We start from the raw sequence: 47054 nt of genomic DNA on the forward strand, positions 1-47054 counted from the left end.
TCCGCCAAGCTGGATCACGGCGCAGCGAAGCCGGCCAGACTTATTTAGAGATACTTGCCTTCTATTCGTCAAGTTCATATTTTCGGCGCTCATCGGGATCCTCAAAATAGACTTTCTTAGGGTCAAAAGCTTCCGGATCAAACTCTCCGCCGACCCATTCCAGTAGTTCTTCGTGATTTTCATGTTCGGGGTCTCTTATGGCCTCCAGAAATTCTTTGTATCCCCAGATGCCACCACAATCTTCGGGTGGACACGCCCTTTTTCCGGCGATGCATATCGGGTATTCGATGTTTTCGTCTCGAGGGAGTATCTTTTCCAATTCTATCCTGTGTTCCCAGCCGTCTCCAAAGTCGTAGATATAATTCGCCACTCTGTTTTCCATAGAAAACCAATTTGCAATCTTCTGTACGTGCTCCGAGATAACCTCTTGCCTGAGAAACAGATCGTCCTCGTATATCGTTTTTATGGTCATCCTTTCTCCAGTAACGGGATGTCGCATCTCAAAGGCGTGGAGATGGCCACCTCCCCAACCCATCGCATTCTGAATAGCTACGTGTAAATCCCAAAACGTGTAGGTCTCAGGCACTTGTATCCGACGCCAAATCGGCGGCTTACTGCCCTTCAGTGTGATTTTGAATTGATACACATGAGCAAATTTCTTTTTCATAACTCATCATCTCCTTATTATGTCACTTAGATGCGTTAATTCTTATAAAAACAACGTGTTTGGCCTGAAAGTCAGTTTATGCCCGGGGTTGTATATACTTGCCTTAGATGTGTGCTTACCTTACCAGATATATCCTACATTGCCTTAAAAACATATACAAGGGCATATGCCGCAAAGCTTTTAGAGCTTCCTTTGGGATAGTGTAACCTATTTTGTGTATGGCCCTTGAGAAATAAAATACCTCCTGGTGGGCAGTGCCAGCCGCCGAATTATACACACCAGGAGGTGCAGCGATGAAAGAGAATCTCAAGGATCTGATCATAATTCTATCACGAGAGGAAGAAAGGAGAGAACTGCTCAAGGAAGTGCTCAAAGCAGAATTGAGGAGCGCGGCAAAAGACCTCTTGGAGGGGATGGCCATAGCGGAGAGGGAGGCATTCTGTGAACAGAACGAAGATGTTTGTAATGGCCATTACTCACGAGGCTTAGATGGGCTCTTTTAGCAGGATAGACGTGCGAGTACCTCGCACGAGAGAAGGAGGTTTTAGGCCTTTCTTTCTGGAACCGTACAAGAGGACCTCCTATGAACTGGAAGAGCTTGTAGTGGCTATGTATCAGGGCGGCTGTTCCACGAGAGATATATCGAGGACTGTAGGTGCCCTGATCGATGGGAGGTATAGCGCCAGTTGGGTTTCTAAGATAACAGATGTAGTGCAGGAAAAGGTCGAGGCGTATAGGAATAGGCCCATAAAGAAGTGGTATCCCATCATCTTCATAGATGGGACCGTAATAAACATCAGGAGGGGATCTGTGGACGGCGAAGTCGTCTACGTAGCACTGGGGATAGACGAAGACGGCTACAGGGAAGTATTAGGGTTCTGGTTGGGCGGCAGCGAAGGTGAGAGCGCAGACATATGGAAGGAGATCCTCTATGAGCTTCAAAGGAGGGGGCTTAAAGAGCCGCTTTTGTTTATAGGCGACGGATTGAAGGGTCTATCAGGGGCCGTTGGCGAGGTCTATCCAAAGGCTGACTTTCAAGCTTGCGTCCTCCACAAAGTGCGAAGCAGCCTGAAGAAGGTGAGAGCAAGACATAGAGCGGCTGTAGGAGAGGACTTAAAGAGGATCTACAAGCAAAAGGACGAGGCAAGTTTTAAGGGAGCCTTCAACGAGTTCAAGGAGAGATGGGGCAGGATGTATCCTAAAGGTTAGCGAAATCCTGGTAGGCAGATCTTGAGGCTTTGATGACCTATCTAAAGTATCCTAAGGAGATAAGGAAGACCATATATACCACCAATCCCCTCGAGCGGTTTATAAAAGAGGTCAAGAGGAGGACGAAGGTCATAGAGGTCTTCCCGGACCCAGAAGCTTGTAGCAAAGTCGTCTATCTCGTAGCGCAGGAGATGAACGAAAAATATGGCAGGAGGGCGGTCTTGGAGTTCTCTTCGGTCAAAGGAGATCTGCTGCACATCAGGAGGGGGAAATACGGTCCAGTCGAGGCCGACTCTCAAGAGCTGTGCACGGTGAGCTATACACAAACTTCTTGACACTATGGCCAGAAACAGTGGAGAGTGATGTTGATGACTTCAGAAAATAAGTATAAGTGGGCTTTCAGTCCTCGTTTCAGGCGCAAGGCTTTCGGGTGGCGCAGCGGGCCCCCGATCAAACGTATAAATGAAGCCCTTTCTGAAATCAAACAGGTCGCAGCAAAGGATCCAATCCTCGGAGCCGAAGGTGCGGTGCTCTTTCTGGAAAAGATATCCGGCGCGCTCGAAAATGTAGACAGTTCGTCCGGAGCAATAGGAGCGGCAGTAAATGGCGCCATCGAAACTCTGGTCCCCATCATTGCTGCTGCACCTGCTCAAAAGAAAGTGCGCGAAAAATGGCTAGAGCGTCTGTGGCAGGCCGTCTTGGCCGACGATATACCATACATAGAAAATCTTCCCTATTTTTGGGGCGATCTCTGCGCAACCCCAGAACTGGCCTCACGCTGGGCCGACAAGTTTATGGAAGAACTAAAGCTATACTGGAAGCTCGATACTAAGCAATATGGGTTCTACAAGGGAACGATAGGGTGCCTGAGCGCCCTTTTTAAGGCAGGGCGGCATCAAGAAATCCTGGAATTGCTCAGTATCGCAAGGTCCAAGCTTTGGTACGAACGACTCTGGGGGGTGAAGGCACTTCTGGCCATGGGCAAAAGAGCCCAAGCCCTTCGATACGCTGAGGAAACCAGAGGCCTAAACCAGCCCGACGACCAGATCAGCGAGGTCTGCGAGGCAATCTTGCTTGAAAGCGGCATGGCCGACGAAGCCTACAGGCGTTACGCCTTTGAGGCGAACCAAAGGAACACCTACCTTGCAACCTTCCGAGCCATCGTACGGAAGTATCCGAATAAAAATCCGGCTGAGATCCTAAATGACCTCGTAGCAGCGACACCGGGGAGAGAAGGGAAGTGGTTTGCCGCTGCAAAATCTGCGGGCCTGTACGACGAAGCCATCCGACTTGCTGGCTTTTCTTCCTGCGACCCCAAGACCCTTACCAGGGCAGCCCGCGATATGGCCGAAACGAGGCCGGGCTTTGCCATCGAAGTGGGATTGGCGGCGCTGAAATGGATGTTACAGGGCTACGGCTACGAAATAGCTGCAGAAGACGTGCGCCTGGCGTGTCAGTCAACAATAAAAGCCGCTAAAAATGCCGGCGAAGAAGAGCAAACCCTTAACCGCATCTACGATTTGCTCTGTGAAGAATTACCGAAGGAACCCCTCGTGGTGAAAGCCCTCGAAGATGAGCTTAAGCTTTACTGTGAAGAGGAAGGATGAACGACATCTGCCAATGGACGTCCACAAGGGTCTTTAAAGGCCCTCGCCCTCCTCAGGGTGTGCAGTAAATACTTATGGCCTTTATTATTTCGCGCATCATAAGCGCGGCTCGAAAGCGTCCTCGTAGATTTTCGCGATATCATCGACTGTAAGGTCGCGCGCACAGCGTCCCAAAAGCCGACGCTCGTTCCACCCGTCCTGAGCCCAACGCCCAATAGATCCGCGATCCGTTATGCCTGCATCCTCGAGGCAAGTCGGGAGCTCCACGCTCTTCATGAATGCCGCCATAGCATCGAGCGCCACCTCCACACCATCGCGCACGGAAAGCCCCTCCATGTTTTCGCCCATCGACTCGGCCAAGCGAACGATGCGCGGCCCCTTTGACGCAGCTATGGCCTTAAAACAGGCGATCAAAAGCACGCTCAACGATATGCCGTGCGGCGTGTGAAATTCTCCCCCAATGGGATACGCCAGAGCATGCACGAGGCTGGTTCCAGAGTTATTCAACACCAGGCCAGACATCAACGAACCGAGTGACATCTGATAGCGCGCTTCAAGGTCGTTAGGGTCAGACCAGGCTACGCCGAGGTTTTTCGTTATGATTCGCACAGCTTCAAGCGCGATGGCATCGGTTATAGGGTTCGCATTTTTCGAGACGAAGGGTTCTGCTGCGTGCAGCCAAGCGTCAAAGCCCGACGCGCTGGTTACGTTCCGCGGGCATGAAACCGTAAGCATGGGGTCAATAATCGCCACGTTGGGCAGCAAAGCGCTCGACGCCACTACCTTTTTAACATTATTCTCCTCGTCGAGGAAGACCGCGTGCTTTGTAACTTCAGAACCGGTACCGGCCGTAGTGGGAATCATTATCGTCGCGCACCCTCTGTTTTTAACCTTCCCGGGCCCGAAATAGTCCCGCACCTTTCCCGGGTTTGTGGCCAACGCAGAGGCCATCTTGGCAACGTCAAGGATGCTGCCGCCGCCCAAGCCCACGACCACGTCGAAATTTCCGTCAACGACCTGCTTGGCCGCTCTTTCAGCCACTTCTGTGGAAGGTTCTGGCGTAGAACGCTGCTGCACGCTCACGTCGCAGTCAAGCCCAGCTCCCTTGATCGAATCCAGCACCTTGTCGAGCGCACCCGAAGACTTTACCGAAGGGCCAGTTATAACGAGCACGCGCTTTCCGCCGAGCCCCTTTGCTTTAGCTCCCGTATAACGCACCGTATCCATTCCAAACACTATGTCAGGCGTCGAAAACGGTATCTCCTGCCACATCTAAACTCCCCCTTACCGCCAGATTGTGGATGGCGACCTATTTAGCTCATGTATCGCCAAATAACATGCGGGACATCTGCCTAAAACTCAATCCTATCCAAAGGGCTGTGAATGGCAACATATTGCACTCGCTCGCGTATGAATCTCGGCCACCCTGAATTTTCTTGCCCTATCGCTTTCTGAATATATCTCAGACCGACCCAAGCTTCAAGCAAGTGTGGGTTCTTTGCCGCGGAAACAGACAAAGCGCGCAATTTACCCGAGGCAGGCTTCGCGCATCTTTGCTCCATATCCAGTATGCGCCGTCATCGGGCTGCCCTCAGCTGCAACTCCGTCACAGCTCTTTCCCTCGTGTTCCATCATAGCTGTTATTGTCTTGCTTTGCCTGCATAAATTGTTTCTGACCCCTCACCGACAGGAGAAAAACCTGCCGTGGATATAGTCAGGTCGACCGCAAGAACAGCCGGGCGTCTAATGATTGGCTGTAAACCGGGAGACGATCTCCGTGAATTCTTCAGCGGTGAGAAGCCCTCTTTTTTCCGTGCCCCGTGCCTTAACCAACCCCGCTATCTCTTCGATCACCTCGTCGTCGAGACCGTCAATTCCGAGGACGGAAAGCATATATTCGACCGAGGCCTTTCCGCTTTTCTTGCCGAGGACCACCTCTCCCTCTCTTCCCAAGAGCTTCGGCGAGACGGCGAACATGGCGAGAGGCTTTTTCATCACCATGTCGATCCCTATGCCGGATTCGCGGGTGTAGATCCTTTCACCGACCACGGGCTTGTTGCCGGCAAGCTTGACGCCAGAGATCTCCTCAACCGCCCTGGAAAGGGGGAGAAGGCGGTCTAAGCGATACGGCGCGTCCATTCCAAGGAGGATGCGCAACCCCATTATCAGCTCCTCAAGCGCGGCGTTCCCCGTCCTTTCGCCCAAACCGTTAACGCAGCTGTGGACAACCTCCGCTCCAGCGGTTACTCCAGCGAGTTCGGTAGCCACAGCCATTCCGAAATCGTTATGAGTGTGCACTTCCACTGGAAGGCCTGTCAGTTCCTTCGCCTTTCTTACGAGGAACTTCATCGCCTCAGGAAGGGCACATCCCATGGTGTCGACTATCCCCACGGAATCGGGAGCCGAGTCTTTCATGATCCCGGTGAGGAGATTGACGAGGTCGTCGTAGCGAGCGCGAGTTGTATCGTAGGGGAAATAAACCACATAAAGCCCTTTTTGCTTTGCGTAATTTATGCACTCCACGCTCTTGCGGAGTACATCCTCCCATGTCCAGCCGAACTGGAATTTGAGCTTCGGGTAACCGATGGGTATCTCTATGACAACGCCTGTACAGCCGCACTCCAAGGCTTTGTCGATGTCGCCGATGACCGCCCTGGCGAAGGAGAATATCTCCGCGTTAAGGCCGAGGGAGGAGATCTGCCGTATGGCCTCGAAATCCTCGCGAGAAACGGCAGGCATGCCCGCCTCTATACGGTCCACACCCACCTCGTCCAGAAGCTGAGCTATTCTCACTTTGTCCTCTTTTCGAAAGACGACCCCAGGGGTTTGCTCTCCGTCTCGAAGCGTCGCATCGTGGATTTTCACTCTTGCAGGAATGTTGAATTGTCCAAGCACAGTTTTATCAAAATTATAAGGGCTCACCCACCACTTGTCTTCCTGAAAATATTTATCCACCATCTTAGCTGCCTCCTTTCTGCTTTGAGTTATAATTGTAAATCTCTGTCATAGAACAAAGATGATGTCGCATCCGGCGAGAAAAAACCGAGATCCAAGAGCTGACTCAAGAGTCTCGCATTCGAATATCGGGCAAGGTGTCACTATACTCACTATCAACCAAATGGAGTTGATGCCTGATAATGCCGCGCATTTGCATAGCGGGCTCCAAGCAGTAGGTTCGAAATTCTTCCCTATCATCAAGATCATCTGCGCTCTTTACATGGGGGAAAAATAGTTTCATTAACCCCGAGCAAAGTCTCTTTATGGCGATGGTATCGCGAGTATCGCTCGATTTAGGTATCTCCAATAAGTCATTCAGAGAAGAGGCAAGCCCGCTTCTTAAGGAATGCATAATCTCCGAAAAATACTCCACGTTGAGGGCCCACCCTTCAGCCTTCATATTCTCACGCATCCGTGGGATATTCCACCCTTTGATAAAGCCGTGAAAGCGATCGATAAGAGCGGATTCCTGGAAGGCAGGTGGGAGCTCAGTAAACATATTCAAATTCTCGCTCATCTTTTCCTCAAGGATGTTGCCCATCAGCACCAAACCCGCGTCGCCTATACCTCGATAGTCGCCCACGCGGTATTCGCCTGACTCTAAATACCCTTTCAATGCGCCTCTAATCTCTTCGACGTCAGGAAAAGTGATGGTCTGCACCTCATCGAGAGCGACGTAGTCATACCTACTTACCAAACCAGGGGTCTTACGTGAGATATCATAGAACAAACGAGCTCGTGAAACGCTACCACCGCTCACCAACCAACCGTATTTAGATAGCTGCGACATCATGTAAGATTTGCCCGTGCCCTTAGGGGCCAACTCGATCAAGTTGACACGCTTTTCCACGAAGGGCAAAAGCCTGCTGAGAAGCGTCACTTTCTGGCGGACATCCGAAAACCCAAAAGGGTTATAGTCCACTGCCAATAGTAGCATATCTATCCATTCATCTAAGGTGAACTCCTTGCGCACCTCTTGGTAATACTCTAAGTCAACTTTATATGGCTTAAATGGGGTAAAGTTAACTAAATAGATGGCACCACTTCCTTCTTTCCCATTTAATCCATACGAATTCCACTCGCACTCGATCACTCCCCAAGTCTCGCTCTCAGACAGAAGCTCTTCGCGATGTTGATGCAACACTTTATTTTCAACAATAGCCTCGGCCTTACGATTAGGAAAACCCAGGTCTGGCAAGCTGAACATCCCTTGGCCAGTGCGCACATCCAGCTCCACCCTAACTTTGGCCAAAAACCTAACCCTTTGCCCGTCCTTGATCATCCTGCTTTTAAGCAACTCCCAGTCTTTCTTGCTCGGAATACTGTTTCTGACGTATTCTTCCACTTTAATTGCATCAATCTTGCCATTTTCGTCAGCAAAGCGCATGACCACCCAATCACGCAGATAAGAAGGAATGCTCAAGGAAGAAAATAGCCGATGATGAGCGGGATCTTTATAAACAGCCATATCTTGGAAATGAGTCTTAACTTTATCGTGAACTGACATCGCCATACATCACCTCATAACCCAAGGTCCTCTTCGCTAATACCTTTCGTAGCTTCAAAACTAATTTCGCCTACTAATCTATTTGCGCTATATAACTTGCAGACATGCCAACCAGCCTTCCAGTTCTTCAAGGAAAAAGACCAAGTGTAGCGGTCGTCGCCTTTTTGACCAAGTAATCGATCATCACTGACCCGTAATTCAAGACCATCTATCTTGCGATTGCACCGCACGTCGAGCCTGCCTTCGCCTTTGGGGTTGAGTTTGACCGTTGTCGTTATCACCTCAAACTGCAATTGCACGACTTCGCCCTCATGCCTTCTTGCGATAATTGCCGGTATCAAACACTCTTCAGGCGCAGCACCGCCGTGCACCTCACCAGAAGAACCGCCGCCATGCCTAAACCGATTATGGGCGAGCAAGCAGATGTAATTTCCTTCTCTTATCCACTCATCATCGATGTCGATCCTCTCTAATTGGTTGTTATCCTGCAAAATAGCATAGCGTCCGTATGGCCCCACTTCGGCTTTCTCTGGAGCCTCTATTTTCGCATCGCTGATGGCAGCAAAGCGGCTCAAACCGTGATCAGAGACGATAATAACTGTATAAACTTGAGACAACAAAGCTGAAACTTGGTTAGATACATCTTTTATAACATTCATCGCATCCAAATACGATTTTGGAAATCTATAGTCATAGTGATGAGCAATATTATCTAAGCCACGCATTACTCCCTCTTCGTCTCCGTCCCAATCGTTATTGGCAGCGGTCGTGGTGGGCAAATTGGCTCTGACGATTTTCACCTCGCACTCAACTTGGTCTTTCGCCGTCAAAAATTGTGTCAATAAGCCCGCCCATTCCACCCCCATGGCATCAACCCACAGAACTTTTGCTCCAGCAGCACGTAGCTCAGTGAGGATTTTGTTTCTTGTCGGATAATTCCAAAGCAATTTTTCTGCCTTCCATTGAGATACCAGAGAGTTTAAAGCCTCATCTGGCTCATCTTTAAGGCGACACCGCAAGTAGGCAGAAAAATACGCACATACAAATTCATCTTCGACGAAGGGTAGCTGCAAGTACCAAGATAGTGCAGGAAAAGCGACCTCGAGGTAGCTCCGCCAAGGATCAGGGCTATATTCGCTCAAAATTTCACCGACACACAACACAATCTCACCTTGTTCTTCTGACGTCAAGTCGGTCAATACTGCCAACTTGTCGAGCAAATCCGTGAGGCTACGATAGCGTTCCCAAAACTCAGGGGGCATCGCACTTAAACCAAGGCAAGCTAATAGCTCCTTACGCTCTCTACTAAAGGATAACGACCTCGGCAAATCGAAGATAGTCATGACGGCATCATATCGGCTGAAATCATATAGATTGTTGCTATTCTGCATAACAAAACTCAGATATGTGCCTGATTCGCTTCTCAATTTGCTCCACAACCACACCAACCAACGTTTTCGTTCATCTAAGCGAGGCCATAAGGAGAAAAGCTGCTGAGCATTATAATGGGTCACATTTAATATCTTGCTTGCCGTTTTGTCCAAAGTGTCGCCCTCTCGGTAAAAAGAAACCAGCCACGCCCAATCATCAGAAGAGCCCCACTCTTGCACAAGCTCGTTACATGCGGTTTTGGCCTTGATATATTCAAAACAAGAACGATATATATTGACACGACAATTGCCCCACGTCTGTTTTACCGATAGCCAAGGCGCAAGAGCCGTCGATACCCAAGCTTTGCTCACGCTGCTTTCTTCCCACAGAGATAGATATGCCTTAATGCCCTCAATTACCGGCTGATCCGTGTGTTCGGTTATAAAAGGAGCTATGGTAATCTCAAAACCACCTTCCCCTCTAAGGCGCCAAACATCGGGGAGTAGATTTTGTCCATATCGCATAACGCGCTTCATTTCAGAAGAGAAGATATTTTCTACCTCTAACAGCGGCACATATAAACGGCGCATCTTCCCAGTAGGCCACTCTGCAATAGAGCGGAGCATTTCGGAAGCATTTTCCAGGTCGAGTCGCAGCCATTCGGCTAGTGGTATCAGCAAGAATTTACAGTCGCATGAGGCCTCATCCCTAAGGTAAGTTTGCAGCCGCATCATGTCTGGGAAGACATCTTTGCCGCTACAAAATTGAGACAATCGCACAACCCGATCTACCTCGCCAATTAGCTTAGGAATCAACTCATTCCAAGCTTTACGCCCCTGGACGAGAATGAACCTGGAGGCAAAGCGCTCGCCTTTGCAACTCTCACCTTGCAGGTGGGCCAGTAACTCATCGACACTGACAAAATCTATCATTTGCACCACTCCGCCTTGCTTTATCTATTTTTCCTTTTTGAAGGCACCGAACAACCGACCTAACCCTCTACTATGCGGAACAAGAGCTTGCCCGCCCTCCATTTTTCTTCTAAGGATAGCCAGCAACCTGGCACCGACAAGGGCGTCATCGGCGGCCATTTCTTCGATAATTTGCTTTGCATCATCCGGCGATATGGAATCGAGGACCTTGCGCACCTCTTGATAGGCCTTCTTATAATTTTCCCCTATCCACTTGCGGGCAATCCGTTGGATTTCGCTCAACCGCCCTGGCCACTGAGATACGCTACCATCGAAACTGTCCCGAATATATGCCAGCAAATCGCCCACTATGTCAGCTCGATATACCAAATCGGCATACTCTCCTGCAGTCACTTGAAGGAATTTCTCTATAATGTATTCATCATCCTGCAAAAGGGCGAATTCAGATGTATGTTCGGTCAGATAGTTTATCAATTCATCTATATCCTTTTCTGTCAGTCTATCTACATTCTCGTAACGAGAGATAAACTCATGATGCGCTTGGCCCTCAAGCACCCATTGTATGGGAACACCTTTCTTCTCGCTCCACTGACTCGGAGAAGCCGAACTTGTCATGTCTTGCCAATATTGTCGCAATTCGGCTATCTTCTTTTGGCGGACCTGCCGAGACAATTCGTTGATGATGGCATTCTTAACCTCTTCCTCGCTGCCTTTCGATAAATTAGGTAGTGCATCATGCAGAGCTGCGACTTCTTTCTCGTTGAGAACTTGATTGGTATATTTTTTAACCAACATCTTGAGCACGGAGCGATCATCGCTGAATAAAGACACCAACTGACTGCTCAAGCGTCGGATGTCGTCGGATCGACCATATTCAACATTTGCGCTCGTGGAATAAATGAGCCCGTGGAGATAATCTACGACTTGAGCTATTTCGGCAGTTTGCCCTTCCTTATAGCATAAAAGTGGCAGTTTGCCCTTAAACCAAGCGTCGCGGAAGTAGTTTCGCACTTCGTTCAGATCGCGTTTTTTAACCCCACAAAGGGTATTTAAAGCGTCAACCAAGTCGAGCACGGGGACGATCTCTAACAATTTTTCCTTTACCTGTTCTTCTCGCCACAGGTAAACTTCTTCGTTTAATAACCCTCGCAACCGTTCTTTTATGTCAGAAACATCGAGCCCTATGGCGCTCATGAGCGATGCCAGTTTAGGGACATGAACGTCTAAAAATCTTTTCATCCCCTCTTGCATCCGATCACGACTCAGTAACCGCGATAGCTCTTGGCGTGCCGGCTCGATGGCATCAACGACAGCCTGCATCTCGCTGTCCTTGAGTTCGCCTTTAGAGTAGGACAAAATCTCGTCGAGGGCTTTTACAGCTCGTTCTATGCTCTCCACAGAATAAGAAGCAGGTGCTCCCTGAGCATAGTAAACGAGGGTCCATAAAGGATAGCCTATTTCCTTGACTCTGCTGCGCACGTTTTTGCGAGCTTCTTCAGGGTAAAGCGTCTGTTCACGAGGAAGTTGAAAGATTTCTCGAGCTATATTACAAAAACGCTCCCCATGGATTGATATTTCTCGTATCGTATAGTCTACTGGCGGCCTTAACCCGGAATTTCTGACCACCTCCTCTATGAGTTCGGCCAACTTATCAGGGTTGAGAGGCAGCGAATTAACCCCATCTGAGTAATAATAATTTTGGGCATATTTGCGCATCAGGAAAGCAAAAAGGAAGAGGCCGATAGGCGATGGCATTAGACCAAAGGGAGGCCTTTGCAGGGCTTCCCATATCTCATTCAAATGGACCTGGTCGTTGTTCTCAAAGAAGCTGTCCACTAAAGCCTGCATGCGGGTTATAGGATGGTCAATCGCTGTGGTCTTTGCATCCCATAAACCTTTATCCTGTAATACTTTCACTAAGCTTTTGTATGGTTCTGAAATTTTCTTCTGTGCAATCCCAAGGCCGATCAGCGCACCCGCCTTACCCCAGCCTCTCGGATTATATAATGTGGCCGTCTGGCTCAGTTTCTCTGGACCATAGGGAAATACTGAATCAGATATGTTGCGTAAATATCCACCGATAAACTCACAACCGCTCAGCTCTTCCTGCTGCCCTTTAAAGAAGGCTCGGATTCGCCCTATGTTGACCTCGTTAAGCCATTCGGTTGCGATATGCTTAGCCCTGTCGTCATAATACTGGCGGGTTTTAATATCTCGCATCTCCTCGTGGTATAGAGCGTAAGCCTTATGATCGAGCCACTCATTCCACCGTCTATCGCCAAAGGCGATTTGACTGACCAATATGCAGTAATTGTCACAGTTTTTGCTTACCTCAGCAGCTATTTTCTCCGATTCGGTCAACTGCTCCTCCTCTTGAGCGACGACCAAGATTACACCAACTTCGTAGGGCTTATTGGCGCCTTTCAGGATCCGTTCGCGTTGTAGCTTAAATTCCTTGGCGGAAACGACTTCAATAGGATGTCGCAGTTTGACTGCTCCCTGCAGTGACAATAATCCACGAAGCTCATCGGCAAACCCGCCTTCCCAGCTTTCTGCCTTTATCATCTTTTCGAACGCCAGCGCAGCTTTGACGCGCTGCCTGCATTCGTTCAGCTTCGCAGGGTCGATAGTCACGGTGGGCAGAGAATACTCACGATCATTGCCCACTGATATAGCATGCACGATGCCGTTGGCATACAAACCGTCTGCCACTTCCTCCACCCGTTGATATAGATCAGTGCCGACGAACATGTGCTTTAGAACTGATAGCCTTGGTTTAAGTAAAGTGGAAGAACCTGCCGTCTGCCGCTGCAAAGCTATAAGTAACAATATCGCACAAAACACGCGGACTTCTTCCACATTTAATTTATCCTTAAAAGAACGATAATGGCTTAACAGATAGCTTATCGCTTCGATATTTTCGAGCTTAACGTCCTCAAAGAAATACTGCCACAGGTAATCGGGGGTCAACCAATACCAGTTGTCCTGAGGGTGGTTGGCGATAAACCACTGAAACGATCCTATGGTGTCAGTCTTTAGAAATTGAAAAAGGGTGCGCTGGCTTGAGCTAAAAAGCGACGAAATGGTAGCCAAAAGATAGGCGGTAGACGGATGAATGGGCACCATGTGCTTAAGCTCGTTTTTGTTAACTCGCTCCCCAAGCAGGTTGATTTGTAATGCGGCCACATCTACTTTATCCCAAAGAGAATTGAGTTTCTCTTCCCATCTATCGCGCATGTCAGCATGAACGTTGATCGCATTTGCAATAAGCCCATAAGCTGTAACCTGCGTCATTTCTAACCGACATCTGTGAAACCGATCGAGGAGCTTCCCTAACGTATGATCATCGAGGCGTAATTGCTCTAAAGCGCGATGGGTTACGAGGAAGAGGTAGAAGGGCATCTCAGCCGTAGCTTGAGCCAACTCTTGCAAGGGCGTAACTGGCACATTGTTGGCAAAAAACTCCGTAAACTCATCCCAGATAAATACAATGCTGCCCAAGTTGTTGGACGATATCACCTCTTTTATCCAAGCCTTGACATCAGAGGGAGAATCGCCCAAGGTCAAACCTTCTTCTTCCAGCACAGCTGCCACCTGTTCGCCTAACCTCAAGTCGCCGTTGCGCAGGCGTTCGATCGCTTCTTCAGCTGAAGCTACAGACATAAAGCGGCCGCGATACTTGGCGAAAGCCGCTTCCCAGTTGAAGACTCCATCCGGGTCGCTAAGCCTACTTACAAGCTGATCCATTAGGCCCACAGGGAAGGCATTTGTGTAGCCTTTAACGCGCAATTGATCCTTGATCGCCTGTTGCACCTCTATCATCAGGCGACGGCTCGATGTTATGGACCCTGACGATGAGCGGTAGATCACCAAGTGGCGCTTGTCCTGCCGCAAGGCTCTAAAACGCGGCCATAAAAGTTTTAATATTTGATGTTTCAGAAAATATTCTTCTACGGCTTCAAGATCGTCTTCCAGCATGTGTTTGACTACGAAGGAGGCGTATGTCTTGCCCGTTCCGTAAGCTCCGGTAAGCCAAATGGAGCGCATGTCGCCCCCGCGCGCTCGTTCTAAAGCCTTTATGAGCGTTTCCAAAAGGATTCGCATCTGCTCATGAGGGATGAAGGACTTCCAGTTGCCGTGGTATTTTTTATCCACCTCTTCGGTAAACACCGGGATGAAGTCTTCGCTCACAGCCAGGAAATCGCTATATCGCCACATTGCCATTCCTCCTTTCCGGTCAAACATACCGTTAGGCCCTGTTCGTCAATCTCGAAAAATTCTTGTTCTAATACAGTTAGGCGGTTAAAAACAAATTGCCTACTACAGCCAAAAACCACCCAAGGCCAGGTGAGATCGGCCTCCCAGGGGAGTCTATTTTGGCCCTGTTGCAGATAAAGTCGCCCTATGGCGTGAATCAATGCGGCATCGTTGGGTTCTTTTCCGCTTCGCACAATGCTACGCGGCCTTTTTGCTATCACTTGGCCTTGCTTCAGCTCGCTGCCCACTGGCGTCCGCTCAAGCAGCCCCGCGAGTTCCATGACAGCATTAGTCGCTGTCCGTTCCGCCAGGCGAGGGACTGCCTGGAGCAGCAGCGCTTTTAGCTCGGCGGTAGTCCACTCGCCAAGCCCTAAGTGCACATACCAACGCGCCGTAGGAAAGGAAAACACCACATTGACCCAAAGCAATTCCCACAGCGCAAGACAATCGACACCGCGCGCGGCAAATTGCTCCCCTAAACGGGTTAAGCAGCCGCTGCTATCTTCTATACCGGCCGTCTTAAGCCAAGCGGCCAAAGAATCCACCTGCCTATTGCCCAAAAAGGAATGGCGGCGCCAACCGACTCGGTCTGATAGGTAGAGTCCCAACCACTCCTGTCGCAGGCCGAAGATATTGTGACGCGTCCAACCTGTTTCGCGATTCCAATCAGGCACGATCGAGCACCTCAACCGCCTTACGGGTTCGATCCAAGAAGATATTGTCCAGATCTCGCACGATGTTAACTCGGATAAGGCCGTCATCTCGAGCTGACAGCCCTTTTAGGATACCTTCTAACGTTTCGCGACCGATGCCGAACAAAACGTAAGGCCCCTCATCTGCGCTCTCATACAGTTCGCTTACGGTCAAATCGTAACGGCCGGTCTTTTCCGCATATCGGTAAAGAGAGTAAATGATGGCCACAGGATCTGGGCTGAGCCAGCCTTTTTTGTAAAGGACATCGGCGCGTTTTTCTGGCTCTAATTTTTCACCCAGCCCTAATTCGCCACCCAAAGGCGTTTTAGTAAGCAAACCAAAGAGGGCTTTTATTGCATTTCGCCTAGTAGTTTCACTCTGGGAATAGGTTTCACCCATCTTGGTCACGCAATCGGTTTTGGTCACAGTCGCCCCCCAGGGAATGGCGCTGAGATACCACTGCACAGGCGCGGAATTGCGGGCCAGGTTTGTCCAGATGACGGCCCAAGTCAGCGGATCATCGGCTCCACGCCCAGTAAGTTTTTCGCATAGCTCTGTAACGCTCAGAGACCTCTTGCCACTGTCGCTCGTTATCAGCTCGGCATGTTTTAGCCAGAGGAGCATAGCCTCAAATTGCCGGTTACCTAAGCTGTTGATGCCAAACCAATCCGTGGGCGAAACAAAAAAAGATGCAAGCCATTCTTTTTCCATTCCGAAGTGCTGATAGGTATGCAGGATCTTTTTTACGCTGTCCATTTTTGCACCTTCCTCACTTGTCGCTAAAGATTTTGCAGCAAGACAAGCTTTTCCATGTAAATCGAGACATTGACCGCACCTCAAGCAGTCGTCGCCCACTTTCACACAGTTGGCGATGGCCAACGCACCAGTGGGGCACTCAACTTCACAGGCCTGGCAGTGGCAGCAATATGCGCTTTTTAGAGCCACAGCCCGAAACAGTTTGAGTGTGTCGCAGTCGGCACGGGCAAGGTCGCTTACTTTCACAGTAACGCTATGCTCATTGCGCTGCATGACGTAAGGATACGTAATGCCGTTTTTCTCTATATATCCCTGACCAGGGCCAGTCAGCGTCAAATGACCCAAGGTCTTGGCCCATTCCTGCCAATCTTCGGTTGGATGGCGTAGAGTGAAGGCGACATCATTTCCCTTTATCTGCTCTACCACGCGGTTTCCGCCATTGGGAAGGTAGCGCCCGCCAGCTCTTCTCTTCCAATTCCCTTCTTCTAAAAATTTATCTATATCTTGAGAATAAATACCCATGTTAATGGCATAAAAACGCAGATCATCAATAAAATATCTCATATCCTCCCAATAAATCTTCCAACTAACAATCTCCCACCATGGCGAAGCCATAGGGCACACCGCACAGCCCACGCGGGTAGCCCCATAACGGTAGGCCCGGTTCAACCACAGGCGGTGACCTAAGATATATAAAAAAATCTCAGCTGCGTTCCAGGCGATAATAGGGCTGGCATTGACCTGCGTCTTATGTTTGCCTCCTGAAGTTACAGCAGCATAGACAGCGCGATGCGCGCTTTCCTCATGGCGCACGCCGTCAAAGACCAAAGCCTTTACAGACGCCTTGCCGACCAATTTGCGCAATAATAGCAGTGTAGGCGCCGATTTATGGACAGAACAGCACCACCGCTGAATACGGCTGGGAGGGCCCATCTCCCGCCAGCTCGTTTTGGCATCTTTGACGCTTTTAGCTGTATAGAATGCCAGGTGTGGCCACCGCGCTTTAGCCTCTTCCACAGCTCGGTAGGTATCGCTAACTTCCATGCCCGTATCGCCAAAGACTACGACGAATTGCCCCGGCTCCAAAACCCGTTGTATCAAATCCAAAGTTACGAATGAGTCCTTTCCACCAGAGAAGGCTACGGCTACGATATCCACGTTTTTGCTCTGCTGGGCGTAGGTCTGATAAATAAACCTGAGCGATCTCTGCACCAACCCTTGAAGCAAGGATCCATTTCGAGTAATCATTGCCTCAACATCGACCGGTTCCAAGCTCAATTTGGGCCGATAAATTTTAAGATCTGGAAAGGTGAACAATCCCCCTCCCTTAGCTTCTGCTATAAGTTCGCCACGGTAATAATATTTACGACCACCGATAGCCCATAACAGAGGTTCATTCACTCTGGGATAATGCCAGTATCGATCGAAGCCCAATAGATCAAGCTCCTCGAAGAATACGGGGCGCACCTCTCTTCCCACCCCAGTTTCCCTCGTATCAGCCAATAAAATGCCGCCACTGTCACTATCCCACTCTACTTTGTACATAAAAGCCTGCTTCCTCCCTCAAAATCCGTTAAGCAATAAAGATTGCTAATCGAAAATAGACTGAACTATTTGAAATATGATGCGGTATGTGAGACGCTTCAGCTTTTTTATGGCATTAGCTTCGATTTGCCGTATGCGTTCGCGCGTTAAACCAAAGCGTTGCGCAATTTGCTCCAAAGTTTGCGGCCTATCTCCATCGAGGCCAAAACGCAATTGCAAAACTTCTTTTTCCCTTGGCTGCAACCTTTCTAAAATCTTCGGAATAACTTCGCGCATTATAGATTGATCAACATACTCGTCTATATCATCATCCAAAAGCACGTTGTCTGCTGCTAAAAACCAACCCGGATACGTTTCTTCCTCTTTCCATTCAGCTAAAACAGCCTCCAAGGACACAACGGGCTGAGAAAGAATCTGCAGTTCGCACACCTTTTCTTCGGATAAACCCATTTCGCCAGCGATTTCTGCTGTTGTCGGTTCCCTTCCGTAAACTTTATAGAGGTGGCTTGTAACGCTTCGTAGCTGCTTGATGGCATCTACCACGTGAACTGGCAGTCGAATAGTTCGGCCATAGTCGGCAATAGCCCTACTCATCGCTTGTAAAGCCCAAAAGGCAGAGTAGGACATTAACCGTTTTCCCTCCCTCCAGTCAAACCTCTCAACCGCCTTTATCAGGCCGATGCACCCCTCCTGAAATAGGTCGAGGAATTCCAAACCTTGGCCGATATAATTTGTCGCCTGCCTAAAGACATGAATAAGATTTGCTTCGATCAAGCGCGCGGCGGCGTCTTGATCGCCCTCTTCAGCCAAGCGAGATAGCTCCTTCTCTTCAGCGGCTGTCATTTTTTCTATTCGAGCAATGTCATGCAGTAATATCTTCACAATGGGATCAGCAAAAATATCTTGGCTTGGATCGCTACACGCCTCGCTATCCTTCTCAAAAACATTCCCAAACACTTTCGGCAAATCGACCCTCAGAAGATCGACCTCGTTCGAGTCCCAATGCTCTGACGACTGATAGGTCTCTATCGACGAAAGGCCGCGGTATCGAACGAAGGCCAAAACGTCAACTTCCGCTTCCGGCTCCATATCCTCTAAGTGCCATGCATGCCTTTTACGTCGTCTTCTGGATATTGCTCTCGGCTGTGGCTCAGGTAGATTCTTTGAGCGTTTTTCTTCATAAAAATGCTGTTGTCTTCTCTCTAAGACCTCACTTTCGGGCAGGCGATCGACACACTCTATCCCCTCTGCAGTTAGGCGCTCATAAACTAAGTCGATTAGCTCTAAAGAGAGATCGCATTGGGCATCACTCAAAATATCACTTATGACGTCATAAGTGATATAACCGCCTTGCATCTTGCCCAAGGTTACGAGATGCTGACAACACCGTTCCAAGATTGCCCCTTTATCCGTTAGCATGACAAACCCAACTTTCGGCAACTTGATCGCAAATTGCCTCAGGGTTTACTCCTCGCCACGAAATGCCCCATCCTCAGAACTTTCAACTCTTACTCTCTTAAGGATTACAACCTCTGACTGCTTTCATTTAATCTAAAGGTTAATTTATACCCCAAGTATCATGGAAGTCAATCATCTGAGTCGCCTCACCTAAAATCAAAGTGAAATTACCGCTTACCAAAAGCTTTGCCTTAAACGGCATAGATGAAGCAAGCCATCGATGCATAAGGACAAGAGAACTTACGCGGGAACAGCGGCCGCTGAGGCTGCAAATAACGCCATGTGTCCCGGCGCTGTCGTACCCATGCTCCTTTTTGGCATATCAGGCGATGCGGTTACCGCTGTGACGTTGGGCGTTTTCATGATCCATGGTCTGATTCCCGGCCCACAACTACTTGTAGATCAGGCTGACGTGGTGAGAGCAATGTTGTTCGCTCTGCTCGCCTCATCGCTGCTGATCTACGACACCTTGCTATTATTTGGCAGACATTACGTGAAAATATGCAGCGTCAGGAAAGAGGTGCTTTACCTGTTTGTCGCGATGATTTCGATCATAGAGTTTTACTGTGCCGCCTACTCCCCCTTTCAGGTCCTTTTAGCGATTTAAGGAATTGGGATACGATTGCGTGTGGGGGAGCATGAGGGTGGTTGCGGTGCCAAAGGGAGTAGCTGACTCAATAAAGGCCAAGCTTGAAGAAGCATGCTATGAAGCGGCCCACGACCAGGATTGGAAGGATTGGCTTGCAACAGCCGGTGGTGGTGGGTGGACTTGGCGAGGATCGAAGGATACAAAACTCTACTTGGAGAAGGTTAAAGGAGAAGCTTTCGCGTTGATGAATGCGCTGGTAGCACAGGACGTCTTGAAGAAGTAAACATCACAGCCTTTCGGATTGCTTCCGAGGATAATCTTTGTCATCACACTATAGAGCCAAGAGGCTGAACAAAAGATTTGCGTGCAACTCAATCCGCTCATTAGATAATCCGGGCTCGAATTAGGCGTTATGACAAGCGGAATCGAGATAGGGCATACCTATACATAGAACGATGTATATTTCGGTAGTCATGCGGTGATAAGGCAGAAGCGCTCGCTAACCCCATGGATGATTGCAGTTTGGGGTTAGCGAGCGCAGGCCTCTTTCCTCTGCCCTTAAACTCCGTGAAAGGACAGCACTGACAGGCCTATATTCCTCACGCTTTTTAACTTTCCAAATAATCTATCGCCGCAGCACAAAACAGACTTACCCCAAGCTGAAGGATATCTTCATCAATATCGAAGCGCGAGTTGTGGTGAGGATATATTTGACCTTTGTTGGGATTACAGCTGGAGAGAAAGAAGTAAGTGCCTTTGACCTCGTTTAAGAAATAGGCCATATCCTCGCCACCCATAGTAGGCTCGGGTATCTCCTTCACGTTTTCTTCTCCCACAACCCTTTTTGCCACTCTGGCAAAGCGCTCGGTGAATTCAGCGTCATTTACAAGAGGCGGATAGCCATAAGTATAGGCATATTCAAGTTCACCCCTCATGCCTTGCACAATCCCGTTGAGGATCCCGTGAATTCTTTTGTCAAGGAATTCACGGAGTTCCTGTTTCAGGGCGCGCACTGTGCCGCAGAAACGCACATCGCTTGAGATTATGTTATAGGCCGTTCCACCCTCGATTTTGCCTATGGTGACAACCGCAGGTTCTACAGGGCTTAACTCTCGACTGATGATAGACTGAAGCGTAGAGATCGCACAAGAGGCAATGACAATGGCGTCGACAGCCTGATGAGGCATGGCGCCATGTCCCCCCTTGCCTTTTATCGTTACGTCAATCCGGTCCAGGCAAGCCATCATAGGGCCATGACTGACATAAACCTCCCCCGGCTTATCAGATTTCCAGATACAACCTGTATGAAGGCCCACTATGGCGTCAACTTTGGGATTTTCGAGCGCTCCGTCATCGATCATAGGCTTGGCTCCGCCTGGACCTTCTTCCGCAGGCTGGAACAAAAACTTGACGTTTCCAGCAAGCTCTTCTCTGTGCCGAGAAAGCAGCTTGGCTGCACCAAGTGCCATAGCCATGTGGGCATCGTGTCCACAGGCGTGCATACGTCCTTCAATCTTTGAGGAAAATGGAAGACCGGTTTCCTCGTTTATTGGCAAGGCGTCCATGTCGGCCCTTATGGCTATGGTTTTGCCCGGTTTTTTACCTCTAAGAAGAGCCACGACGCCGTGGCCACCTACGCCTGTTCTGACCTCCAGACCAAATTCACGCAATAGTTCTGCAACAAAGGCTGCAGTCTTGGGAACATCAAGCCCCACCTCAGGATACTGGTGGAGGTGTCTTCGCCAGGCAACGAGCTCTTCTTGTAGTTTACGAGCCTCTTCTTTTATCTCCTCTATGGACGGCATGAAAGACCCTCCCTTTTTAGAGTTTCTTACTGACATATAACCACCGGCTTATACCGATGGTGCCGAATACTGAAATCGCAATAGCCGACCAGGCTGGAAATTTCAAAAGCCCTATTACGATGAGAGGTATCGGAAGTGCAATAATAGCAACCTTGGGATACCGTAACGAAAACTGCCCATAGACGGCCCCAAAGATCGCCGCGGCTGCGTAGTTCTTCAAGGCATCGGCCACCGCCTGGGGAAATAGACGGAGGAGAGCAAATCCAGCAATGGCTCCCACAGTGAGGAAGATGACGTTAATGATGATAGAGCCGGCGATTCCCAGCGTAGAAATAATCTCCGCTTCAGGCGTGGCGGGCTCTACGCCTACGACCTCTTGGGCCATGGCCGAGCATGGAAGCCGTAGGTTAGAAATGTTGCCAGCCAAGAATGACATGTATGTCCCAGAGAGTCCTAAGATGGGATAGTATGAGATGGGCTCAACTATGTAGAAGGCTCCAAAGATGGTGGCGATCATACCCCAAGCCTTGAGCGCAAGAGGCAGTGGTGGAAAGACTCCATATTTAAAGTAAAGATAGAGGCTCGGCGGGAAGCTAAAGACCACTGCTACTATAAGTGTAATAGTCCCCAACTTCACTATGGGCTCGTCCCAGATCTTGGCAAACTCTTCCCTCGTGATCATCCGTCGCTCCCTCCTCTCACATCATAGCTGCTGCTACAATGCCGATTATCATAGCGATCCCCAAACAATACTCCCTGAGCCAGACGGCCCGTTTGGCTATGTTTAGAAAGACGACCATGGAGACTCCACCTGTCACGGCAGCCACAAGGCGAGGGCCTCCAGCCAATATGCTGCCTGAATTTAGATATGCAAAACACCCAAGCATGGCCGCCCCTGAGATTACGGCAAGCCAAGCCGGGTCACCGCCGCCCATTTTTTCCCTCATGCCTTCCAAGTACTTGCCGATTATGGCGACTAACAGCAGCCATCCCACGCCATTTATCGCCATAGTCCACCACGATGTGGCAAGAGCCATCATGTCATATTTTGGGGAGCCGAATTCAACCCCATAGGCCTGAGCTCCCACAGTAGCGGCCGTAAGCTCCGTCGGCGCTGCTCCAATGACAGAGAGCCTGAGCCACGTAATGGGAGCCCCGATGACGGCCATCATGCCCATCATGACAATGAATATGGCAAGACATGGACCAATGGCCGTTATCGCACCTGCTCTGAAGCCTCTCCAGCACTTCTCTCTTGGAAATCCAATTTTGTCAGCAGCCCTGAAGGCAAGCCTGCAATAGAGCAAAGCCTGCACGACGACGATGACGACCATCGGTATGGCCATCAGCCACACGCCCCGTTCATTCGCCACGCGAATGATTTGCTCTGACATTTTTCGCTCCTCCTCTCGTCTCGTCACAAAATTATCCAGTCCTTATCCCTTACCCTCAATTCTCGTTGCTTACTCTATCTTATGTTCACCTCCTCATCTATAAAATTCTGAACAGCAATGCTGACAAATCCTCCCTTAATTTTCGTCACGCATTTTACGCTTCTCGCTGCAGTTTAGAGAAAAGAAATATCATAGGCACCGTTAGACTTCGCAATGCTCTCGACGAGAGTAAAAAGCTTCACGGCATCATTTATATCCAAAAGCTCCACCGGAGAATGAGAGTATCTGCGAGGGACGGTAAGGACTCCGACGGGAATACCCATTGCGGCCATCGATATGTTTGTCGCATCGGTCGTATAAAATTCTCCGCTCAGTGTGACGTACTGTACGTTTACGCCTGTTTTTTGGGCATGCTCATCGATGATGTCCCTCACCTTAGGATGCACCACGTTCGATATAAAAGCCGACGTCACACCATCGATAAGAGGGCACACCGGACCCTTGCCCAATCGCACGGGAAGCTCCGACTCAGGGTTGACATCTGGAGTGTCTCCGCAAGGCATTGTATCCAGAACAATCGCCCAATCAGGTTGAACGCTATTGCTGACCATCCACGCTCCCCGAAGCCCAATCTCTTCCTGAACGCTGACGACACCGTACAGGGTTCCGTTGAAGTCATCTTTAGTTATGTCTGCAAATAACTCTGCCAATATAGCGCAGCCAATTCTATTATCGACAGACTTCGTCGAAATGAGATCTTTGTTGTACATTTCCATAAAATCACTCTGGAAAACGATACGGTCCCCGACCTTGATGCCCATAGACTCAACTTCACTCTTGGAATAAGCTCCCACGTCTATGTAGCATTCCCGGATCGGTTTGGCTCTCCCCTTTTCCTCTTCCTTTTGTAAGTGTCCAGCCTTGATCCCAATGATCCCTGGAATGTGACCTCCTACCATCACTTTTCTACCTGGAAGCAAAATGTCGCTCACTTCGCCAACTCTGTCAAAACTAATAAACCCATCCCCATGGATGCTTTTAACGACCATGCCAATTTCGTCGGAATGCGCCGATATCATGAGCTTTGGACCTTCATGCTTGCCTTTCTTTGTCGCAATAAGGTTCCCCCAGCTATCCACCTCAACCGAATCGGCATAAGGCGAAAATGCGTCTTTCAGATAGGCCACAACCACCTGCTCTGCGCCGGAAACCCCTGCCAACGCTGTCAATTCACGAAGGCGTTTTTTCAGCCTTTCTTTCATATGAGATCACCCCCTCTCTTAGAAGTTATAAATCACATCAAAGCAATATCCTTTCTTTGGCAATATGCTTTAATCGACGGAGCGTAAAGGTCCAATTCTGTGCGCTATAATGAACCTTTGCCCTGTCATCTGATTGCGCCATGTACCATTATGTGACAATGTGCCCGAGTGGGATGAGAGGTTGGGAAAGCTTCAGTACCCTACAAACAAAAACTAAGCGGCCGCTTTATTAAGAAAACAAAGTAGCTGCACATGGGCTAAAACCGCTTTCTTGCCTAAAAATTACGGTTGATTGCTTGTGTCTGATATCTCATCAGGCAACGAAGAAAACTCCGTTGCCTGATTTCCCTTGTTCTATATATGCCAAGCCTTCAGACGAGGATGTTTTTGCCATCGACGATGAGCTTTCCGTCCACTTCGATCTTGGGATCCCAGAACAATAGATCGTAATGACAAGGGGCCTTTACGTTGCCGCCCAGCGTGATGCTCGTGCCTATGCCGATGTGGGCAGTTCCGAGGACGCCTTCATCTTCGAGCATGACGCCCATGAGCTTGCATTTGGGATTTAACCCCACGCCGAGCTCAGCTATGTTGAAGCTGTTTTTGTCGTTATGGCTTTCGAGATCCCTCCGTAAGACCTCAGCCTGTCTGCCGCCCTCGATCTTCGCGATAAAGCCGTTTTCGACGTCGATGTAGATCGGCTCATCGATGACGCCTATTCCAAGATACGGTACGCTCGCATCGACGACGACCCTGCCGTTTGTTGTGCCCTCCAAAGGAGAGACGTTCGCTTCTACATTCGGGACAGGAGAAAACTCACCAGGTTCAACGATGCAATAGAGGGCGTTACCGCGCCTTCCATGGATATCCATGGTCAAATCAGTCCCTTTGGGAGAAGTGACACGGACCTCGTTGCCAGCGCTGAATGCCGCGGCGATCTTTTGGCAGAGGGGCTTCAATTCGCGAAAATCAGCCTCAAGGCCCCCACTGATCAACATCTCCTCCGTGAATTCTGTGAGGGCGACTATCCTGGCGCCGTTAGCTGCGGCGTTTTTAACGGCATAGGTATGAGTGACCGAATAGCTCACAGGCAAAAGGACTACATCGGCGTTCTTCATCGCTTCAGCCACAGGTTTAGGAGGTTCCTGCCCAGATCTCTCGCGAGGTGTCATGACGATCATGCTGACCTCTGCGCCTCGCTCGACGGCTGCTGCAGCTAAAACGCTGCCCAGCTTTTCCTTATACATATCTGTGAGGATGACGACTTGCTCTCCGGGTTTAAGAGCCACACAAATGTCTAAAATGGTTCTTGCGCCCTTGAACATCAAGGCTTCTTTCATGTCCACTTTGGATCGCCCTCTCTTTTGTGGTTCATTTACAACCGATGCCTTCTTGGTTTCCCCATTATTTTACAGAAGATTTGCTTTGCAAATCGCTCCGCATCCTCAAGAATGGCCCGCCTTTCTCTGTGGTTTTAATTTTCATCGATAGTTTATCGTAAGGTTTGATTTATTTCATGCCCTAAGGTAAGGGTGAACTGTTGATAAATTTGCTTAACTGACTATTATAAACGTTGCGAGATGCAAGGTCTCAGCAGCATGAGGATTAAAATCTAAAAAGACAGGGGCAAGGATATGCCTTACCCGGAAAGGGTTGGTTCGCAGAAGGCAAAGCCTCTCAAGGTGACTTGGCGTGTGGCCGCCATGGAAGCGCTTAAAGCAGATCCTAATGATCCTGCGTCCAGACATACTTCTATAAAAATTTTAGCTCCAAGACCATACGTCTTCTTATATAACGTGTAAGAGTGGTTATTTAGCAAGTAAAATAATAAAAGGGGGTATGGTAGATGAAGAGAAGCCTCAAAGTGCAGTTCATGGTTATGGTATTTATGGCTGTGGCGTTGATGGCCTCGGTGGCGTTCGCTCAGAATGAGTCGCTGGAAACATACATCTCCATAAGTCCTCTTTTTGTAGACGGCAAGCTCGTGGAGGATAACGTGGTCTATGTGAACTCTGTTTACTTAGAAGGGACTGTCGCATCTGATACGGGGATTGTTTCGCTTCGATGGAAAAGTGACCGCGGTGGGGGTGGAAATGTACAGCTATTCATTGGGAAGTTCGGTGAGACCAACTTGAACGGCAAGTGGCGTATTCCCAAAGTGCCATTAGCCATGGGTGCAAATACGATCACCATAGAGGCAAAGAGCGTAAATGGCAAGCTTTTCTCTAAGCAGGTGACTATATATCGTCGTTAAACCTGTAAGCGCGCTTTAAGGTGTATGAAACTCTTAGCTTGTAGTGCTTGTCGAGGTTGCCACGTAATAGACGGGGGTTGCCCATGGTATCTTATGACAAACCAGGGCAACCCCATCTGCATTAGGCAAACTTAGTTCTTTCTTTGGCACATATTAGCGTGTGATCTTATTTCTTAAGACCTGCCCATCAGCAAGTTGAAGGAGGATCTCGAAATTCTCCGGCGAAGTGCCAAATTTCCCGTTATCTGCAAGCCACAGGTGCAGTTCCGTCTCACCAATAACATCCATTCTGAAAGATCCATCCATCTCAGAAAGGATGTTCCCAGAAGCGGTCCTGGTCACCACGATGTTCCAAGCCCCATTGCCTGGGATGGTGTCCCAAGTTCCACTTTCACCGTCGAGGGCCTGAATTGTGATGCTTTCAATCGTGCCTTTTATGCCGCGTAACTCGAGTTTGACATGGGCATCAGGATTCGCGTCTGCCGATGCAAGAAGCGTAGAAATTTCACCCTTCGGGAGGTAGTTCTTGGGGCCTTTGCCTAAGTATTTCGCGCGAATCTTATCTGAAAGCTGCGGAGCCGTGGCTGATTCGGTATCTCTGGTAACCGATCGCTCAAAGATTCGGCCATCGCTCATGACCACAATGACTTTGTATGCTACGTCACCTTCGACGATAGTGCCATTATCAGAAATCCATAGGTTAAGATTTTTTCTGCCCGAGACAGGTATCGAAACAGAGCCGTTGCTTGCATTCAAGACTTTGCCCGAGGCGTCCGTCACCGCAACTAGCCATTTGCCATTTCCAGGAATCGTGTCCCACTCCGTTGCGCCATCGTCGCCCCTGACAATGATGTTAACGATGGTCCCGCGGGCAGAAAGTTCTGTTGCGATCTTCCAGTCAGCCTTTCCATCGCTTTTGAGCAGTTCGTTCCTGGAGGTCAGGTCTCCTTTCCCTGGAACCTGCAATACCGCATCGAGGATGCCTTCCTGCGATATTATACCGGTCGTTTCCTCTCGCACAGCTACTTTGCGTAGAGTCGTCCCGTCGTTAAATTTCACAATGACTTCGTACTGGGTTTCGCCCTTGGTAATGGAACCGTTATCTGCAACCCACAGGTCCAACGTCGTATCGCCTTCGACGGCGAACTTCACGCTTCCATCTGGCCTATTGCGCATTTCGTTGCCCTTAAAGACTGCCACAGCCCAGGTGCCGTTGCCTGGCACGGTGTCCCACGCAGAAGATGTGCCGTCAACGTTGCGGATGACGATTTCCTCTACCACAGAAATAGCGTCGAATCGGATGCGAAAATGGGCATCCTTGACACCATCTGCCTTTATGGTCTCTCCGCGCTGCACTACATCTTTGTCTCCGATGCCATAGAGGACAGCCGAGATCTTCTCCTCTACTTGAGGTACTTGAGGTTCGGCTGGCTTTGCAGTTAAGACTTCTGGCCTGGCGGCAACGGTGGTTCTTGCAGTTGCAGTGCTGCCATCGACAAAGGAAACGGTAATCTCATATTCTCTCTTTTCAGAGAAAGCCGTTCCATCGTCGGCGACGTAGATGTTAAGAGTCACATAACCGAGAAAGGGGCGGGCCGAGAGTGCCCCCGAGAGCGTAGTCAAGGTTTCACCCTGACCATCCTTAACCACCATGGCCCATAAGTCATTACCCGGAATCGTGTCCCACCCTCTGTCGGTGCCAATCGCCTTGAGACTTACCCCCGTAATTGCGCCAAGTCCCTTGATGGATACGACAAAGTGTGCATCGGGTATTTTGTCGGGAGAGAGGTCTTCCTTCATGCCAAGGACATCGGAAGCCATATCCTGGAAGGTGAAACTCTGTATCTCTGCCTTTGCAGCGAAGGCCGGCTGCGCATATGCTATAAGCATCGCAAGCAATGGAAGAAAGAGGATAAACTTTGCCGGTTTCTTCATTTGCAATCCCCCCTTTAATTTAATCTATACTTATGCTTAATTATTATTATACAAGTATTATACCACGATCTGTTGTATGTAATAAACCTCTGCATGCAAACCAAGCACCTTGCCTCTATTGTCGAAAGGACGTATCGCTCTTGATCGTAGTCATAATTCAAGGCTCGTTTCTGTGGTGGTAAAACCAAGGTTGTCGGTTGGTTTTATGCTACCAAAGGGAGTTAATCGCACCGCTCATTTTGCGAGAGCACTTTGCCTGTTGACAAAAATTTGAAAGGATGTTACAATATGCAAAAATGAGCAAAATCGATCATAGGTGATCATGATGTTCGCAGAGGAAAGAAGAGCGGCAATTGCGGAAATCCTGAAAGGAGGCAACTCCGTATATGTCGCCGAACTATGCAAAGAGTTCGGCGTCTCAGAGGCCACGATCAGGCGCGACCTCGCAGTGTTGGAGAGGATGCGGCTTTTGAAGAGAACTCACGGCGGTGCCGTGCCTCCAACGTTTGGATTGGAGTCCTCTTTCGAGGAAAAGCGGGTTCAAAACCTCGATCTAAAAGCCATGATCGGACGTACCGCAGCATCGCTCGTCAACGATGACGAGACGATATTGCTCGATGCCGGCACGACGACCTTGCAGATCGCCTTAAACCTCCGCGGCCGCCGTATAACCGTCGCGACGAACTGCATCGACGTGGCCAACGCGTTCATCGACGATCCCGCCGTGGAGGTGTGGCTTTTGGGCGGGATCCTGCGGAAAAAGCCCAGATCATTGGTGGGGTTTCTGGCCAACGAAGCCCTTAACACCCTCCACTTCGACAAGGTTTTCCTCGCAGCCAACGCAGTGCATGTTAAATTTGGCGCCACGACGCCGAACATGCTCGAAGCAGAGACCAAGCGTCGGATGTTGATGGCCGGCAGGGAAAAGATTCTCGTAGCTGACCACTCGAAATTCGGCCTCGGAGGCATCTGCCGGATATGCGACTTAGAAGAGCTCGATCTCATCATCACCGATATATACGCCGATAAAGACGTCACCTCTGAGATCGAAAGAAAGACCGAGGTTTTATACGCTGGGGAAGGAGGAGTAATTGCATGACCGCCATCGTGACGGTTACGCCCAATCCCGCAATAGACCACACGATCTTCGTGCCTAATTTTTCGCCCGGAAAAGTGAACCGCGCCGAGGGAGAGAGGTTCGATGCCGGAGGCAAGGGTCTAAACGTAGCTTCTTTTCTGAAGGATTTTGCCCTCGAAGACATCTCGGCATCCGGATTCTTGGGGAATGAGAACAAAGAACTATTCGAGAGGTATCTCGAAAAAAGAGAAATTCGCAACGAATTCGTCTCTGTCGACGGCAAGACGAGGACGAACATCAAGATCATCGATGAGAGTAAAGGCGAGATTACCGATATCAACTTCTCCGGATTCAACTGCACCGCAAGGGACTGCAGCGACCTAAAAGAGAGACTCACGCGTTTAGCCAAAACGCACCGATGGTTCGTCCTCTCCGGAAGCCTTCCTCCCGGCGCTCCCGATGAGCTGTTTTACGAAATAACCATACTTTTAAAGTCGCTCAGGCTGCACGTCGCCGTAGACACCAGCGGCGAAGCGCTTAAAAAAGCCGCCAAAGCGAGGCCAGACATCGTGAAGCCCAATCTGGCTGAATTCAGTGCTCTTGCGGGCATATCGAATCCCACCGAGGAGGCGATCATATCTGGCCTCAAAGAGCTTTTGAAATCGGGGGTCCAAACGGTGGCGCTCTCTATGGGTGAAAAGGGGGCAATCTTTGCAAGCAAGGGAAAGTTCATCCGTACTATCCCCCCCGAAGTGAAAGTCTTAAGCACGGTCGGTGCGGGAGATGCTATGGTGGCGGGATTGGTGGCAGGAGAAAACATCGGGTACTCCTTCGAAGAGCGGGCAAGATTGGCCACGGCCTTTTCTGCGGCAGCGTTGACCAAGTTGGGCCCGGGAAGGACTAGTCGAGAAAGGGTGTATCCATTAATGAAAGATATCAAAATTGAGGAGGTAAGGACATGAGGGTGAGCGAACTGCTTTCTGAGGATCGAATACTGCTTGATTTAGACGCATCAACAAAGGAAGAGGTTTGGTCGGCCATGGCGAGCGTGCTTAACGAAGCTGGAGTCGTCACAGATTTAGAAGCTTACCTTAAGGATGTAGAGGCCCGAGAAAAGATGGGAACGACTGGCGTAGGGCACGGGGTCGCAATACCGCACGCGAAGTCTTCGGCTGTCAAGTCGCCGGGGCTCGCCATGGCGCGCACTAAGAAGGGCATAGACGTGAGCTCCCTCGACGGATCTCTGGCAGACATCTTCTTCCTAATCGCCGCCCCCCTCGACGCCGACAAGGTCTACCTTCAAGCGCTTTCCAAATTGGCGCGACTCTTGATGCACGACTCTTTCAGGGATGGGCTCAGATCGGCCGGAGAGCCGAAGGAAATTTTGAGGGTAATAGCTTCCTTAGAAGAAGAGATGGATAAGTAGCGAAGGAGGGCGAGTTGTATGAGCAAAATTGTGGCTGTAACGGCATGCCCTACGGGTATAGCCCACACATACATGGCGGCGGAATCGCTAAAAGTGGGCGCTCAGAAGCTGGGGCACGATATAAAAGTGGAGACCATGGGTTCTTCGGGCGTGGAAAACCAGCTGACGGAAGAGGACATAGCGCAAGCCGACATAGTCATCATAGCAGCCGACACGAATGTCGATACTTCAAGGTTCGCGGGCAAGCCCGTATATACGACATCTACAGGTATAGCCATAAAAGACGGCGCCGTTGTAATCAATGAAGCTCTCAAAAGTGCAACGGTTACGGCGGAAAAGTACGTATCCGAAACGAAAGAGATAAGCGCGAGGAGATCAGCCCAGCGCACAGGGGCTTACAAGCACCTCATGACCGGCGTCTCTCACATAATACCCATAGTCGTCGCGGGCGGTATATGCATAGCTTTGTCCTTTGCCTTCGGGATCCATGCCGCCGAAGAAGAGGGGTCTCTGGCTGCGGCCTTGATGCAGATAGGCGGGGGAGCGGCTTTCGCCCTGATGGTGCCCGTGCTAGCCGGATACATAGCCTATTCCATAGCCGATCGCCCGGGGCTCGCGCCGGGGCTTATAGGCGGCATGCTGGCCAATCAGATAGGAGCCGGTTTTCTCGGCGGCCTCGCGGCTGGGTTCATAGCAGGATACATAGTGCTCTGGTTAAAGAAATCTATAAAACTGCCGAAAAGCCTTGAAGGACTCATGCCGGTCTTGGTCCTGCCGCTCTTTTCGACGCTGATAGTCGGGCTTTTGATGGTATATGTGATCGGCACGCCCGTGAAAAGCGCCATGGACTGGCTGACGGAGGGCCTAAGAAGCATGAGCGGCGCCAATGCGGCTATTTTGGGCCTGCTCCTCGGAGCGATGATGGCGCTGGATATGGGAGGTCCTGTCAACAAGGCGGCCTATACCTTCGCAGTGGGGCTCCTCGCAAGCAATACTTTTGAGCCGATGGCCGCCGTGATGGCCGCAGGCATGACGCCTCCGCTTGGCATCGCCCTCGCCACATTCATGGCTAAGAACAAATTCACGCCGGAAGAGCATGAAGCCGGGAAAGCCGCAGCGGTGCTCGGCATATCATTCATAACGGAAGGGGCAATACCTTTCGCCGCGGCGGACCCCCTGCGGGTTATACCGTCCATCATGGCCGGGTCGGCGGTCACAGGAGCTCTATCCATGTACTTCCGTTGCACGCTCAGGGCCCCGCACGGCGGAATCTTCGTGCTGCCGATCCCAAACGCCGTGGGAAACCTCGGTTTTTACGTCATGGCCATTCTCGCCGGAACGATAATAACGGCGCTGCTCGTAACTATTTTGAAGCCGAGCCTGGCCCAGGCGAAAACACACGTGTCATAGGCCACAGCGGCTGCCTTGCTGTGATTGCTCGAGACCGTATTTTAGGTTACAAAGCGCCCTTAACAGGAATGCCCGCTAAGGGTGAAAAGACGAACTTACAAAAAAGCAGCGCGAAGGAGAGAAAGCGATGATCAAGCGTCGTGTGCATCTTTTGGCCACAGGCGGGACGATCGCCACGGTCTACCGGCCTGATCTTCAAGGTTTAGCAGCGGGTTTGAGCGGGCAAGAGCTCATGGTGGAACCACCTCCCGGGGTTGATGTGACCGTAGAGGACTTTTCACGCGTAAACAGCACTTACGTTACCCCGCGGGATATGCTCGGTCTATCTCGTCGAATCCGGGCGATCCTCACCGCTAAAGAAGCAGATGGCATCGTCGTAACCCACGGCACCTCTACCATGGAAGAGACGGCATTTTTCTTAGACGTCACCGTGCCCAATCCCATACCAGTGGTGCTCACCGGCGCCCAGCGAGCTGCTGCAGAGCCATTCCCCGACGGTCCAGCCAACCTCTCGGCGGCGCTTGAAGCGGCTTCGTCTCCATTGAGCCGCGGGAGAGGAACGCTTTTGGTCTTCGCCGGTGAAATACATGCCGCACGGAGCGTCCGCAAGGAACACACGTCAAATCTCAAGGCCTTCAGCTCCGGCGATGCAGGGCTGCTCGGCCAGGTGGACCCAGGTGGCGTAGTTTACTTCAGAGATATCGAAGAGACGAGAAAATTTTCCGTCGAAGCGATAGAGGAAAACGTGGACCTGGTATCGTTCGCCGCAGGCATGGACGCGCGATACATCGAGACCTCGATCGCGCGCAAAGCGGCGGGTTTGGTGGTCGAGGGCGTAGGCATGGGCAACGTCAACGAAGCATTCTATCGAGGAATTAAAGCTGCACGAGAGCACGGCATGGTCGTGGTTGTGGTCTCGCGCTCTCCCAACGGCCGAGTGTTGCCGCGCTACGGCTACGCCGGCGGCGGCGCTTCCCTGGCCCGCGAAGGCGTCATATTTGGCGGACGCTTAAGCGCCGCTAAAGCGCGGCTCCTTCTCATGATAAGCTTGGGCGCAGGGCTCAAAGAGCCCGAATTGGCAGAGCTCTTCGCACAATACTGACCAGCAAATTTTCGCTCATCCAAAACCTAAACCCACACAGGCTTAAATTCGCCTCATCCGCCTGCCCCGCAAGAGAGTGGGTCTGGAAGCGAGAGCATGTAAGAGAAAGAAGGAAAGTTATGCGAGACTAAGAAACACAAAAAGCAAAGACCCAACCCCGAGGTTCAACCTTTAACTACAGCCAGAGGCCGGAGGCGGGCAACCTTTCGGCTGATGTTGGCGCGCTCTACCACATCGACCACCCTTGAGACGTCTTTGTACGCCTCGGGAGCCTCTTCCTCTACGGTCTTCATGTCCTCAGCCATTACGACCACACCCTGCCTGGCAAGGCTTTTTACCACCGAGGCGCCGTCTGTGGCCTTCCTCGCAGCGTGCCTGCTCATTACGCGCCCTGCCCCGTGGCAGGTCGAAGAAAAGCACTCCTCGGCCGCGAGCTGGGTGCCCACCAGGAGATAGCTCGCCGTGCCCATGCTGCCCGGTATGATGACGGGCTGGCCCACCTCGCGATACACGTGAGGAACCTTGGGATGACCTGCCGGCAAAGCGCGCGTGGCACCTTTTCTGTGGACACAAAGCTTTTGGACCTTTCCATCTACGGCGTGCTCCTCGATGTGGGCCATGTTGTGGCTCACGTCGTAAAGTAGCCTGAGCTCACATCCCGGGAAAAACCTCTCAAAGGCGTTCCTCACGAAATGAGCTATGACCTGCCTGTTAGCCATGGCGAAATTGGCCGCAGCCTGCATGGCGCCGACGTACGCCTGCGCCTCTTGAGAGGTGAGCGGAGCACAGCACAATTGCCTGTCGGGCACCGAGACGCCATACTTCCTCATCGCCCTGTTCATCACCTCTATATAATCGGTGCACACCTGATGCCCTAAGCCACGGCTTCCGCAGTGGATCATGATGGCCACCTGATTCGCCCTCATGCCGAAAACGGCTGCCACTCGAGGGTCGTAGATTTCGTCCACGCATTGGATCTCGAGGAAGTGGTTGCCCGAACCCAGCGTGCCGAGCTGGCGAAACCCCCTCTCCAGCGCCTTGTTTGAAACGGCATCGGACCTCGCAGAAGCGAACCCTCCGCCCTCCTCTATGTGCCCCAAGTCAGCCTCCACGCCGTAACCGCGCTTTACAGTCCATCGAGCGCCTTGGGCCAGCACGTCCTTCAGGTCTTTTTCCTTAAGGTGTAGTGCGCCGGAAGAACCCACGCCGGAAGGAACAGCTTTGAACAAGGCGGCCGCCAAGAGCTCAAGCTTCGAGGCGATCTCCTCTGCATCGATATCCGCAAGCATAAGGCGGACGCCGCAGGATATGTCGTAACCCACTCCTCCTGGAGAGACGACCCCTTCGTCCATGGAGAAGGCGGCGACTCCCCCTATGGGAAAGCCGTATCCCCAATGTATGTCCGGCATGGCGTAACTATATCGCTGAATGCCAGGTAGGCAAGCGACATTGGCCACTTGAGCTAACACATTTTCCTCCTCTAAGTGCTTCAAAATGTAGTCATCACCGTATACGAGGCCGGGGACGTTCATCCCTTCGCGGCTTCCTTTGGGCAATATCCACCTCATCTCTCCGAATGGGCGCAACTCGATACCCATTTCCTCCACCTCCATCCGAACGATACTCGATCGTGTATTCTATTATGTGCGAGGTGATGCTCGATGTCACGCAAAGTTCGCGTCATTTCAAACTATTGGACCGACTACGTACGCTCCCACGGCGGCGACTTCCGCCTGGAGATGGCGACCGTCATAGCCGGGTGATGAAATGCCTACAGGGGCCCGGTGGGCCTCTTGGGAAAACCCGAATCGCAGGAAAGTTACGAAGCTTGTCCTGTAGAGGGGAGTGACGATCTGACCTGCTGGGTTCACGAGGAGGTCATAGATTACATCGAAAGCCATCCGCTGCCCAGGGGAGGCTTTTATCTCTTCTATAACGATATGGCTGGGCGCGTGCGATTTGAGATATCCCCTATGAGTGAGGCTCACACATCGAGAAATACTCTAAAGTAAGGACGCGGAAGGCAGGTGAAGTGCGCTCCGCCGAAGGTCGCAGCTTTTACATCCCTCTTGCGCTTCGGGGGAGGAATCAGCTTTCCTTGAGACTCCAGCCTCCATGTCCCTTCGTCGACGCTCACGACGGAAGGAAGAAAGGTCTTCCCTTTGGCATCATAGATGTAAATAAGCTCGTTCAGCCACACTATGGCCAGATCAAGCCCATCGGTTCCCTCAAGCGACAATGCGCAATCCTCGCCGTCGCCCGAGGGCTTATCGCTAAACATGACGCTATATAAAGCAAGCGCCGCTTCTTTGAAGAGCTCGTCCAGGTTTTCGGCTTCAACCTCGATCCCTACGTCGGCCGTATGGGGAATTTCTCTAAAGCTCACTGCGCCTCTTCTCCCAAGGCATTCTCTATTCCGCTGGCTTCGAACCTTTCGAGAGATGGGTAGTGCGTCATGTCCATATGAAGCGGCGTCACAGAGACGTAGCCATGAGATACAGCCCAGACATCCGTCCCCTCTACGAGGTCGTCCTCTGGCTTTCCTGCTATCCAATAATACGTGCGGCCGTTGGGATCGCGCAGTTTGTTCACCTTGCCGGCGTAGACCCGTTGCCCCTTGCGCGTGGCCTTTATCCCTTTTAACTGGGCGAAGGGGAGATTGGGCACGTTCACGTTCAGCAGCACACCTTCGGAGACAGGGTTGACCTTCATCCATGCGAGCATCCTCACGACGACGAGGGCGGCGGTCTCGTATCTCTTTTCCTCATCGTCGATGTGGCAATCGAGGGAAACAGCGACAGATGTCTTTTTCATAAGGATACCTTCCATGGCGGCCGACACGGTCCCAGAATAGGTCACGTCATCACCTAAATTTGGGCCGCCGTTGATGCCGGAAAGTATGAGCTCCGCATCGGGAGATATCTCCTCCAACCCCAAGACGACGCAGTCCGAAGGCGTTCCATCGCAGGCATAGACCTCAAGCCCTGGGGGATAAGGCCCGCTCTCGACGCGAATGAGCCGCAAGGGGCGCGTCAGCGTTACGGCATGGCCGATGCTGCTCCTCTCTCTGTCGGGCGCCACCACAACTACGCGATGACCCACCTCTGCGAGCTTCCTGGCGAGTATTGCGATGCCGGTGGCGAAGACGCCGTCATCATTTGTGAGTAAAAGGCGCATGAACTCTCACTTCCTCTATAGGATCAACATCATTATAGCCGAAATTACAGGGCCGATTATGGACTGAACTACACCCATAAAGATGAGGAGCATCAGTATGACGAAACCGTAGCGCTCGAGCCAGAAGTAGTACCGAAGAGCCCGCGGAGGAAGCAACACCATGAGAATCCTCGAACCATCGAGCGGGGGCACGGGCAATAGGTTAAAGACGGCCAATCCGAGGTTCATAAGCATCATAATCACTATGAAGCGCGCCAAAGCGAGGTTCGCCCAAAACAACGTCGGAAATAAGCGCACAGCTAAGCCGCAGACGACAGCCGTCAAAATGTTCCCTGCGGCACCTGCGAGAGAGACCAGGATTATATCCCTCCCCGGGCGCTTGAAGTGTCGAGGGTCTATAGGCACAGGCTTAGCCCAACCGAAGCGAAAGAGGAGAAGCATCAAGGTCCCGAATATATCGAGGTGAGCTAAGGGGTTCAGCGTCAGTCGGCCGCTGGCCTCGGGCGTGGGATCCCCCAACCTATACGCCACATAGCCATGGCAATATTCATGAAAAGTGATGGCCCACAACACGGCCGGTATGCTCAAAACGAGGTCAGCCCAATTGGGCATACCATACATCATCATCACGTCCTTTCTTTTAACGGGAAGGAGCGCCGTACCCACTCGATCTCTTCTTCACGCGTTTCCACAATCCCATTGAGGCGGGCCGTTAGCAACTCCTTTAAGATTTCGCCCACGATGGGACCTTCTCCGTAACCCATCTCCAAAATGTCCCTCCCGGTCAACATGGGCCGGATCTTACGAAGGCGGGTAAAAAAGAGCAAGATGCGCCTTCTGACCCTGGGGCGATCCGTGGCTGCGGCCCAAAAGAAAGCGGCAGACACCGGCACGCCCTTGAGGAAATTATAGATATGCGCGGGCTCTTTGAAACCCCTGCCGCCTAACTCTTGTTCAGCCGTGCCCAAATCATCTAAGGCGCGCCTAACCGCTGTCCTCTCGCTCGGCGCCAAGTGCAACTTATCCAGCGCTCGCCACTGCACCTCGTCGGACGACGAAATGAGGAGGGACGAAAGGTAAGCGAGCCATAGAGATTCCTTCTCCTCCTCCGACAGCTCGCTCCCCAGCCGCTTTGCGAGAAAGGCGAGGCGCCGTATATTTCTATCCGTGCTCTTGTCTATCTTGATCCCCTGAAAGAGCACCTCCCAGGCGCCGAGGTCAGCGAGTTCTTTATATACCGGGTAGGGATTTTCCTCGCGGAAGATGATCTCAAGCTCTCCGCGCACCCTCGTACCGGAGAGGAGCGCCAAAAGTCCTCCTTTTATGCAGTTCTTTGCAAGCCGCAACGTATTTTCTTCCATAGAGAAGCCTAAGCGCCATTTTAACCTTATGCCTCTAAGGACGCGGCTCGGATCCTCCACAAAACTCACATTGTGTAACACTTTGAGCAATTTCTTCTGCAGGTCGCGACGGCCGCCGAAGTAATCTATGAGTGTGCCCCACATCGACGGGTTTATGCATATGGCCATAGCATTGACCGTGAAATCTCTACGATAGAGATCGTGCTTCAGCGAATCGCTCAATACCGTAGGCTGAGCCACCGGATATTCGTAGAACTCCCGGCGTGCCGTGGCTACGTCGACCTTTCGCCCGCCCGGGAATGTTATAGTCCCGGTTCTGAAGCGCTGATGAATGGCCACGTCACAGCCGTCCCTCCTCCAGGACTCGGCGTAGGAGACGGCATCCCCCTCTATCACCACATCCAGATCGAGATTCTGGCGGTCTAAGAGCAGGTCCCTGACAAAGCCCCCCACGATATAAGCCTGCATGCCCATATCCTCGGCTCGCTCTCCGAGCCTTCGCAATAGTTGTTGCACCCACGCCGGAAGCCTCTGGGCCATGAGCTCTGAGACCCCCTCCGTCCAAGGAAGCGAAAGCCCCATCTGGCGTTCTTCTGGAGGTATCGACGACGGGTAAAGGGCGCGTAATAAGTCGGTGCGCGTCAAAATTCCCACGAGCTTGCCGTCGTCCACCACCGGTAAGCGCCCTATGTTGTGAACGACCATGAGCTGATGGGCTTCGTGTATGGAGGCTTTGGAGGAGATCGAGATCACCCCTTCGCTCATAAACTCGCTCACCGGGGCCGATCCAAGGCCGTGCATGTGAGCCTTGTCCAGATCTTTTCTCGTTATAATACCGACGAGTTTTCCACCCTCCACCAGGGGAAGGGCGGCATGGCCATAGCGCATCATGAGCCGATAGGCCTCATCTATAGAAAGTTTCGGCGATACGGCCATCACGGGACTGGTCATGGCGTCGCGCACGCGAACTTGGGGTGTTATGGCGTTCCTAAGCTTTTTCTCGAGGTCGGCCAACAGCTCTTCCGGATCTTGACGAGGAAGGGCGACAGCAGCGGCTTGAGGATGCCCTCCTCCGCCCAACGGCGCCAAAAACGACGCGGCGTTCAAGACGCTTTCTCTACTTCGAACTATTACGTAGGTGCGCTTCTCCATAGTGACGATAGCCAGCGCTACGTCTGCCCCAAAATAATCGCGCAGGCGATGGACGAAGAGCGAAAGCCCATCCATGTAGCCATCAGCTGAAAGGAGGGAGATCACTACCTTGGCGCCGCCTATAAAATGTTCCCTGGCGTTTCCTATGAGCTTGTCCAGAAAGGCCCTCTCCTCGGGGCTCAGGTCCAACTCTACATAGGTTGGGATCTGAGTCATATCGGCGCCCAGCTCCCACAGGGCAGCGATGGCCGCAAAATCTCGCTTGCATGTAGCCCCAAAGGTGAGCGCGCCCGTGTCTTCGTATATTCCCATAGCAAATAGCGTCGCCTCCTGAGGCGATATCGGCACGTGCGCTTCCAAGAGCTTTTCCACCAGGATCGTCGTGGTGGCTCCCACCGGCTCTATCACGGCAAGGCTCGCGTTCATCTCAACTTGATCGGGCGGGTGATGATCATAAATGTGGACGGCGACGCCTGGAGCTCCTACGAGCGACGCGAAGGGGCCTATGCGAGAAGGGGAAGACGCATCTACGACCACGAGCAACGTGACAGAAGAGGCGTCCACCTTGCTCGGCGTCAAAACGTTCCAACGACCGCCGAATTTCCTCAAAAACTCCCGCACATTTCTGGCAGCTGAACCCGAGAAGGCGAGCTGAGAGCCACCATAAATTTTTGATGCGGCAACCATGCTGGCAAGGGAGTCGAAGTCAGCTCCGATGTGCGTGGTTATCAGGTTCACCTGATAGCTCCTCCCATAACCAGAGCAAAGCATCCCTGTTAGCCTTGACTACGGATGCCATATTTATGACGGGCACCTCGTAGCTGTGCTCTTTGGATATAATCCCTACCAAATCCGGATAAAGTGGAAGGACGGTCTTAAACGAAACCTCCCACTCATGGTCCTCCTCTACGTTGCCCTTCCACCAGTAGAGGCTCTCTATGGGATAAACGTGCACGCAGGCAGCCTTTCGCCTATCGATAACCGCTTTGGATAGACGTCTGGCCTCCTCTTCGCTGCCGCAACTCACGGTCACCTCTATCGGCTCGGAGAAAAAAGAGAACATCTCGGCGAGCTCGGCCGCTTTGGCTCGCAACTCCTCCGGCGTCCCGTCGTTTTCTATCACCCAATGGGAGGAGCGGATCTTCTCCTCGCGAGGCAAAAGATAAGCCTCACGGCCTCTCAACTCCTCCTCGCCCCATCCCCTCGCGGAGGAGAGGCGCGCCAGGCGCTCATCAGGGGGAGCGGTGACATAGACGACAAAATCGACCCACCACGGCACACCCACCTCAAAAAGGAGCGGGATCTCGGCCACGACCCATCTATTGGAAGCGAATACGGCCCTTTCCATGCGCCTCATCACCTTGGGATGGATGAGATCGCAAAGCCATCTGTATTCACGCACATCCGAGAAGGCCAAACGCGCGATGACCTGAGGGCGCACTGAGCCATCGGAATCGAGGATGACGCTTCCCCACCTGGTGACGGCCGCTTCTATAATCTCTGGCTCCCGCCATAGCTCGCGCACGATCTTATCGGCATCGACTATGTGAGCCCCTTCCTTCTCCCAGAGGAGCGCCACGCTGCTTTTACCACCCCCAACGTCTCCGGTGAGGCCTATAACCAACATAGCCCTCCTCCTCCCTGCGGTCGTCCAAGACCTTATATTCATCCGGGATTTCATCGAGGAAGCGAGACGGTTCGCGATGCCCTCTCATGCCGAAGAGCAGGCGGCTGTTAGCACAGCTGAGATACAACATCTCCTTAGCCCTGGTCATGCCTACGTAACAGAGGCGCCTCTCTTCTTCGACATCGCTCGCCTCTTCGATTGACCTCTCGTGGGGACAGAGCCCTTCTTCGAGCCCTACCAGGAAGACGACGGGGAACTCAAGCCCCTTCGCGGCATGCAGGGTCAAAAGGTTGACCCTATCCTCGCCCTCGTCTGGGAGATCCATGTCAGTGAAGAGCGCAACCTCGGCCAGCATCTCCGCCAATCCCCCCGAGCTGCCGGCTACGGAGAGGAGCTCCCTCACGTTTTCGAGCCGCTCCTCCCAGTCCTTGGGATCGTGTCCTCTCAAATACTCGGCATACCCCACCGAGTCGAGCACGTAATCGATGACTGCGCCCACGTTGTTCGAGCGCTCCAAAATCTCTCTCATGTGAAGAGCCAAGGTTTTAGCGCCGCTTTCGGCTTTTCCCTTTAGGTCGGCGCCGCTTTCGGCGAGTTCCTCCCAAAGCGACCTTGGTTCAAGGTCCCGATGCAAGCTCAACCAATCGGCCAAAACCTCAAGCCCTTTGCTGCCGAGGCCTCGAACCGGCACATTACCTATGCGGTAAAGGGAGGCTTCGTCAAATGGATTCAGAGCCAAGCGCATATAGGCCAAAATATCTTTGACCTCCCTGCGCTCGTAGAACGAGACGCCCCTCACAATCCTGTAGGGGATACCCCGCTCCAAAAAGGCCTTTTCGTAGGTGCGGCTAAGCGCGTTAACCCGGTACAAGACGGCCATCTCCCTGTAAGGATAGCCGCGCTGCCTGAGTTTTTTTATCTCGTTGGCCACGAAAGACGCCTCTTCTTCATCGTCTCCGGCGAAGAGGATGCGGACGCTTTCGCCACCGCTCCTCGTAGTCCACAGGTCTTTGGGCTTCCTGTTGCGGTTATGGCGGATGACGGCGTTCGCCGCGCCGAGTATCATCTCGGTCGAGCGATAGTTCTGACTCAATATCACCACTTTGGCCTTGGGAAAGTCATGCTCGAAGTTCAAGATCATGGACACGTCGGCACCTCGCCATTGATAGATCGACTGGTCGGGATCGCCGACTACCGCGATCTTTCCGGAAGGACCGACCAACCTTTTCAACAGCAGATATTGAGGGCGGTTCACGTCTTGGTATTCATCCACTAAACAGTAGCGGATCCTGGCTCGCTCCGATTCCAAAGCCTCCTCATCCGTGGACAGGATGTGCAAAGGGATGAGTAGAAGGTCGTCGAAATCGACGGCATCCTGCTCGCGAAGTCTCTTTTGATAGATCTCATACAACAGAAGATTCTGCCCCTCCAAGTCCGCTGGGCGCATGGTCTTTGGGTCGGAATTGACTTTGCCGTGGGATATCAACTCCAAAACCCGCCCGGCCTCGAAGCGCTCCGGGTCAAGATTCTGCTCGTTCACGATGCGCTTGACCAGGTTTTTGCAATCAGCCCTGTCGAAGACGACAAAAGATGACGAGAGGCCGAGCCTGGATAACCTCTTGGCATTTCGATACAGGAAATGCAGGCCGTAGGAATGAAACGTGCACACCTGCATCCCCTTCAAGTCTTGACCCAAGAGGCGAGATATCCGCAAATTCATTTCTTTGGCAGCCTTATTTGTGAAGGTAACGGCGAGAATTTGGTGCGGCAACACTTTTTTAGCGGCAACTAGATAGGCGACCTTGTGCGCCAAGACCCTCGTCTTGCCACTTCCTGCCCCCGCGAGCACGAGGAGGGGACCCTCCGTATAGGTTACGGCCTCCCTCTGCTGCGGGTTCAACCCCTCGAGCAGCCTCTCCGGCGTCAACTGCCCCTCTCCCTCTTGGCGCATAGCCACCCCCCCACAAGGTCGATCCACTTCGAAATCCCCTCTCCCTTGATGGCCGATACCTCGAGGCGCGCAGCCTTGGGATTCAGCTTGTCCACGTCACCCCAAAATGTCACCTCATCGAATGGGACGTAGGGCTTCAGATCGACCTTGGTCAGCACGACGGCGCTGGCTTGATGAAACAGGTTCGGGTATTTGAGCGGCTTGTCCCCTCCTTCGGCGACGCTGCAAATGGCGACCTTGTGATCCTCGCCCAAGTAAAACTCCGCCGGACATACCAAGTTGCCCACGTTCTCGATGAATATCACATCCACATCTTCGGGAAGCCTCTCGAGTGCTCTCTCAATGAGGTTAGCTTCCAAATGACACCCCCCGTGTGTATTGATCTGCACTACGGGGACACCTGTGGCTTTTATGCGGTCCAGGTCGCGGGTGGTCTCCACATCGCCCTCTATCACCGCGGAGCGAAAAGGTGGGTCAATGAGCGAACGCTCGAGTAGCGTCGTCTTGCCAGAGCCAGGGGAACCGATCAGATTGAGCATTAAAACCCCGCGCCTGTCCAACATATTTCGCAGACGACGAGCTATCTCTTCGTCAGCCTCCATCACGGATTTTCTAATTTCGACCAATCTCGGCACCGTCCAGTTCCACCTCCACCGACTCCAATAGGAGCTCCATTCCCTGAATCAGCTCTACATCCGCAGAGCCGCAAAAGGGGCACAACCCCAAACTCTCCGAATCGCTCCACTCTTCGCCGCAACGAGTACACCGGCTGGCCAGAGGGACCTCCTCAATTTCGAGCGACGCCCCTTCGACAGGGGTCCCTTTCGAAGCCGCCTCAAAGCAAAAGACCATGACCTCGGGCACGACCTGCCGCAGCTTCCCCACCTTGAGCGTTACGCGGCTGACCTTACTCCACCCTTGACGGCGCTGCATCTCGAGCAGCGTGTCCATCAGGGCCTCTACAAGCGACATCTCGTGCATCTTCCATCCCACCATTAAGGGGGCCTTTTGGCCCCCTCTCTTCAGCGTTTAGTCAAACTCAAGTGATTCATACCGTCATTGGGGCTCGATGAGGCCATAACCCCCCTCTTTCCTTCTGTAGATTACGTTGACGTTCCCCGAATCCGCATCCTCGAAGAGAAAGAAATCGTGCCCTAACAGCTCCATCTGCATTGCAGCCTCTTGAGGGGTCATAGGCTGAAGGGAGATCCTCTTGACGCGCACGATCCCTTCTGGCTTTTCTTCCTCGCTCGCCGTCACCGGTTTGAGATCCTTGAGCGCGCCGACGACATCGTGAGTTTTAAAGTGCGCTCTATCCTTGATGTATGATTTGTGTTTCTTGATGCGGCGTTCTATTATCTTTATTGCGCCTTCAAAAGCAGTCCTGAGATCGGGGGCATATTCCTCACCGCGCAAGATTGCGCCGTTGGCGTCGAGGGTTATCTCAACTACGTGCATGCCGCGAGTATATGTGACTCTCACCTGAGCGTCGAGGATCCGATCGTAGAACTTTTCAAGCTTGAGCAGCTTCTCTCTCATCTGTTTCTCTATAGCTTCTGGCACTTCTACGTTGCGCGCTACGAATCTGATATCCACGCCTCATCCCCCCATTCCGTCATAATTCGATTTAACAATTTTAGCCCATAAGGCCAGATCTTTCAATGCGACCACAATAAGAGCATAATTCAGCGCTACTGCATTGGAAGCAATACGGGAACTTGTCAAGCTTTATCCGTAATTTCAGCAGTCTCGTCGTTAGTCTTTGGCCTCCCTTATGCCACATACGAGGGAATACCGATGGCTTCGCGTTATACCTTACCTGCTTACTTATCCAGGTAAGCCAAGCCTCTCTCGATCAGTTCGGCCGCCCAAGTTCCATAGTCTAATTTTTTGACCTGCCCTCACGATATGATAAGCTATAATAGATTTATCTATTAAAAAATCTTAGCCCCAAGAGGTGAGTTCAGAGATGAAATTTAACTTTTCTGCGAGGGCCAAGCGCATGCAGCCCTCAGCGACGCTCGAAGTCTCGGCAAAGGCGAAAGCGCTCGCGCGAGAGGGCAAGCCGATCATCTCATTTGGATCCGGAGAGCCCGACTTCGCCTCTCCCCCTTCGGCCATGACGAGCGCCAAAGAGGCCATAGACAGGGGAGAAACCCACTACACTCCGGCCACTGGCATTCCGGAGCTGAAGGAAGCCGTGGCCGATTACTACGCCAGGCGTTTCGGCCTCAACTACTCGCCCCAACAGGTGCTCATCGGCGCAGGGGCGAAGCCCCTCATCTACGAAGCTCTGGGCTGCCTCGTGGATCCCGGCGACGAGGTCTTGGTATTTGCCCCGGCATGGGTCAGCTACGTGGAGCAGATAAGGCTGTGCGACGGAAAGGAAGTGGTGGTGGACACAAGCCACTCCGGCTTTCTTCCCGACCCCAAAGAGATCCGCGCCGCAATAAGCGACCGCACTGTAGGGATGATGATAAACACTCCCAATAACCCGACAGGAGCCGTTTACAGCGTAGATCTGCTTAAGGAAATCGCAAAGATAGCAACGGACAGGGGGCTCTGGATCATATACGACGAAATCTACGAGCGGCTGACGTATGACGGAACCGGCCACTCCAACATAGCGCAGGTCGCTCCCGAAACGCTGGACAGGACGATAATAATAAACGGCGTCAGCAAGGCTTATGCGATGACCGGGTGGCGCATAGGATATGCCCTTGGGCCCAAAGACGTCATCGCTAAGATGGGGGAGTTCCAGGGGCACCTCACCTCCAATCCCACGTCTATCGCCCAATGGGCAGCGCTCGGCGCCATTAAAGGCGCCGAAGAGGACGTGAAAAAGATGGTTTCAGCCTTCGCCTCGCGGCGGAAGAGGATGCTCGAGATGCTAAACTCCATGCCGCACATAAAGGTGACCGAGCCGAAAGGGGCCTTCTACGTATTTGTGGATATAAAAGAATGCCTCGGCAAGCGGAAAGACGGCAAAGAGATGTCGGACGACGTCGCCTTCTGTCAGGTTCTGTTGGGAGACGAATACCTCGCACTGGTCCCCGGGAGCGCATTTTTGGCCCCAGGTTACGTCCGTCTATCCTATGCGAACTCGATGGAGGAAATCGAAGAGGGAATGAAGCGGCTCAATCGCTTCCTCAATTCTATTCGCTAAAGTCACCTCACGGTAAAACTTGGGTGCCAGCCTGGCCGTAAAGCGCCTCAAGGGCATTGTCCAGGCTGGCTATTATCGCGCGCTCGCCACCGTCTTTCACGAAGCGCAGCGCAGCCTCGACCTTCGGGCCCATGCTCCCGGCCCTGAAGTGCCCTTCGATCTTATACCGCTCGAGCTCATCGACGGTTACGGAGCCCAACCACTTCTCCTGCGGGGTACGAAAATTGATCGCCACCTTCGGCACGTCGGTCAGGATCAGGAGGATATGGGCGCAGACCTCTTGGGCCAGTTTCTCTCCAGCCAGGTCTTTATCGATTACAGCCTCGACTCCTCTATATTCTCCGCTCTCCAACTTCACCACGGGAATACCTCCGCCTCCAGAGGCTATGACTATAAAGCCTGCGTCTGCCAGGTTTCGTATGGCCACCGATTCCACTATACGAACCGGATCGGGTGATGGCACCACGCGTCTCCACCCTCTGCCCGAATCCTCTATCCACTTTTCGCCGCTCTCCGCCATGCGCCGGCGGGCCTCCCCCTCCGTATAAAACGGCCCTATGGGCTTTGTGGGGTTCAAAAAGGCCGGATCGTTCGGATCGACCTCGACCTGGGTCACCACGCAGACAGGTAGGCGGTCCCCTAAACCTGCATGGGTCAAGGAGTTTATCAGGCTCTGACACAGGAAGTATCCTATCATCCCTTGACTCTGGGCGCCGCAGACATCCAGAGGCATGGCGGGCACTTGAGAGCTCCCTAATTCATTCTGGATGACTATCGCCCCCACCTGCGGGCCATTGCCATGGGTGACCACGACGTCGTATCCGGCCTCGATCATGGAAGCCACTTGTACGGCAGTGTGGCGTACGTTCGACAGCTGCTCTTCGGCCGTACCCCGTTGACCTTTTTGCAAAATGGCATTGCCTCCCAAAGCCACCAACACTCGTTTTCTCATAGCCTCTCTCCCAAATACGCTGATTTGATGCGAGAATTATCCAACAAAGGGGCAACCATGTCCACAGCCCCAGCACATAAATGTGAACAAATAACATAAATATGTTTAGCCTTCACGGAATCATTCGCCAAAACACCCCTGATTTTAGCAAGATAATGAATGACAATTCAATATCTCATATAAAATCTCCTGACCTTGACACCTATCCTGGTTTAAATCAGCATGAAAACTGGGATCGTCATTTTAAAAGCGGATATTTTGCCACTACACTACTGCCATCAATCTATAGGGATAGCCCTTCCAAAGGAATGGTATTTTGAGCAGCATGTTGAACCGCACCGGGATAGACGGAGAGTAAAAAACTTGAGAGAATGAAGATGCGAAAGTACAATTCAGATACTTGCCAGACGTAAA

Annotated in this window: 40 protein-coding genes; 14 read left to right on the forward strand and 26 right to left on the reverse strand. The window is 51.7% G+C overall.

The window, feature by feature from the left end; translation table 11 throughout:
• Positions 1-61: 61 nt before the first annotated feature.
• The gene (locus EZM41_RS03965) at positions 62-667 is read right to left on the reverse strand and encodes a plasmid pRiA4b ORF-3 family protein (RefSeq protein ID WP_198469735.1); all 606 of its coding nucleotides are present in this window, start codon (positions 665-667) and stop codon (positions 62-64) included.
• Positions 668-960: 293 nt separating this feature from the next.
• Here EZM41_RS03965 and EZM41_RS03970 point away from each other — a divergent pair, with 293 nt between their 5' ends.
• From EZM41_RS03970 to EZM41_RS03985, 4 genes are read left to right on the forward strand one after another with little or no spacing between them, the layout of a single operon-like run.
• Positions 961-1170, forward strand: a complete 210-nt coding sequence (locus EZM41_RS03970) for a hypothetical protein (RefSeq protein ID WP_198469737.1) — start codon at positions 961-963, stop codon at positions 1168-1170.
• Complete coding sequence (locus EZM41_RS03975) at positions 1157-1876, forward strand: IS256 family transposase (RefSeq protein ID WP_198469739.1); 720 nt, start codon at positions 1157-1159, stop codon at positions 1874-1876. The genes EZM41_RS03970 and EZM41_RS03975 overlap by 14 nt, the downstream gene beginning before the upstream one ends.
• Before the next feature lie 32 nt (positions 1877-1908).
• Positions 1909-2211 carry a transposase gene (locus EZM41_RS14155; RefSeq protein ID WP_198469741.1) on the forward strand — a complete coding sequence of 101 codons (303 nt, stop codon included), beginning with the start codon at positions 1909-1911 and terminating at the stop codon, positions 2209-2211.
• A gap of 33 nt (positions 2212-2244) precedes the next feature.
• A complete protein-coding gene (locus EZM41_RS03985; RefSeq protein ID WP_198469743.1) occupies positions 2245-3483 on the forward strand; it encodes a hypothetical protein in 1239 nt (412 codons plus the stop codon).
• Positions 3484-3579: 96 nt separating this feature from the next.
• Here EZM41_RS03985 and EZM41_RS03990 read toward each other — a convergent pair whose 3' ends face one another.
• The 8 genes from EZM41_RS03990 to EZM41_RS04025 form a co-directional block, all read right to left on the reverse strand.
• A complete protein-coding gene (locus EZM41_RS03990; protein ID WP_198469745.1) occupies positions 3580-4755 on the reverse strand; it encodes an iron-containing alcohol dehydrogenase in 1176 nt (391 codons plus the stop codon).
• A 471-nt stretch (positions 4756-5226) separates the two neighbouring features.
• Complete coding sequence (locus EZM41_RS03995) at positions 5227-6441, reverse strand: homocitrate synthase/isopropylmalate synthase family protein (protein WP_198469747.1); 1215 nt, start codon at positions 6439-6441, stop codon at positions 5227-5229.
• A 103-nt stretch (positions 6442-6544) separates the two neighbouring features.
• Positions 6545-7993 (reverse strand): BREX system Lon protease-like protein BrxL, encoded by a 1449-nt coding sequence (gene brxL, locus EZM41_RS04000; protein WP_232619044.1) that lies wholly within the window; start codon positions 7991-7993, stop codon positions 6545-6547.
• A gap of 8 nt (positions 7994-8001) precedes the next feature.
• Positions 8002-10290 (reverse strand): BREX-4 system phosphatase PglZ, encoded by a 2289-nt coding sequence (gene pglZ, locus EZM41_RS04005; protein ID WP_198469748.1) that lies wholly within the window; start codon positions 10288-10290, stop codon positions 8002-8004.
• Positions 10291-10314: 24 nt separating this feature from the next.
• Positions 10315-14508, reverse strand: a complete 4194-nt coding sequence (locus EZM41_RS04010) for a hypothetical protein (RefSeq protein ID WP_198469750.1) — start codon at positions 14506-14508, stop codon at positions 10315-10317.
• On the reverse strand, positions 14478-15221 hold the full coding sequence (locus EZM41_RS04015) for a hypothetical protein (protein WP_198469752.1): 744 nt from the start codon (positions 15219-15221) through the stop codon (positions 14478-14480). Before EZM41_RS04015 ends, EZM41_RS04010 begins: the two co-directional genes overlap by 31 nt.
• Complete coding sequence (locus EZM41_RS04020) at positions 15214-17541, reverse strand: phosphoadenosine phosphosulfate reductase domain-containing protein (RefSeq protein ID WP_198469754.1); 2328 nt, start codon at positions 17539-17541, stop codon at positions 15214-15216. Before EZM41_RS04020 ends, EZM41_RS04015 begins: the two co-directional genes overlap by 8 nt.
• Positions 17542-17586: 45 nt before the next feature.
• Positions 17587-18936, reverse strand: a complete 1350-nt coding sequence (locus tag EZM41_RS04025; RefSeq protein WP_198469755.1) for a sigma-70 family RNA polymerase sigma factor — start codon at positions 18934-18936, stop codon at positions 17587-17589.
• 283 nt (positions 18937-19219) lie between these two features.
• Between EZM41_RS04025 and EZM41_RS04030 the strand changes: the two genes are divergently transcribed.
• Together EZM41_RS04030 and EZM41_RS04035 are read left to right on the forward strand one after the other, a co-directional pair.
• A complete protein-coding gene (locus EZM41_RS04030; protein WP_198469758.1) occupies positions 19220-19606 on the forward strand; it encodes a tripartite tricarboxylate transporter permease in 387 nt (128 codons plus the stop codon).
• 31 nt (positions 19607-19637) lie between these two features.
• Positions 19638-19871: a hypothetical protein gene (locus tag EZM41_RS04035; RefSeq protein WP_198469760.1), complete on the forward strand. Its 234-nt coding sequence runs from the start codon at positions 19638-19640 to the stop codon at positions 19869-19871.
• Between the two features lie 325 nt (positions 19872-20196).
• Here EZM41_RS04035 and EZM41_RS04040 read toward each other — a convergent pair whose 3' ends face one another.
• From EZM41_RS04040 to EZM41_RS04060, 5 genes are all read right to left on the reverse strand, one after another.
• On the reverse strand, positions 20197-21393 hold the full coding sequence (locus EZM41_RS04040) for a M20 metallopeptidase family protein (RefSeq protein WP_198469762.1): 1197 nt from the start codon (positions 21391-21393) through the stop codon (positions 20197-20199).
• Positions 21394-21409: 16 nt separating this feature from the next.
• The gene (locus EZM41_RS04045; RefSeq protein WP_198469764.1) at positions 21410-22075 is read right to left on the reverse strand and encodes a hypothetical protein; all 666 of its coding nucleotides are present in this window, start codon (positions 22073-22075) and stop codon (positions 21410-21412) included.
• A gap of 16 nt (positions 22076-22091) precedes the next feature.
• Entirely contained in the window at positions 22092-22787 is a 696-nt protein-coding gene (locus EZM41_RS04050; protein ID WP_198469766.1) for a DUF5058 family protein, read from the reverse strand.
• A 173-nt stretch (positions 22788-22960) separates the two neighbouring features.
• On the reverse strand, positions 22961-24049 hold the full coding sequence (locus EZM41_RS04055; protein WP_198469768.1) for a M42 family metallopeptidase: 1089 nt from the start codon (positions 24047-24049) through the stop codon (positions 22961-22963).
• Positions 24050-24420: 371 nt separating this feature from the next.
• The gene (locus EZM41_RS04060; RefSeq protein WP_232619048.1) at positions 24421-25389 is read right to left on the reverse strand and encodes an aminopeptidase; all 969 of its coding nucleotides are present in this window, start codon (positions 25387-25389) and stop codon (positions 24421-24423) included.
• 506 nt (positions 25390-25895) lie between these two features.
• On the opposite strand from EZM41_RS04060, the gene EZM41_RS04065 reads away from it, so the two are divergent.
• A complete protein-coding gene (locus EZM41_RS04065; RefSeq protein ID WP_198469772.1) occupies positions 25896-26303 on the forward strand; it encodes a hypothetical protein in 408 nt (135 codons plus the stop codon).
• A 153-nt stretch (positions 26304-26456) separates the two neighbouring features.
• Here EZM41_RS04065 and EZM41_RS04070 read toward each other — a convergent pair whose 3' ends face one another.
• Entirely contained in the window at positions 26457-28238 is a 1782-nt protein-coding gene (locus tag EZM41_RS04070; protein ID WP_198469774.1) for a hypothetical protein, read from the reverse strand.
• Positions 28239-28560: 322 nt separating this feature from the next.
• Between EZM41_RS04070 and EZM41_RS04075 the strand changes: the two genes are divergently transcribed.
• From EZM41_RS04075 to EZM41_RS04095, 5 genes are all read left to right on the forward strand, one after another.
• Positions 28561-29337 (forward strand): DeoR/GlpR family DNA-binding transcription regulator, encoded by a 777-nt coding sequence (locus EZM41_RS04075; RefSeq protein ID WP_232619045.1) that lies wholly within the window; start codon positions 28561-28563, stop codon positions 29335-29337.
• Positions 29334-30278, forward strand: a complete 945-nt coding sequence (pfkB, locus tag EZM41_RS04080; RefSeq protein ID WP_198469776.1) for a 1-phosphofructokinase — start codon at positions 29334-29336, stop codon at positions 30276-30278. The genes EZM41_RS04075 and pfkB overlap by 4 nt, the downstream gene beginning before the upstream one ends.
• The gene (locus tag EZM41_RS04085; RefSeq protein WP_198469777.1) at positions 30275-30742 is read left to right on the forward strand and encodes a PTS sugar transporter subunit IIA; all 468 of its coding nucleotides are present in this window, start codon (positions 30275-30277) and stop codon (positions 30740-30742) included. Before pfkB ends, EZM41_RS04085 begins: the two co-directional genes overlap by 4 nt.
• Positions 30743-30760: 18 nt before the next feature.
• A complete protein-coding gene (locus EZM41_RS04090) occupies positions 30761-32152 on the forward strand; it encodes a PTS fructose transporter subunit IIC (RefSeq protein WP_198469779.1) in 1392 nt (463 codons plus the stop codon).
• A gap of 127 nt (positions 32153-32279) precedes the next feature.
• Positions 32280-33254, forward strand: coding sequence for an asparaginase (locus EZM41_RS04095; protein ID WP_198469781.1), 975 nt, complete (start codon positions 32280-32282; stop codon positions 33252-33254).
• A gap of 164 nt (positions 33255-33418) precedes the next feature.
• On the opposite strand, the gene EZM41_RS04100 is transcribed toward EZM41_RS04095, so the two are convergent.
• Complete coding sequence (locus EZM41_RS04100) at positions 33419-34852, reverse strand: RtcB family protein (protein WP_232619046.1); 1434 nt, start codon at positions 34850-34852, stop codon at positions 33419-33421.
• Between the two features lie 195 nt (positions 34853-35047).
• On the opposite strand from EZM41_RS04100, the gene EZM41_RS04105 reads away from it, so the two are divergent.
• Positions 35048-35266: a trimethylamine--corrinoid methyltransferase gene (locus EZM41_RS04105; RefSeq protein WP_198469783.1), complete on the forward strand. Its 219-nt coding sequence runs from the start codon at positions 35048-35050 to the stop codon at positions 35264-35266.
• On the opposite strand, the gene EZM41_RS04110 is transcribed toward EZM41_RS04105, so the two are convergent.
• Genes EZM41_RS04110 through hpf form a run of 9 tightly spaced genes read right to left on the reverse strand, consistent with a single transcriptional unit; the run spans position 35239 to position 44118 of the window.
• Positions 35239-35640 (reverse strand): archease, encoded by a 402-nt coding sequence (locus EZM41_RS04110; RefSeq protein ID WP_198469785.1) that lies wholly within the window; start codon positions 35638-35640, stop codon positions 35239-35241. The genes EZM41_RS04105 and EZM41_RS04110 overlap by 28 nt on opposite strands.
• Positions 35637-36431, reverse strand: coding sequence for a 5'/3'-nucleotidase SurE (surE, locus tag EZM41_RS04115; protein WP_198469786.1), 795 nt, complete (start codon positions 36429-36431; stop codon positions 35637-35639). Before surE ends, EZM41_RS04110 begins: the two co-directional genes overlap by 4 nt.
• A gap of 15 nt (positions 36432-36446) precedes the next feature.
• The gene (locus tag EZM41_RS04120; RefSeq protein WP_198469815.1) at positions 36447-37052 is read right to left on the reverse strand and encodes a site-2 protease family protein; all 606 of its coding nucleotides are present in this window, start codon (positions 37050-37052) and stop codon (positions 36447-36449) included.
• 5 nt (positions 37053-37057) lie between these two features.
• On the reverse strand, positions 37058-39682 hold the full coding sequence (locus tag EZM41_RS04125; protein WP_198469795.1) for a CBS domain-containing protein: 2625 nt from the start codon (positions 39680-39682) through the stop codon (positions 37058-37060).
• Positions 39651-40571 (reverse strand): dephospho-CoA kinase, encoded by a 921-nt coding sequence (coaE, locus tag EZM41_RS04130; protein ID WP_198469797.1) that lies wholly within the window; start codon positions 40569-40571, stop codon positions 39651-39653. Before coaE ends, EZM41_RS04125 begins: the two co-directional genes overlap by 32 nt.
• Positions 40531-42522, reverse strand: a complete 1992-nt coding sequence (locus tag EZM41_RS04135; RefSeq protein WP_198469799.1) for an ATP-dependent helicase — start codon at positions 42520-42522, stop codon at positions 40531-40533. Before EZM41_RS04135 ends, coaE begins: the two co-directional genes overlap by 41 nt.
• A complete protein-coding gene (gene hypB, locus EZM41_RS04140) occupies positions 42495-43157 on the reverse strand; it encodes a hydrogenase nickel incorporation protein HypB (protein ID WP_198469801.1) in 663 nt (220 codons plus the stop codon). The genes EZM41_RS04135 and hypB overlap by 28 nt, the downstream gene beginning before the upstream one ends.
• Positions 43135-43518: a hydrogenase maturation nickel metallochaperone HypA gene (gene hypA / locus EZM41_RS04145; RefSeq protein WP_232619047.1), complete on the reverse strand. Its 384-nt coding sequence runs from the start codon at positions 43516-43518 to the stop codon at positions 43135-43137. Before hypA ends, hypB begins: the two co-directional genes overlap by 23 nt.
• A gap of 60 nt (positions 43519-43578) precedes the next feature.
• Positions 43579-44118, reverse strand: a complete 540-nt coding sequence (gene hpf, locus EZM41_RS04150; protein WP_198469803.1) for a ribosome hibernation-promoting factor, HPF/YfiA family — start codon at positions 44116-44118, stop codon at positions 43579-43581.
• Positions 44119-44491: 373 nt separating this feature from the next.
• Here hpf and EZM41_RS04155 point away from each other — a divergent pair, with 373 nt between their 5' ends.
• The gene (locus EZM41_RS04155) at positions 44492-45688 is read left to right on the forward strand and encodes a pyridoxal phosphate-dependent aminotransferase (RefSeq protein WP_198469805.1); all 1197 of its coding nucleotides are present in this window, start codon (positions 44492-44494) and stop codon (positions 45686-45688) included.
• 7 nt (positions 45689-45695) lie between these two features.
• Here EZM41_RS04155 and arcC read toward each other — a convergent pair whose 3' ends face one another.
• Positions 45696-46640, reverse strand: coding sequence for a carbamate kinase (arcC, locus tag EZM41_RS04160; RefSeq protein WP_198469807.1), 945 nt, complete (start codon positions 46638-46640; stop codon positions 45696-45698).
• Positions 46641-47054: the final 414 nt, after the last annotated feature.

Source organism: Acetomicrobium sp. S15 = DSM 107314 (genome assembly GCF_016125955.1).
GTDB lineage: Bacteria > Synergistota > Synergistia > Synergistales > Thermosynergistaceae > Thermosynergistes > Thermosynergistes pyruvativorans.

Coding starts and splice junctions, on each gene's coding strand:
- EZM41_RS03965 (WP_198469735.1), bottom strand. CDS start 667: ATGAAAAAGAAATTTGCTCATGTGTATCAATTCAAAATCACACTGAAG.
- EZM41_RS03970 (WP_198469737.1), top strand. CDS start 961: ATGAAAGAGAATCTCAAGGATCTGATCATAATTCTATCACGAGAGGAA.
- EZM41_RS03975 (WP_198469739.1), top strand. CDS start 1,157: ATGGGCTCTTTTAGCAGGATAGACGTGCGAGTACCTCGCACGAGAGAA.
- EZM41_RS14155 (WP_198469741.1), top strand. CDS start 1,909: ATGACCTATCTAAAGTATCCTAAGGAGATAAGGAAGACCATATATACC.
- EZM41_RS03985 (WP_198469743.1), top strand. CDS start 2,245: ATGACTTCAGAAAATAAGTATAAGTGGGCTTTCAGTCCTCGTTTCAGG.
- EZM41_RS03990 (WP_198469745.1), bottom strand. CDS start 4,755: ATGTGGCAGGAGATACCGTTTTCGACGCCTGACATAGTGTTTGGAATG.
- EZM41_RS03995 (WP_198469747.1), bottom strand. CDS start 6,441: ATGGTGGATAAATATTTTCAGGAAGACAAGTGGTGGGTGAGCCCTTAT.
- brxL (WP_232619044.1), bottom strand. CDS start 7,993: ATGGCGATGTCAGTTCACGATAAAGTTAAGACTCATTTCCAAGATATG.
- pglZ (WP_198469748.1), bottom strand. CDS start 10,290: ATGATAGATTTTGTCAGTGTCGATGAGTTACTGGCCCACCTGCAAGGT.
- EZM41_RS04010 (WP_198469750.1), bottom strand. CDS start 14,508: ATGTGGCGATATAGCGATTTCCTGGCTGTGAGCGAAGACTTCATCCCG.
- EZM41_RS04020 (WP_198469754.1), bottom strand. CDS start 17,541: ATGTACAAAGTAGAGTGGGATAGTGACAGTGGCGGCATTTTATTGGCT.
- EZM41_RS04030 (WP_198469758.1), top strand. CDS start 19,220: ATGCATAAGGACAAGAGAACTTACGCGGGAACAGCGGCCGCTGAGGCT.
- EZM41_RS04035 (WP_198469760.1), top strand. CDS start 19,638: ATGAGGGTGGTTGCGGTGCCAAAGGGAGTAGCTGACTCAATAAAGGCC.
- EZM41_RS04040 (WP_198469762.1), bottom strand. CDS start 21,393: ATGCCGTCCATAGAGGAGATAAAAGAAGAGGCTCGTAAACTACAAGAA.
- EZM41_RS04045 (WP_198469764.1), bottom strand. CDS start 22,075: ATGATCACGAGGGAAGAGTTTGCCAAGATCTGGGACGAGCCCATAGTG.
- EZM41_RS04050 (WP_198469766.1), bottom strand. CDS start 22,787: ATGTCAGAGCAAATCATTCGCGTGGCGAATGAACGGGGCGTGTGGCTG.
- EZM41_RS04055 (WP_198469768.1), bottom strand. CDS start 24,049: ATGAAAGAAAGGCTGAAAAAACGCCTTCGTGAATTGACAGCGTTGGCA.
- EZM41_RS04060 (WP_232619048.1), bottom strand. CDS start 25,389: ATGAAAGAAGCCTTGATGTTCAAGGGCGCAAGAACCATTTTAGACATT.
- EZM41_RS04065 (WP_198469772.1), top strand. CDS start 25,896: ATGAAGAGAAGCCTCAAAGTGCAGTTCATGGTTATGGTATTTATGGCT.
- EZM41_RS04070 (WP_198469774.1), bottom strand. CDS start 28,238: ATGAAGAAACCGGCAAAGTTTATCCTCTTTCTTCCATTGCTTGCGATG.
- EZM41_RS04075 (WP_232619045.1), top strand. CDS start 28,561: ATGATGTTCGCAGAGGAAAGAAGAGCGGCAATTGCGGAAATCCTGAAA.
- pfkB (WP_198469776.1), top strand. CDS start 29,334: ATGACCGCCATCGTGACGGTTACGCCCAATCCCGCAATAGACCACACG.
- EZM41_RS04085 (WP_198469777.1), top strand. CDS start 30,275: ATGAGGGTGAGCGAACTGCTTTCTGAGGATCGAATACTGCTTGATTTA.
- EZM41_RS04090 (WP_198469779.1), top strand. CDS start 30,761: ATGAGCAAAATTGTGGCTGTAACGGCATGCCCTACGGGTATAGCCCAC.
- EZM41_RS04095 (WP_198469781.1), top strand. CDS start 32,280: ATGATCAAGCGTCGTGTGCATCTTTTGGCCACAGGCGGGACGATCGCC.
- EZM41_RS04100 (WP_232619046.1), bottom strand. CDS start 34,852: ATGGGTATCGAGTTGCGCCCATTCGGAGAGATGAGGTGGATATTGCCC.
- surE (WP_198469786.1), bottom strand. CDS start 36,431: ATGCGCCTTTTACTCACAAATGATGACGGCGTCTTCGCCACCGGCATC.
- EZM41_RS04120 (WP_198469815.1), bottom strand. CDS start 37,052: ATGTATGGTATGCCCAATTGGGCTGACCTCGTTTTGAGCATACCGGCC.
- coaE (WP_198469797.1), bottom strand. CDS start 40,571: ATGTTGGTTATAGGCCTCACCGGAGACGTTGGGGGTGGTAAAAGCAGC.
- EZM41_RS04135 (WP_198469799.1), bottom strand. CDS start 42,522: ATGCGCCAAGAGGGAGAGGGGCAGTTGACGCCGGAGAGGCTGCTCGAG.
- hypA (WP_232619047.1), bottom strand. CDS start 43,518: ATGGTGGGATGGAAGATGCACGAGATGTCGCTTGTAGAGGCCCTGATG.
- EZM41_RS04155 (WP_198469805.1), top strand. CDS start 44,492: ATGAAATTTAACTTTTCTGCGAGGGCCAAGCGCATGCAGCCCTCAGCG.
- arcC (WP_198469807.1), bottom strand. CDS start 46,640: ATGAGAAAACGAGTGTTGGTGGCTTTGGGAGGCAATGCCATTTTGCAA.